The sequence below is a fragment of the Sediminicola sp. 1XM1-17 genome (assembly GCF_037203765.1).
Classification (GTDB): Bacteria; Bacteroidota; Bacteroidia; order Flavobacteriales; family Flavobacteriaceae; genus Sediminicola.
Map to the genome: position 1 here is coordinate 230,687 of NZ_JBBCAS010000007.1, position 47,134 is coordinate 277,820.

Below are 47,134 nucleotides of genomic sequence, written 5' to 3' on the forward strand. Positions count from 1 at the left end.
CCCATGAATATCTTTGGAAGTATATTTGGTCAGTATTTTTTTTACAATGGGCGCATAGGTCCTCGTTGGCGATAGCACCAATTTACCCGCATCCAAAGGCGAATCTGGCACCGCATCCGTCAATTTCACATTCCCTGAGTACACCAAGTCCGATGGTACAGCATGATCATAACTTTCCGGGTATCTATCAGCCAAATACTTGGAAAAAACATCATGTCTGGCCGAGGTAAGTCCGTTACTTCCCATTCCGCCGTTGTATTCCTTTTCGTAAGTGGCCTGTCCGAAAGATTCCAAACCAACAATGACATCCCCTGCCTCGATATTTGCATTATCGATCACTTCACTGCGTTTCATACGTGCCGTAACGGTAGAATCCACAATAATGGTACGTACCAAATCCCCTACATCAGCAGTTTCCCCACCTGTTGAGTGAATGGTGATCCCATGTTCCCTCAGGTCGGCAATAAGGTCTTCCGTACCATTGATAATGGCCGAAAGCACCTCCCCGGGGATTAAGTTTTTATTGCGCCCGATGGTAGAGGAGAGCATGATGTTGTCCGTGGCTCCCACACAGATCAGGTCGTCCACATTCATGATCAGGGCATCTTGGGCAATACCCCTCCATACAGAGATATCCCCGGTCTCTTTCCAATACATATAGGCCAGGGAAGATTTGGTACCTGCCCCATCGGCATGCATCACCAAACAATAGTCCTCATCATTGGTGAGATAGTCCGGGACTATTTTACAAAATGCTTTTGGAAACAAGCCTTTGTCTATGTTTTTTATGGCATTGTGCACATCTTCTTTGGAGGCGGAAACCCCTCTTTGCTTATATCTCTCACTATTGGAAGCGCTCATGGTCTGTTGTTTGGCACAAAAATAGGGCAATCCATAAAAAAAGCCCACAAAAAAGTGGGCTTTTACATAAAGAAGGTTTTGGATGGACTATTTAATGAACAACAGCTCCCTGTATTTGGTCAATGGCCAAAGCTGGTCATCTACCAAACGTTCCAATTTATCACAGTGGTTTCTGATCTCCTCAAAATAAGGACGCACATTGTCACAATAGGCAAAGGCCTTTTTATTGACATCTGTCAGGGCATTGGCGCTCTTTCTGGCCTCTGTCATGGCATCGGTCTTTTTCTTGAGGGCACTGATATGTTCTGCAATATTCTCAATCATAGAAAGCTGGCCCTCGGTAAGCGTTTTATGCGCCGCCCCATAGATGTCCTTCAGCCCCATGACATTTTTGATCAGCTTGTTCTGATAGGTAATGGCCGCAGGTATCAAATAGTTGTATACAATTTCATTGTACATCCTGCCCTCAATCTGCAAATGAAGAATATAGGCTTCCAATTCCACTTCCTGCCTAGCCCTTACCTCCACCTCGCTCATGACGTTCATGGACTTCAGCAGTGCCAAACTTTCCTTGGATGTCAAGATTTGTAAAGCTTGGGGTGTGGATTTATTATTGCTCAATTTTCTGCGCTTGGCCTCCTTTTCCCAATCCTCACTATAACCGTCCCCTTCAAACCTGATCTTCTTGGAGGTTTTGATATACTCCCTTAGGACATTGAAAACAGCTTCATCCTTTTTTAGGTTCTTCTTGTCTATCAGGGCATCCACCTCCTTTTTAAAGGCTATCAACTGCTTGGCCACAATGGTATTGAGAATGGTCATTGGCTTCGCACAGTTGGCCTTGGATCCAACCCCACGCATTTCAAATTTATTCCCCGTAAAGGCAAAAGGAGAGGTGCGGTTCCTATCGGTATTGTCCAATAAGATCTCCGGAATTTTCCCTACCACATTCAATTTCAGCTCTGTCTTTTCCTCCGGGGATAATTTCCCTTGGGAAACCCCTTCCAACTCATCGAGCACATCGCTCAATTGCTTCCCTATAAAAATGGAGAATATCGCCGGCGGTGCCTCATTGGCCCCCAACCTATGGTCATTACTCGCAGAGGCTATGGAAGAACGCAAAAGCTCTTCATAGGTATCCACTGCCTTGATAGTATTGATAAAAAAGGTCAAAAACTGTAGGTTTTTCATGGGCGTGGACCCAGGGCTCAACAGGTTTACCCCTGTATCCGTGGCCAAGGACCAGTTGTTGTGTTTTCCAGAGCCATTAATACCTGCAAATGGTTTTTCGTGAAAGAGCACTTTAAAGCTATGCTTGTCGGCTATCTTTTCCATGACGTCCATTAACAATAGGTTGTGGTCTACCGCCAAATTGGCCTCCTCAAACACGGGTGCCAATTCAAATTGATTGGGTGCCACCTCGTTATGACGGGTCTTTACCGGGATTCCCAACTTGGTACACTCTTTCTCCAAATCGCTCATAAAACTGAGCACCCTGCTAGGGATCACCCCAAAATAATGATCATCCAACTGTTGCCCTTTGGCGGCAGAATTGCCCACCAAGGTTCTCCCTGTCAATAATATATCTGGACGGGAATAGGCCAAAGCCTTGTCTACCAAAAAGTATTCCTGTTCCCAGCCTAAAGTGGCATTTACCTTGGATACATTTTTATCAAAGTATTTGGCTACTGCTGTGGCAGCCTCATCTACAGCACTCAAGGCCCTTAATAACGGTGCCTTGTTGTCCAGGGCCTCTCCAGTGTAGGATACAAATATGGTTGGGATACATAAGGTAGATCCATAGATAAATGCGGGGGAAGTGGGATCCCATGCGGTATAGCCTCTTGCCTCAAAGGTATTACGGATACCACCATGGGGAAAGCTTGAGGCATCGGGTTCTTGCTGAACCAATTGTCCGCCACCAAATTTCTCCAAAGCCTTGCCATCTGGCAAAAGATCAAAAAAGGCATCGTGCTTTTCCGCTGTTGCCCCAGTGAGCGGTTGGAACCAATGCGTATAATGCGTAGCTCCCATTTGAATGGCCCAAGCTTTCATTCCTTCGGCAACCTGATCGGCTATTTTACGGTCCATTTTAGTCCCTGAAAAGATGGCTCCCTTTACTCGATCGAAAGCATCTTTAGTAAGGTATTGGAGCATTTTGTCTTCGTTGAAAACATTTACCGCGAAAAGTTCTGAGCGTCTGCCCCTCTCTTCCACAGCAATGCGATTCCTATTGTTACTCTCCTTAATGGAGGAAAATCTTAGCTTGGACATATGTGTACAATTACGTTTTGCGCAAAATTAAGAATTTAATAATTTAATGGACAAAAAATAAATTTAAATCAAAATACCCCCATTAATACAAGGGTAAACAAAAAAAGAACCAACTTTAACACAATTGCCCCCTTAAAATTTAGACAGGTAAGTGAAAATATATATTTTTGCCTGTCTTAAAGATTAAAATTAACTACCAAGATTATGAGCAAGTCAAAATTAGAGTACATTTGGTTGGACGGTTACGAACCAACTGCAAACCTGAGAAGTAAAACTAAAGTTGAAGATAATTTTAGTGGGAAGTTGGAAGATTGTGCTATTTGGTCTTTCGATGGAAGTTCTACAAAACAAGCTGAAGGCGGATCATCTGATTGCCTCTTAAAGCCTGTTGCCATATATCCAGATCCAGCAAGGAAAAATGGATACATAGTAATGACTGAAGTTTTAAATCCTGATGGAACACCTCACATATCCAACTCAAGAGCCACAATTGATGATGAGGATGGCGATTTCTGGTTTGGTTTTGAGCAGGAATATTTTATCATGGACAAAACCACCCAATTACCATTAGGTTTCCCTGTAGGTGGTTACCCAGGTCCACAAGGGATGTACTACTGCTCTGTTGGTGGAAAAAACACTCACGGAAGAGCATTTGTAGAGGAGCACGCCGATTTATGTATTGCAGCCGGATTGAACTTTGAAGGTATCAACCAAGAGGTTGCCAGTGGACAATGGGAATTCCAATTGTTCGCCAAAGGTGCCAAGAAAGCCGGAGACGAAATTTGGGTTGCCAGATATTTGTTGGACCGTTTGACTGAAAAATATGGTTACTATATTGAATACCACCCAAAACCGATCAAAGGAGATTGGAACGGTTCCGGTATGCATGCGAACTTCTCCAACACGACTTTGAGAACTTGTGGTTCCAAAGAAGTATACGAGAAGATCTGTGAAGCTTTTAGACCTGTTACCGCTGAACATATTGCCGTTTACGGTGAGTTCAACGATCAGCGTTTGACCGGGAAACACGAAACTGCATCTATCCATGACTTTAGCTATGGTGTATCCGATAGGGGAGCTTCCATTAGAATTCCTATCATTACCGTTCAAAAAGGATGGAAAGGATGGTTGGAAGATAGAAGACCAGCTTCTAACGGTGATCCATACAAGATTGCAGGTAGAATTGTAAAAACGGTTAAATCTGCAAAGGTTTAATCCTGAAGATAAATTAATTGTTGAATACTTTGAAAAGCCTTTGGAAATCCAAAGGCTTTTCTTTTTTTATGATATGGTGTGGTAAATGAATGCCAGGTAAAATCCCAAAAGTACCAGACCATCTCGCCAGCCCAGGCGCAAGCCTTTGGGAAAGAACACCAAGGGCAGGATCAAAAATGATATGCCCAACATCCAAAAGATATCACTACTCAAAAGACCTTGATCTATTACGTCGATTGGGGTTACCATGGCAGTTATACCCAAAACAGCCAAAAGGTTGAATATATTTGAACCAATGAGATTTCCAAGGGAGATTGCCTTTTCCTTCTTCATGACCGCAATCACCGAAGCCGCCAATTCAGGGATACTGGTTCCAACAGATACCACGGTTACGGCAATTACCCTATCACTTACCCCATAGAACGATGCTAGACCGACTGCCCCATTGATAAGCAGCTCCGACCCACCCCAGAGTCCAACACCCCCAAGACCCAAGAACAGAACCGTTCTATCCAGTGGCAGTAGCACATCATCTTCCGGCATTTCGTCCACAACGGCCGTTTTTTGAAATCTTAACAGATAGACCAAAAACAAAAATAGGACCACAACCATAACGATCCCCTCCCCTTGTCCCAACCTTCCATCAAAATATATAAAGCCAAAAAATAATAGTGAGGCTACCATCATCACCGGCCAATTGGTGGTATAAAAATTTTTGCGAACATCTATGGGACCCAAAATTACGGTAATGGCCAATACAAGGCCCAAGTTGGCAATATTGGACCCAACCACATTGCCCAATGCCAGATCAGGAAAACCATCTAGGGCTGCGTTGATGCTCACGATCAATTCAGGGGCCGAAGTAGCAAAAGACACTACCGTCATCCCCACTACAATTTTAGGAATGCTCAGTCGCAAAGAAATGGCAACTGCCGCTTTTAACAGCCAATTACCCCCCATGATCAGCATTGTGAGCCCCAAGATGACGAATAGGATATTCTGCATTCTTAAGGTTTTACCTGTAAATATAAATGAATCCCAACCAACTTTAAGCTTGGACCAAAAAACACCACATCTACTATTTTTTTAGTTAAATAACTACTAAAATAGTTTGTTAACTATAATTTTAGTTTTATGTTTGGTCTAAAATTGGTGAATTATGCAAAAGCTAACGAATAAGGAAGAGGAGATTATGAAAATACTGTGGCAGTTAAAAAAAGCATTTGTCAAAGAAATTATGGCCGAAATAAAAGATGACCAACCACACTACAACACCCTGTCCACCATAGTTCGTAATTTGGAGGACAAGAAGTATGTTGCCCACGAGGCTTTTGGGAACACCCACAGATATTACCCATTGATTTCCAAGGAGGACTATCGGAAGAAATATATAAATTCCACTTTGGCTGATTATTACGATAATTCCTATAAAAGCATGGTCTCGTTTTTCGCCAAAGAGGATAAAATTTCTGTGGACGAATTAAAAGAAATTATCAACCTGATTGAAAAGAACAAATAGTATGGAACCCTTTATAATCTATCTCTTAAAATCTTCAGGCTTGGTGTTGTTGTTCCTATTGTGTTATGCCGTACTTCTACAAAAGGAAACAGCGTTTAAGGCCAATCGGATATTTTTGAATCTGGGACTACTCATTTCGCTGGCACTTCCATTGGTAACTTTTACCAAAACCATATGGATCGAAACAACTAGTATGCTACTACCAACAATGACAACAATACCTTCACCCAACCATGCAATCCAAGATGTTTTTGATTGGCAAGGTCTTTTACTTCCGCTTTATGCCATTGGTAGTTCTATACTTTTATTACGATTTATTGTTCAACTATTATCGCTTAAAAAACTGATCAAAGAAAGCACAATAGCTGGTAGCGGGCCATACAAAATTGCAGAAACCCAAAGAATCATTGCCCCTTTCTCCTTTTTCAATTATATCGTATACCACAAACCTGTTTACACAAAAGAAGAACTTAACAATATTCTAACCCATGAAAAAGTACATGTAGCGGGCAAACACTCGTTGGATATTATTTTTATGCATTTAGTATCGATTTTCTTGTGGTTCAATCCCTTCATCTGGCTCTATAAAACCTATATGGAGCAAAATCTTGAATTCATTGCGGATCATGAAACCGCCAAAATCAATCAAAACCTCAAAAGCTATCAATATTTATTACTTAAATCAAGCGTGGGAAGTCATCAATTCTCCATTGTAAATCCATTTTTTAATTCATTAATCAAAAAACGAATCGTCATGTTAAACAAATCAAAATCAAACAAAAAGCAGGCGTGGAAATACGCCTTAATTATTCCTATGCTCATTGGGTTCATCTTCCTTTTCAACATAGAGACCGTTGCCCAATACAGAACAGAAAATAGTGAAGAGTTAGAGCAGCAGGAAGTGGTATTCACCATTACTAAAGAACAATCCAATAAAGATTTGGATGAACTTAAGAAGGAAATTAAATCCAACCATGGAGGCACCTTAAAAATCAATGGTCTCAAAAGAAATGATGCGGGAGAAATTTCTGCTATCACCGTCGAATTTCAGGATAAGGAAAAAGGGATGGTAAGGGCCAGATACAATGAAGACAATGGCATAGAACCAATACTGTTTGGAACGAATACTACGGGCGGCATGTTTATTGTGTCTGGGGATCATGATATACCATTTGGTCCAAGTGGAATGCATGCTGCTTCCAAGAATATAAAAATCAGAAAGGAGATTGGTCGTGCCAAAAGGGACATGGAGCACAGTGCCGCCTATAATGACAAAGAAAAGCATGTAGTTGTTTTACAAGAAAATGGGGAGGAAACCATTTTGGTCAATGGCAAAAAAGTGACCCGGGAAGAGTTTGAAGCGATGGAAAAAGAGGATCATGATAAGGAAATTATTATTAAAAAAATACAGCAAGGCGATGGAGAGGACAATATTTGGATTGAATCCCCTGGCAACAAAACACAAAAGATAATTATCAAAGAAGTTGACGGCAAAAAGACCATTGAAGTCAACGGGAAAAAAATATCTCCAGAAGATTTTGACAAAATGAAGATGAAGATGGAAGCTGAGGAGATGAAATTACATATGGGGCATCATAAAAACAAAGAGAAAATGAAATCTGTTTTCATAATGAAGAATGGCGATGAGGAAATTGAGGAAGATTATGAAGAAGAATTAATCCACTCTACCCTAATGAATTTGGCGGATAGCGAAGATTTCAAAATAATGATTGATGGCAAGGAGTCTACGAAGGCCGAAATGCAAAAACTATCACCAGATGAAATTGCCACCTTTGATGTCTTAAAAGAAGAAAAAGATAACGGCAAGCAGGATGCTAAAAATAACACTGTTATTATAAAAATCCGGACCAAGAAGAAACAATAATAGTTGCTTGATTCTTTTAAATTCGCTCTCATCCAGAGCGTTTTTTTTATGTAAAAAAAGACGGAACGATTATTTTTTATAATTTAGAGGATCAAAATGCCCTAGGTATTTAAAATACGAGCACAAATCCCCCTTCAGCTCTTACAGATTTTTACATCTGAATCAAAATTTATTACAATTTGGAACTTTTATTAAGGCCGATGATTTAACATTAAAATAATATTGATTTATTTAGTTACAAATCTATATGCAAATACATTAAATCAATGGCTCAGGCTTGGAAATATGGGTTGGATTATGGTATATTGAGATAATAATCGATTATACGAATCCTAATTATTAACCTTAAAACAACAAATTATGATCACTCTTGCTAAAATTTTATTATTTGTATTAATGTCACTGATCATGATATTAGCGTAAGGAACACACAATAGGCCTATATAAAACAAAGGGCGCCGCAAGGCACCCTTTTCATTGTAAATAACCTTTATATTTGGAAAAAATTTCAATGAGAAAACACTTCTTCAAATTTTTGGCCAAGGTGAACCGATTTTTCCTTCCCTCCTACTCCAAAAAACAATTGGATCTTGCCAAAGCTTCAAAATTTCAGATGGCCATCATTGGATGGCGTTATTATGTAACGCTGCACGCCCTGGATTGAACTATCAATATATCTTCTTCTCAATACTATCTATGCGCATGGTCTGCATGGTATCCAACTCTTTTTTTTCCAATTGGGAAATTAACAGCTCTGCCGACTTTTCTCCAAGAAATTTGCCCCGCTGTGAAATGGCAGATACCCCTTTGATGTTTTCAAAAGTCGATTTCTGATTGGAATACCCATAAATTAGCAATTGGTCTGTTCCCAAATGCTTACGGATTTCCATATCATTTATGATTGTTTCCAAAAGGTACTGATTCGAAATAATCAATTTGCTTATCTTTTTGGATTTGATATTAGCCACTACTTCCTTGACAAAAGATTCTTCACCATTGGACTTCATCAATTCCACATCTTTGTATTGATGTTCATTTTCCAAGGCATCCAGAATACCTTTTTTCCGTCTATCCAAGTATATGGCATCGGAAAATGAATCCACGACCAGTACCTTGTCCGTATTGGATATCCCAATATTCTTGATGGAATTATATGCCTCTTCATAGAAGTCTATACTTACCTTATGCACCCTTAATTCTTCCGGCACCTTATTGGCAAGCACTACTTCCATTCCAGAATTAACAGCCTTTACTATATGATCATATTGCCCAACACCAATGGTTTCATCGGTCAAGGAAATGATGATACCGTCAATTCCCTTATCACTGAGAAAATCTACATTTTCAGATTCTCTTTCCGAGCTGTAGTTGGAAGTACACAATATAGCATTGTAGCCGTGAATATGGGCAACCTTTTCTATCCCAATGAACAACTTTGCAGAGAACCGGTCCAAAACACTTGGTATGATCACCCCAATGGTTTTGGTCCTACCTTTTTTGAGGCTTAAACCTAAGGAATTGGGCCTGTACTTGTATTTCAAAGCTACTTCCTTAACTCTTTTCTTGGTAAGCTCACTAATCTCAGGACTGTTGTTCAGTGCTTTGGAGACCGTGGAAGGTGACAAATTTAAGATCTTGGATAGATCCTTAAGTGTTAAGTTTTTCACGTACTGATTATTTAATATTATCCACAATGATTATGGTACAAAGTGGCCTCTTTGCCGATTGACCTTTAATTGGATTTGTACAAAAATAGACAGTTGGTACCGTATTCCATGCAAAATCCCAAAAAAGTCCTCTACCAAGTTCTTGAAAATCCTCTAAAAAATCTTATTTTCATTACTTTTTGCATTTGTTCTTTGCTGTAATTACAAAAAGAAATATATTTGCAGCCCGTTAGCGCGGAAATCGCTAAAAAAGGCCTCGTGGCGCAACTGAATAGCGCATCTGATTACGGCTCAGAAGGTTACAGGTTTGAATCCTGTCGAGGTCACGAATAAATCAACAAATGTTGAAAACGAAGCAAGCTAAAAAACATAGCTTGCTTTTGTTTTTTAGTGCAGTGAGTTTTCTTTTGTTGATTTTCAAAGCGGAGCTTTGTCAGGAAAACCGAAGGTAATCCTGTTACAAAACAGCTATCATACGACCCTTTGTCCCTCTATCAACTGGATGTACATAGCATGATTTTCAAAGCGGAGCTTTGTCAGGAAGGGCGGAGCCAATCCTGATTCTGATCCCCGTTGAATTTTCTTTTTTATTTGTGGGTGGACTTGGAGTGCCTAACAGTTGATTTTCAAAGCGGAGCTTTGCAGGAAGGGCGGAGCCAATCCTGATTCTGATCCCCGATGGATTTTCTTTTTTTTTGTGGGTGGACTTGGAGTGCCTAACAGTTGATTTTCAAAGCGGAGCTTTGTCAGGAAAACCGAAGGTAATCCTGTTACAAAACAGCTCTCGTACTACCCTTTGGCCCTCAATCAACTGGATGTACATAGCATGATTTTCAAAGGGGAGCTTTGTCAGGAAAACCGAAGGTAATCCTATGAAAGTCCTATCCTTTGCAAAAGGTAAACCCAGAAAAGAAGATCGGATTCCTATCTTGAAATAGCATAGCGCAAGATGAGCATGAGTACGCCTAAATAAAAGGTCAACACACCAACAACCCCCAAAAACTTACCGAACAAACCTTTAAAACGTTGTTTTTTAGGTTTTTCCATAACATTAGTGGTGGAATGCAACTTTATTTTTTCCAAAATCCTATAGGCTATCACGGCAATTATGGCCCCTATAATCATCAGAAAAATACCCTTGGAAATCATACCTATGCCCTTTTTAAACGAGGATCATCTCAACTCGTACGAGGCACAAATGTACCTAAGTTAACATCAATGGCATGGGGTATTATCTATATTTTAACAAGGAAAATTACCAGGGTACTGCTCCTAAAAAAAACCGATCAAAAATAATTTTGATCGGGTTATCCTATTTTTAGCCATGATGCTACGACTTCTTACAGATTGGATTGGTTAAAGCTCAAAAGCGGAGTGGGAATATGACCCTCCAACTTTTTAACCATACTGGTATGGAAAAGTTTGTTTAAAAAACCTTTTTCCTCACGCTGTAAAAGCACTAACAAATCTGCCCCAAGCTGCTCCACCTGATTTTTTAATTCGGCCTCAATGTGATCTGAAAAAACTAACTTAAAATCAATCTTTGCATACGACACTTTTTGCTGCAACATATCCTTGAACCATTCCATTTGCTCCTTTCCGGCATATTCCTTTTCTGTTGAAATATGGACCACATGAATTTTGGCATCTAGGACATTTGCCAATGGAACCAGTTTTTTGATTGCCGCAATATCGGCCTCCATAAAATCCGTGGCATACAGTATTTTCTTAATAGGGTTACTCCCGGAATTTGGCACGATCATCAAGGGACAAGATAGTTTTTCAACCAAACTCTTCCCTATATCGCCAACAAATAATCCACGCTCCGTATGCTTGTCCTTTCTACCTATGATGACCATATCGGCAGTAAGGTTCTTGGAATTTTCTACAATACCCTCCGTGATGGAATCACTTGAAACCACCTCAAATTTAATGTTTTTACCTTCCAGTCCCCCTTTGAGATGCTTGCCACAATAGGTGGCCAGAATTTCTTTTTGCTCCTCTAGTACATGGTATTCAATTTGCTCAGGAGGTCTAGAAACCATAACCCGAATTGGATCCATTTCATGGGTATTGAATACCACCAGCTGTGCTCCCAATTTGGAACTCAACTCATAGGCATAACGGAGAACGGGTGCAGAATTTTCAGTTCGATCTGTAGCATAAAATATAACCTTCATTGTAATCTATTTTAGGAATCTAAATCTATTGGCTTTCTTAGAGTCTACCAATGACAATGGTCATACAACCATATAAAATGTGTATTTACAGGCCCCTAAACAATATGCCTCTTGTGTAACCATTATTACATAGTCGTTCTAAATTTCCACTTATATTTGCACAAATTATTTTAGCTATGGATTTTATTTTACAACCTTGGCCTTGGTATGTTTCAGGGCCACTTATAGCCTTGGTCATGTTGCTGTTGATTTATTTCGGTAGGACTTTTGGCATGTCCTCCAATCTAAGAACGTTATGTACCATTGGTGGCGCGGGCAAATATTCGGACTTCTTTAGGTTTGATTGGAAGGCCCAACGTTGGAACCTCACGGTGGTCCTGGGAGCCATTATTGGCGGTTTTGTTGCTACCCAATTCCTCTCTGACGGTTCCGTGATCGCATTGAGCGAAGAGACCATTTCAGATCTAAGGAATTTCGGATGGACCAACATTGGGGAAACACTTTTACCGGCCGAAATTTACAGTTGGGAGAATGCACTGAGCTTAAAAGGATTATCTATCCTGATCATCGGTGGCTTTCTTGTTGGTTTTGGTACCCGTTATGCTGGAGGATGTACTTCCGGACATGCCATTACAGGTCTAAGCAATCTACAACTGCCTTCCCTTATCGCAGTTATCGGATTCTTTATCGGTGGACTGATCATGACCCATTTTATTTTACCATTAATATTTTAAGCATGAAGTTTTTAAAATTTTTGTTCGTCGGCATATTTTTCGGTATCGTTTTGGTCAAATCCGAGGCAGTTTCTTGGTATCGTATTTTTGAAATGTTCAAGTTCCAATCCTTTCACATGTACGGCATTATAGGTTCCGCGGTATTTTTGGGAGTTTTAGGGGTTTGGCTGATCAAAAAGTTTAAGGTACATAGTACCGAAGGCAAAGAGATCTTTTTACCTCCAAAAGACAAGAGTTTCGCTCGTTACATGTTGGGAGGTACCATTTTTGGATTGGGATGGGCTTTGGCAGGAGCATGTCCAGGACCCATGTACATTCTTTTGGGAACCGGAGTTTTCACCATGTTGATCCTTATTGCTGCGGCCTTATTGGGGACTTTTGTCTATGGGATCCTTCGAAATAAACTTCCACATTAAACTGGTAATGGAATCCAAGATCAGCGGATGGAAATTTTGAGGTTGACCTCATACCTTTAATCCACATTCCAGTCGCATCCGTGACATACTGTTTTAAGGTGCATTACAATAACAATGATCCCTTGGCACTAGAATCATTTGTTCAAAGTGCCAAGGGATCAATTTATGTTGGTAACGATGAGCTATTTTATTAAAGCTTATCCAAGGCCACCCGTATTTGCGCAATAACATCCTTTCTTTCAAAAATTTGTCTACTGGTGGGTTCGTCCAACAGGGGTTCCCCAAAGTTGTCCGAGGTACCATCCTTATAAAGTATTTCTAGACCAGGTTTACCACCAAGCTCATAGACTACAGGAATCTGACAATAGGTGAATGCAAAGGAATTTTTAGGCAACTGAAGCTTTTTTTCATTTTTTTCCACATCAAAATAGTCCATGGTAGCTTCTTCTTTAAAGAACTCTTCTTTCTTCAAAAGTTTTGGGTTAAAGGACAATTTGCCAGACTCAACACGTATTCCCAATTCTCCAAATCTGCTCAGAATATCTTCTTTCACCTGCCCGGTCATTCCAGGTTGTTGGGCTCCTTTGCTCGCAGGGGTATGGGAATATGGATCGGTTGGAAAGGCTCCGTAGTGTTCGGGGGATTTATGAACTCCAATGCCCTCACTAATTTCGTAGTAATGCTTTTTCAATCCGTTGACCACCTCGCTGCCAGCATTATCTTCAATGGCATTTAAACAGCATTCCTGTACAGCCAACAACAATTTGGAGACCATATGCCAATAAATGGAACCTAAGCCCTCATAACCGAAAAAGGTTCCAGATCTTCCAGTAAAGGATTTATGATCGAAAATCTCTTCGAATATGTCCAACAATAGTTTTCTGTCCTTGGCTACTAATTCCTGGTATTGTTCCGGTAATTTTTCCAAGGCATCCTTTAAACTATTCGCGTTGTTAAAAGAACCATTAAAATGATACGCCCCATTAATATCCCGCTCTATTACTTTGGTATTACCGTCCTTCATTAATTGAAGTGCCAACTCGGATTTCTTGATCCTTTCCGCCGGAATGTTGTTCTTGGCCACAAACCTGGAAAGTTCCTTATTGGGATAGAGGATATAACTGGACTGATCCTTCCTGTACAATCTACTTTCCTTCAGGGCATCCAGCACCTGCAATGCCTGCTCGGAGGATATGCAATCGGAAGCCAAAACAGCTACCTGCCCTTCCAACATTTCCGTTAAATAGGAGACAGAAATTTCATTATCGTTCTCAACACTCATTAAATTATAAGAGTGGTAGAGGTTATCAGCTCGCTTATTCGCTTGTATGGAATGGTCCAGATAAGCGATCATCACATCAAAAAATGAGGTGAGCTCCGATTTGGTCAATGATTTCTTTGTACCCGTGAAACCTTCTTGGTAGATCCTTGATCTAAAGGCACCACCTGCCATTCCCAGGCCATCTACGATTGTTTTTCTATCTGCATTGGAAATCTTCCCTTTCAATACGTGCTTGGACCCTTCTAGGGTAGTGAAGATTTCATGGAATAGTTCAATTACCTCCTCTGAAATGGCAACATCATTGATGTTTGTATCTTCGGTAAGCCCTTTAAAGAACTTCAAAAATCTCCTCAAATAGAACAGCGTCACCATGGACACTCCATTCCCTACCAAGGCATTGTTGGCATCATTCCATTCCGGTCTTTGGGTATTTAACCAAATACCCCCTTCCGGAATAAAATTGGAGCATTTGGCCAATGCTGTGGCCAAGAGCTTTTCAATAAAATTGACCCTGTATATGGCCTTGCTTTGATCTAGTAAAAGAAGTCCATCTGCCCCGAGCTCTTTCTTCCTTCCATGTAGAATATGATCCAATTTATCATCGAATACAATGGTATCTTTTGGATTATTCAAAATATCCGAATAACCTTTGATTTTATAAGGAACATTGGCATACACAAAAACATCTTCGTTAAAGTAGCTTGCCAAGGTATTGGGATAATAGTCCTCTATAAACTCCAAGAATTTCAATAGATAGACAATCTGGTGATCGCCCCAATAGCCAATAAAGGAGAACGGGTCTTCGGGTTCTATGACTTCCCAATCAAAACCTCCTTTGGTAACACGGTAGGGGTTGTACCCATCAAAGGTGGAAGCGTTCAAGAATTTGAAGATCATGCTTTCCATAAATTCCGGATAGGAATGTGCCAAGGCCTCCCAATTCTGGAAGATATCTCTCCAGTTACCCTCATAATCCAACACCTTGGAACCGTCTTCCTCACTTCTGGTATTTATGGAGAACTTGTTCCATGGCCTACTTGGATCCCCATGCCTCCTACTGAATTTCAGTGGCATATACTCCATACAAAGTCGTTTAAAATCCGGATCCTTATGTTCTTGGACCAAGGATTTTAGGTGCGACAACGAAAAAACCTCCGGAAGTTGTTTCAGCATATCACTATGTATTTTGAATACTTCCTGATTGGCCTTTTTCAAATAGGTTTTAAAATCCTGTGCTTCTATCTGATAATTATGGTCAAAAATGCCACCTCTCATGATATTGAACATCACGTTGGCAAAATGTCGGGTTGTTCTCAATTCATCTGCCGAAGCTTGAAAACCGTCCGCGCTGGCCGTCAATTCCTTGAGGTTTTTAGTACCCAGGTCAATATCTGCCTGGATCTTCTGCTGAAGGTCCTTTTCAGTTCGCAGGAGGTTGGAGATATGCGCTACATCGCTTGGGCCCTGATTGACATTGGCTACAATTATCCAGTTTTTGGACTTTTTTGCACCCAATGTTAAATCGGAATGCACAAAATAGGCCGATTTTTCAGCCTTTACATCCACTTCTTGGGACAAGGGCAGTCCTTTTCTAAAAGAATCCAACTGGCGGGAGGAAATCAGGTAGGAACAATGCTCTAAACCCAAGGACCAGGCTATGGTTGCTTTTAGGGCCTCACTCGGCTCCGATTTATCCACTATTATGGCACTAAGGGCAAAGATTCCCAGCCCAATCTCTGCCTCAAGTTCGTTTTTCTTATACGCATCCACCAAATTGCTCCTGTTATTCTGTAGGGCAGCGGATATACCATAAGGCAATATATTCTGAATTCCGTCCAAAAGGGTCACTTGCACCTCATCATTGGTATCGTTGATCAGCGCACTTTTTCTTACAAAACCATAATCATTACTCGAGTTCCAATGATATCTAAAGGTAAGCCCCAAGTCTAAGTTTGATTCTTCAAAGATTATTTTGTTACCAATTTTGTTTTTATATAAATTCCTTCGGGTATTATAGACTCCTTTTTGGTTCTCTGAAAAAGGTTCCCACAAAACCGTTTTATCACTTAGGTGGGCCTGAACCATTGTTTTGCTTCCAGTCACATCTGCAGACTCTGTAATTTTATCATCTGTATAATATGGAAAAAGTGCCATATCACTGTCCTTTCTCCCTGCGGTTATCCCTCCATTGCTTGCCAGGAACATCCAATGATTCGAGTCACTCACAATGCTCATAAAGAATGGTCTCATGGCATCGTTATTGGATATCCTATAGTATGTTTCGTTTTCAATTTCTACGTATTCTCCGCCAACCTTGTGGTCCGTAAAATGCGCTGGGTTCTTTCCTATATAAATTTGTTTTCCCATCATGGAACCTATTTTAATTGATTAAAATTCATAACCTCAATCAAATACAGCTGTATTCAATTGAGGCTTTTATACATCTAACTCTATTTGTATTTTTAGTTGACCTTGAACGGTATATTTGCCGTGCCTTCGTGATTAAAACCATCATCTGCATAAACAAACAATCTGTAATTTCCAGCTGCCGGTGTTTTAAATTTCAATGTACCATCTTTTTCCTCAATGATATCAATATTAACCGCAACTGGCCTTGCCTCGTGGTCACCCCCTTCTTTCACTTCTTCACTCTCGGGCAGCACTTCCCATCTGTAGGTAATAGGATCGTTTTCAATATCTTTTATTTTCACTTCGGCAAGATATTCCTTACCAGCATCCAAGATAACATTTTCATAGGCAGTTTTTCCTTTCAAAACAAAAGAAGCTATCTGTGGCGTCCTATTTTCCGGCCATTTTCCATTCCAAATATAATGCATCACCCCTACGGATTCTGTTTCCTTGCCATTTTCGAGAAACACCCCATACCAAGTGGGTGTCCGCTCTTGCTTGTTACCCCATAGAAAAACATAAGATCCAATGCATTGTAAGGTATCGGCAGCAATCCCTCCTTTGTAACGCTTTAGATAATTGGCTGCTTTAATGGTGCTGTTTTCTTCAATGGGTGCGCCCCACGTTGTTTTGGGAACTTCCCAATGTCCTGTGGCACCCCACTCCGTAACCATATACGGACCGTTCCACCCATATTCCCTGATCAATTTGGGCACATCGGGCAGGTCTCCATACATCTGTACGGATAAAATATCCAAATCCTGGCACCTTTCATTAATATAGGTAATTTCTTGCTGCGAAATCCCAGCCAAGGTTGTTGTGGTAGGATGGTTTGGATCCAATTCATGGATCATTTTGGAAATATCGTTTACGGCATCCCACACCTTAGGATTGGAATAATTAAGGTTTAGTTCATTTCCTATGACCCATATCAACAGGGCCGGATGATCCTTAATTTCCAAGACCTCCTTTTTTATTCGTTCTTTTTGCTCTTCAACCGCCTTTTCATCATTGTAGTCAAATCCATGTCGCTCTCTTTCCACTTCAATTCCCATGGCCACCATTAATCCATGCTCGTGGGCCTCATCCAGAACTTCCTTTGCAGATCTTTTTCCATTGTCGGTACGCCAGGTCCTAAAAGAATTTGCGTTGTGCTCGGCCAAAGCCGCCACATTACCAAATTCCAAGCCGGCACCTTTAATATAAAAAGGCTCCCCATTGACCATTAACTGAAATTTATTGCCAGATTTGGTGACCTCAACTTTGGCTGGACCTTCACTTGACTGTCCTTCCGTCTCCCCTTTTTTGGGGTCGTTCTTGCACGAAATAAACAAGCAGATACTGAGAATGTATAGTAATTGCTTCATTTTTTGATTCTATTTATTGATTAATAGTTCTTCTACCTCTTCCAAGGTTTTTCCTTTGGTCTCAATCACATAATGGTACACAAAGAATATGGCACAAAATGACAATAAGGCGTAGATGGCAAAAGTCACTGTTGGTCCAAGGTTGGACAACTCCCATGGAAAGACCTGGGTCACGGAGAAACTGATCAATGAATTGAAAAAGCCCACTACGGAAATGGCTATCCCTTTTATCTTACTAGGGAATATCTCCGAGATAAGGGTCCACATTACAGGTCCTAAGGAAATGGCAAAAGAAGCCACATAAAGAAGTATGGCGATCAGTACCAAGGTTGCATTGATAGAGATAAAATTGGTGATCTCATTGCGCTTAAATTCCAAGAACAGATCTTCATCCAATTTGGAACTGACCTCTGTAAACAATGCCGCCTGACCGTCAAACGATTGACCGTTCAAATCGGACAAAGCTACTGCGATCTCCTTATTGTTGACTTTGCCCAAGGTAGTGTCATTAAAGTTATAAGTCGCATTATTAAAGGCGAAAGTTGCCATTATAAGGGCCACGGTCATAAAGGTTGTTCCGATAAGCAAAAGAGGTTTTCTTCCCAATTTATCTATCAACCAAATGGCCACAAACGTAAAAACTAGATTGGTGAGTCCAACCACAATAGCCTGTAAAAAAGATGAATCCGTACTCCCTCCGGCCTGTTCAAAAATGGTTGGTGCATAATAGAACACCGCATTGATCCCGGTAATTTGCTGAAAAAATGCGATTCCCAGTGCAATGATCATAATGGTAGCATACTTATGCTTGAAAATATCTGACAGCTTTCCTTTTTCCTCTTTTTTGTCCAATCCTCTTTGAATTTCTGCTAGGGTAGCCACCGCATACTCTTCCCCTCCAATACGCATCAATATCTTTCTGGCCAAGGTCACCTCGTTCAGTTTAAGGATCAACCATCGTGGACTTTTAGGTACTGTAAAAAGGGCGAAAAAGTAAATTATGGCGGGTATTGCCTCTACACCTAACATCCATCGCCAGCTATCCTCGCCCAAATTCACTAAAAAGTAATTGGAAAAATAGGCCACGGAGATACCTATAACAATATTCAATTGGTTGAAGGAAACCAAGCTACCTCTTAGTTTTGGTGGTGCAATCTCCGCAATATAGATCGGAGCAATTAAAATTGCTCCTCCAATTCCCACACCACCAATTATTCTGGCAATGATGAACTCGGTATATCCTGTTGCAAAGGCTGACCATATAGCTGAAATAGAGAATAAGGCTGCAATTACGATCAACAAATTTTTACGTCCATATCGATCACTTAGTGGTCCTGCCGCCAAGTTCCCGGCCATGGCTCCGAATACGACACAGCCCACGGCAAAGCCAAGCTGCCACTCGGTCATTTCAAAATAAAGGGTAATTCCTTTTACCGCTCCTGAGATAACGGCACTATCAAATCCCAATAAAAAACCACCAAGAGCAACGATCAGGCTGATCAGGATAGTATAGGACTTGTTCATTTTTTCGGTAACTTCATTTTTCATTTTTGGTTGGTGTTAGTTTGGTTTCTTTGGATATCGAAAATACAATTTCCTTTTGAATCACAAAATCTTAAATAAACGATAAGGCCCAAGATGGTAGGCCTTACCGTTGGTAAAAACAAAACAACTCAAATTTTTATTGATAGACCTTGATATAATCCACTTCCATCGTATCCTGGGTAAAGTTGGGATCAATAGTCCCACCTAGTGTACCCCCCATGGCGACGTTCATTATAAAGAAGAAGTCGCTGTTAAATGGTGTAGTGGACGAATTAATAAATTCAGTATGTACGGGTTTGTCATCTACATAAAACTTAATGACATCGGCTGACCAGTCAATGGTATAGTTATGAAATTCCGATGTAGACGTGTTCAATGGCCTTGATCCGGTGGGACCATTACCCGCAGAATTACCAGGATAATGAAGGGTACTTAGAACCGTATTTTTATCCCATCCCGTTTGTTCCATTATATCCATTTCCCCGCACGTAGGCCAACCTACTGTATCAAAATTAGCTCCCAATGTCCAAATCGCAGGCCAGGTACCTGCTGTAGATGGTAGTTTGGCCCTGATCTCAAATCTTCCATAGGTGAATTCCTGCAAATTCTCAGATTTCAACCTTGCGGAAGTATAACCAGATCCTTCTTTTCTGGCAGTAATCTTAAGAACTCCATCTTCCACAATCACGTTAGATGCATTATTGGTATAAGTTTGGGCCTCCCCATTGCCCCAACCTCCTGCACCTAAATCATAGGTCCAATTAGCTGGATTTGGCACACCGGCCGTATTAAAATCATCCTCCCAAACCAGAGTGTTGAAATCCGAACCTGTCGGCTCTTCTTCCTGACCAACTGGGGTAGTAGAAAATTTCAAATACCAAGCCAGAACTGGATTTAGTGCATCCAACACCCTCACATATAATGTAGAATCCGTAATGGATAAAATCTCATAGGATGAGGATCCCACATAATACATCATAAATGCATTATTGGACAAATTGATCACAGTACCCCTAGATTCCCCTTCTGGCAAATTACTTGTAGCCGGAGATAAGTTAACCGTGCTGGTGCCAGATGTATTGAAATCCAAACAAACATCGTCACCAGATCCAGAGCCTCCTCCGACAGCGGAGTGCGCTCCGTTGAAAAAGGTTGTTCCCTTATTGTCTTGCTGATAAGTCAAGGTTCCATTGGCATTCAAGGTAAAAGTCAATTCATCATCACAAAAACAACTTGCATTGGGATCATTACATTTTTCAAATGGTGCCGCATTGTAAAAGCCAGCAAACCAGTACTGGTCCGGGAAATCATTGAATGTTCCTCCTACTCCCAAATGCCCGGGTTCTGAAGCAGCCAAATACCATTTTTTAGTTGATCCTCCGCTCAATAATTGAATGGCCTCATCATCATTAAAATCACTTCTGACTTCAATTTCAATCGTTTTTGAGGTACTTATACCGCCAGTCCCCAAAGCAACCACCGATACTTGATAAGTATTCAATCCTGTCTTGGTAAATCTTTTTGTGACTTTTCCACTTGGGGCTACTTCCGATGTTCCATCACTAAATATATATTTAAACGAAATTGCGTTATCCGATGTGGCGGTAAATACCACGGTACCGGAACCATCGTCACTGATATCCGTGGAAACAGTCAGATTCGTCGGAACTACCAACGCCTCCAAATTGGGTTCATTTTCTTGGCAGCCAAAAAGCATGGCTGCCGATAGAAAACATATTAATACACTTTTTATTTTTCTCATATTATTCATAGGTATATGATTTTATTTTCGGAAATAAACATTATCGACAAATACCGTAGTTGAGCCGAATGGTTCACCCACCAATATTAGTTGTGCAATATTAGCCCTTGTTGTAAGTCCAGTAAAATCGGACAAGGGAATATCTAGCGTAACCCATTGTCCTTGCGCTGGGCTATTGATCGTTATTTCGTGCTCTTTATCATCACCTCCTTCAAAGGCACCATCCGGTCCAAAATCTACCAGCTTAATTTTAAATTGTGTAAAATCCGATGACCAAACATCAATACTAAAATGGGTCATAGTAGTTGCGTCTATTTGAGTACTAACCGTTTCAATCCCAACAAATCCCAACGCACTATATTTTTTTGTAGCATTCCCTGCGATGTTAACATCTTCCAATGTAGCATTTGACCAATCCGTTCTCCAAGTGTCTACTGGTACATTTGTATAAACATTACTGAACATAGAAATTACATCTGCCTGAGCCCTCGTCGGAGCTGGTGCTGCAGATGTTGGGGCACTTGAAGAAGTACCTCCTCCACCACTTCCACCTGTGGAAGCGTTTCGTGTGATGTTATCAAAATAGGTAACACTTGTTGCTGTTCTATTTTCAAAATCTGGGAAAACAACCAATGCATCGATGCCATTTGCCTCTGGGGCTCCTATCTTACTTGTAAAATCGAAAGTCAATTCCTCCCACTCCCCGATTTTGGTGTTGTTGACTTTAATTTCATCTACAGTTCCTTGGCCTTTTGCCAATTTAACCCCTACAGGGCCTATTTTGTCCTTAAAAACCATCATTTTAATTACACTATTCGAGGTACTTAAGGTGTACGGTGTCTCTATGGAGGTGATCGTTCCTGCATAAGGAGCATTTGTTGGTGTAGCTGTAAGCTTGGCAACCGTACCTGAAGTATTGATTCCAGAAGCACTAGGATTCGCAACTATTTCCAAAGGAGCGGTGTCAGCCTCAAAAACAATCCATTCAGCATCAGCTCCTGTTCCTGGAGTTTCAAAATCTACAGGGAAGCTAACCTTCCCGCTAGATGATCCACCACCGGAACCATTGGCTTGGACGATATCGTCAAAATAAAAATCTTCCCCTTGTCCACCATTGTTAAAGTCAGGAAATATAATTACCCTATCGTAAGAATTGGCCGTACTGAATGCACCAAAAGTAGTTAGGTCAAATGTCAACTCTTCCCAGGCCATAGCTACGGTACTACTGGCAATAACTTCTACAACAGTACTAGGATTTCCGTTCCCGTCCGGTGGTGAGGTTGAATCTTCCATTTTAAATAAAATCTGGGTTCCTATACGTGGAGACCATACCTTCATTTTAATGGTGGTACCCGAGGCAAAATCAACTGGACCTGCTAAATCCAAACTTGCACCTGCCCATACTTGAGCTCCAGATAGTTTTTGGATCTCCAATACTTTATTACTAGTATTTATTCCAGACTTGTCTGGATTATTGATTACTGCAGCCGGTATAGGTCCGAAATCTGAAGAACCAAATCCATTCCAAGTGTAATCCAAAGTAGCTGATTCCATATTAATGGGAAGCTCTGGTTTGGCTGCTGCAGCAGCAGCCTCTTGCTTAATATCATCCCAATAAAAGGTTCCGGCCGTAGTTCCAGGACCATCCACAAACATCACCAAAGTAGCATACTTCCCAGTAGGAACAAATGGCTGTCCTCCTGGATCGTTATTGTCTATATAACTGGTTTTAGCATCATTGGCAAAATCGAAGCTCAAGTCTTCCCATCCACTACCTCCGTGGGTTACAACCACTTCATTTTGACGTTCTCCGCTTACTCCTCCTTCAAATTTTAATAAAATAGGCACAGAAACCTCAGACCACAACTTCATGGTGATCGTCTTATTGGCTCCACTAAAGTCCACCGGAGTTCCCAAATTAAAGGCTCCCCCTTCAAATTGCGCTCCTGAATTGGTAATTGCACCCACTTTAGAGGCAACTGTATTGGCTCCAGAAAGAGCTGGATTGTCCACAACCTCAAAACTGGCGCCGTTAAACGTTCCAAAAGCATAATTTACAGTAGCATTATCGAAAGTAATTGGCAACGCTACCGCATTGGAAGCTCCAGTAATTGTAACTGTTTTTGTCAATTCTACTGTAGCTGACCCTGCACCCCTTGCTACTACGCGAATGTCATATTCACCAACCTCGGCATAAACGTGTGTCGCAGATTCGGTATCCATTATTGTTGTTGGCTCTTCATTTTCAACATCACCAAAATAAACATCATAAACCGTAGCATTGTTGGCAGAAGGTGTTACAGTCACTTCAAATGGATCTGTATCCGAAACAACCGCAGTAAAGTCCAATTCTGAAGGAGCAGAAAAGGAAATGGTCACCACTCGTACCAATTCACTTGTAAGGCCGGTAACCCCAATGGCAACAACCCTTAAATTAAATTCGCCCTCCGCATATACGTGCGTTAATGTTTCTCCGGGGGCAACTTTAGAAGGAGTTTCATTCTCCATGTCTCCAAAAAACACTTCAAAAGCTGATGCGCCTTCGGCCGTAGGAGTAACGGTTACCGTTCCCGTATCATCTTGGGAAATGTTAAAAATGGCCTTTACGTTCGTAGGAGCCGATATGTCATCCAATGCATAAGATACCTCCTCTTCCGTACAGGATTGGAATACATTGATGACTAAAAATAATACCAGTAGATTCTTTATATGTTTCATTTGTCCTTAATTTAATTTTATTAATATCCTGGGTTTTGAGCCCAACGGTTTCCTGCCAATTCTATTTCTATGGAAGGAATTGGGAATAATTCATTTTTACCGGCCGTAAAGCCAGGTATAACTTGTGCAGCCCTTCCGGTTCTTACCAGATCAAAGAACCTATGTCCCTCACCGACCAATTCTACCCTTCGCTCCCTGTAGATAGCATCTGTCAAAGCAGCACCAGTAGCTACGACTGGCCCCAGCTCTGCTCTATTTCGCACTCTATTCAGATAAGTTTGAGCCTTGATATCATCAGCACCAGATTTTCTGTTGTTGGCTTCGGCAGCCATCAATAATACATCGGCAAAACGGATAGATCTGTAATTATTGGGATTGGTCAAATTGGCATCCCCTGTATTCAGATCACCTTTTCGGGCTATATATTTCCTATTATAGAAACCGGTATGCTCAAAACCTTCCACATAAGTAGCACCAGTCTGGTCAGCCCACGCGACTATGTCCAAGATGGCGACATCCCTTCTGATATCCCCAGCTTCAAAAGCATCATAAGCTTCTTGTGTAGGAACATTGAAACTAAAACCAGAATCAAAATCCGGACCGGTATAGTTACGGATCCCGTTGAAACCAACGGCTACGTTTCCTTCACTACATTGCAGGCATCCAAATCCCGCACCTTCCACATCGGTATACTGTACCTCAAAAACGGATTCTATATTGTTCTCCCCGGCCTGTTCAAAAATGGAGTTATAATCGGTCACCAAATCATAAGGTCCGGTATTGATCACTTCCTCCAAAACCGTAGCGGCCTCTGAAAATTTATCTTGGTATAAATACACTTTACCCAATAATGCTTGGGCAGCTCCTTTGGTTACCCGTCCTGTTTCGGACTGCACTGCCGGTAAATTGGCTGCCGCAAAAATAAGGTCCAACTCAATTTGGGCATACACTTCAGCTTTAGGGGTACGCTCCACAATGTCCTGGTCCCCAAACAACAAACGTTTGTCCACTGACAATGGAACATCTCCGAACCACTTCACCAATTCAAAATAATAATAGGCCCTAAGGAATGTAGCCTCTGCAAGAACTTGTTCCTTACCTGCAAAATCTGTCTTATCCTTAAATTCCAAAATGTAATTGGCACGATTGACACCGGCAAACATCCAACTCCAGATATCTCGTAGTTGGGCATTTAGAGGAGTATGTGACATATTGTCCACCTCCTGTATTCCCGGAACGTCGGTAGCGCTTTCTCCTCCTGCCAAGGTATTGTCTGATGCAATCTCACCCAACATCACGTTCAAGTAAGTAGATTGCAATAGATCATACGCCCCGATCAAGGCACTTTGGTAATCTTCCTCCGAATTGAAAAAACTTTCTGAATCCTCATCAAAAGAGTCCACATCTACAAAGGAATCGCTACAAGAGATAGCTACAGCCCCTATCAGGAATGCGATAATTGAAGATTTCAATATTTTATATTTCATAATCATAGCCATTAAAATTTAAGATTTGCACCTAAAAGGTATGTTCTTGGAACTGGATAAAAACCACCGTCTATACCGGCTCCAATAGGAGCTCCGGATGATGCACTAGGATCATATCCCTTATATTCTGTAAAAGTAAATACGTTATTGGCGGATACATAAAAACGAAGTTTATCAAGCCCCAATTTTTCCACAGTTCTTATGGGCAACGTGTATCCTAATTGCATATTTTGGATTCTAACAAATGAACCGTCCTCCACATAGAAATCTGAGAAAAGAGTATTATTAGTTGCATCTGTGGTTAGTCGTGGATAGGAATTTGTAGATCCTTCGCCTGTCCACCTATTCAATGCATAAACAGACTTATTAACCAAGCTCTCAGTACGTTCGTAATTACGTACGATATCGTTTCCTAAGGTTGCAAAGGCATAACTGCTAAAATCCCAATTCTTATAGTTAAAGGACAAGTTAAGACCCATGGTAGCATCAGGAATTGGATTTCCAATATCCGTACGGTCCTCTGTATTGACAATTCCATCCCCATTTACATCCACAAATTTGATATCCCCGGGAGCTGCATTGGGCTGTGCGCCATAGGCATCAATCTCTGCTTGGTTCTGGAATATACCATCCGTTTGTAAACCAATGAAGTATCCAATTGGTTTTCCTGCTTCCATACGGGATGGCAGATCACCTTGACCAACACCGAAGCCTCCTCCCGGTATAAATCCTACTGAATTATTTACAGAGAGTACTTCATTTTGCAAAAAAGTCACGTTATAATTGATACCCCAAGAAAAATCTTTGGAGCCATCACTATTATGGCCTATGGCGAATTCAAATCCCTTATTCTCCACAGAACCGGCATTAACAACAGGTGAGGAAGATCCCGGTGCAGTAGCCCCCAAAATTCCCGAAAACTGAGGCTGAAGTAAGAGATCTTCAGTTCTTTTTCTAAAATAATCAGCGGTAATATCAATATTGTCATTGAATAATTTTAGATCTACCCCTATGTCCAATGTCTTCTGCTCTTCCCATTGTATGGATGGATTTGGCAATATACCAATGGCATTACCGAAAACCAATTGACCACCCAACACATAAGCTGCTTCACCGTTCAAGATGCCACGGAATGCATTGCCTGGAATTCGATCGTTACCAATTATACCATAACTTCCCCTAAGTTTCATAAAGGATAGAACATTGTTGTCCCTTAAAAATTCCTCCTCTGAAACAATCCATCCTACGGAGCCCGATGGGAAATAACCAAATTTGTTGCGCGGTCCAAATTTTGTAGATCCGTCCCTTCTTATGATTCCAGAAAGTAAATATTTACCCTTATAGTTATATTGAAGTCTAGTGAAGTACGAAAGCAAACGCTCTTTAAACCTCCCGCTTGCCCCACTCAATTTTAATTCGTTTCTTAAATCTACGGCATCTGCTATATCTGCATTGGCGAAATCCACGGGGTTATCAAAAAACCCTCGTGTGCTTCCCGAAAATAGTCCACTAGTTTCGAAAACGGACATCCCCAAGGTTGCCTTTATATTGTGATCCTCATCTATATTCTTATCGTAATTTAAGAAAGTATCAAAAGTGTAGTCTTTAAAAATATCCTTGTTCTCTGCTAGTGTAATTCTCTGATTGTTGCCAATTTTACCTGCACCATAATTTACTATTGGCTCAAAATTTCTCCCTTGTACTTCTGCATAGTTGAACTGTAAACTAGTTTCTACCACAAAATCATTCCAGAAACTATAATTCAAACCTAATTTCCCACTTAATTTATCTACTTTAACAGAGTTAAAAGTATTCTCAATCATTGCCAACGGATTTCTTACTTCAGCTCCTAAACCAACTCCTTCAGCAAGTGTAAATTCTCCATTTGGATCTCTAACCTCAAAAGTAGGGGCATTGTTCAATGCGTTAAACAAAATTGATCCGAGACCACCTACGGGAAGTGATTTTTTATTGGTCCCCGTATAGATCATGTTGGCTGTTAGCTTAAGACTCTCCAACAAATCCCTGTTATAGTTGATCCTTGATGTATATCTTTTGAAGTTATCTTTATTGCCCCCTACAATACCATCTTGATTCAATAAAGAGAATCCCACAGAATAGGTTGACTTTTCGGTACCACCACTCATGGTTAAACTTTGATTGATGATGGGTGCCTTTTGAAAGACCTCATCCTGCCAATTGGTTCCCATGCCCAAACCTGCAACACTTGGAAAAGGAACCGCTTGTCCACCAGAAGCAAAAGCCTCATTGGCCAACAATGCATATTCGGTAGCATTTAACAAAGAGATTTTTCTGGAAGTTTCTTGGTAACCTCCAAAAAAATCGTAATTGAATTTCAATTCGGTATTTTTTCTTCCTGTTTTGGTAGTAATTAAAATAACTCCGTTGGCAGCACGAACCCCATAGATACCAGCAGTCGCATCTTTGAGTACGTTTATAGACTCTATATCACTTGGGTTGATAACACTAAGATCTTCGATTACGTTTCCATCCACCAAAATCAATGGGCGATTGTCCCCGTTCGTGGATATACCCCTGATTCGAATATTGGAAGCGCTACCTGGAGAACCAGATTGTGCAGATATTTGAACACCGGCCACTTGACCCTGTAGAGCTTGCTCTATTTGTGTAGGATTCAAATCCTCAATGGTTTCCGAACCAACCACCGTAACGGCACCCGTAATCTCCTTTTTTGTAGACGTACCATAACCCACCACAACTACTTCATCCAAGGCACTTACATCTTCTTGGAGCAAGACCGTTAAATCACTGGAATTCTTAATGGCAACTTCTTTGGTCACGAAACCAATATAGGAGAAGGAGAGCACATCCCCTACTTTTACATTGGTTATGGTAAAGTTGCCATCAAAATCAGTGGTGGTCCCCCTATTCTGATTCTTAACAAGTACATTGACACCAGGAAGTATGTCATTAATACTCGCATCTTTTACCGTACCATTGATTGTAAACTCCTGGCCAAAAACATTGGCAACAGAAATAATCATGGTAAGAATTAATAAAGTGTATTTCATTTGTAGTTAATTTTTGAAATGACAATTTATCATATCAAAATCTACCATTCTAATAATTTACCACTACAAAAAATATACATAATGAAATTGATAGGCCCAAAATTTGACAATAAGCCTCACAAACCCCTGATTTATTGACAATTCAAAAAATGTAATTCTTGAGAATTTCCTTAACAGAACATTAAGAAAAACAATATTGTATGGGTAATGTTGTGGTAAAATAAATGATTGTTGTGGGAGCTTAAAGGTTTAGAATATAATCTGTTAGGCTATTTTCATGGGGAAGGTCCATCTTCTTTCTCAAACGATACCTTTTTACCTCAACACTACGGACAGAAATATTGAGCAAAGGTGCTATTTCCTTGGATGACAGGTTCAATCTGAGATAGGCACATAATCGCAAGTCATTGGAAGTAAGATCTGGATGAACCGACTTAATTTTCTTCAAGAAATCCTTGTCGGCATTATTGAACGCATCCTCAAAGAATTTCCAGTCGTCCTCATTGTTGATGTTGCGGTCGATTGTTTTTATGACCGACTTCACTTTCGAGCTGTTTTCAACCTCTTTCAATTGCTTCTTGATGGCATTCAGAAACTCGTTCTTTTTAATAATGCTCATGGTGGAAACTGCAAGTTCCCGATTTTTACTTTCGATCTCTTGTATTAATTTTTCATTTTTGATCTGAACGATCTTTCGTTGTGCTTTTAATTTCTTTCGCTTGTTCTTTTTCTCATTTTCCTTCAACAAAGCTTCCCGCTGCTTTTTATAATATGATTTATATCTTTTGTGTATGGCCACGGAAATGGCAATGGCCAGAATCAGATATAGTATCCATGCCAACGTAGAGGCAAACCAGGGAGTCAATATGACAAAAGAATAGGTGGCCACGTTTTCCGACAGCTGGTTTCCTATTAATGCCCTAACCTTAAAGGTATACTTGCCATGAGGAAGGTTTTTGAACGAAACCTCTGCATCTTTGGACCATGGACTCCATTGATCATAAATGCCTTCCAATACATATTGGTACTTGACCTCCGTATACTTGTCAAAATCCGGTGCACTGAAGGATATATCGATGTTGTTCTCCTTGTAATGGATCTCGCTATCATCTTTCAAGGCCAATTGCTCCTTGGTATTTGTCAATGATTCCTTGGAAATCCTATTGATGGCGACCTCGTATGTTTTATGGATGACCTTGTCCAAGTTTAAGATCATATAACCATCGGAAGCCCCTATTAAATAACTATCGCCATTTAAGTGCTTCATGAACTCAAATCCCGAAACTCCAAGGCTTCTTCGCAAAGCAGCTGTAATGGGTATACGGACGGCCTGAGGCTTGGAATTGAATTTGCCAGGTGTTATGTAAATAAGATTATTGTTGGCAAACCCCCATAGTTTCCCCGTCTCCTGATCCGAAATAAGGGTCCCCAAGACCCCGTCTTCCCTAGGATAGAAATGAGATGACAATAAGGTATCTTTTTGAAAATTTCCCTCCAAGATATTGTACGAATAGACCCCCGCAGCATTATTGGACGTATACCAAATTGTATCATCATAGGTTACCAAGCTTGATCCAAAACCGAAGGATGGCTCACTTTTTTGACCTACAATTTTTTCAAATTTTGTATCGATATCCAAGGTATAGATCCCTTTAATTTCATGATTGACCAACAATTGATAATCATTTACAAACTCAAAAAACCGTGAAGAAATATCAAACCCTGATATCTTGTTCCTAAAAGTCCACTGTCCTTTTTTCTTCTCCAAAACACTGAGCCCAGAATAATTGCCCTGTAATAACAGGTTAGGGTCAGTACCTATCCTTTTAATATCCCAGGTGCCAGGATAGTCGGATATTTTTGTGGCCTTGGCCCCTTTAACCAAAAAAGTACCATTATTATGACCGCAAAACAAGTTTTCTCCAATGACCTTTAAGCACCACACCTGTCCAAATGTTGATTCTATCGGTTTGAAGGGTTCTTGAGTATTCTCATCTTTGAAAAATAAGCCTTGGTTGGTACCGATGTACAGTTTTCCCTCATATACTTCTGCAGCATAAACATCCCCCAGTCTACCTTTTAAATCATTGAATTCCCTGAACGGGGAATTTAAATTGATCATACTTATGCCATTATCCAGCCCCAGCCAAACATTTTTATCGTAATCCTCGTAAATACTGAGTACCGTGTTGTTCAACAGCCCCTTTTCCTTATTTATGTTCTGCAAAAATCTTCCCTCACGGTCCAATTGGTACAATCCATTGGCTATGCTTCCTATTATAAAATTACCGTTGCTCAATTGGTGTGCACTGTAGATATTGAGAGATTCTAAATTTTCTTGGGCTGCAATATTCCATTTGGAGAGTACATTTTCCCTCATAAGGAAAAATTCTCCCAGTTCAGTAAGGAATACGATGTCTTTACCCAATGGAAAGGCACCAACCAATACATTCTTTTGAAATTTTGGAGCGGAGGAAACCAAGACTCCGGAACCATTTTCAATCTTGAAAATCCCTTTGTTTATTTTTTGAAAATAAACAGTGTTTCCTACTTTGAATATTTTGGAACGGGTAGTTTTCGCATCTATAATTTCAAAGGACCTATCCCTGGTGTTGTAAATATAAATACGGTCCAATGATTGGAACAACATCCAATCCCCAAAATCCAGAATGTTCCAAAATTGCTCGTCCTCAACTAGTGGTTGTTCTAATTGGTCACTCAGTGAAGTATATACAAGGTCTCCATAAATATCTTTGGCCCAGTATCCGAAATCCATATAGGTACCCGTGTAAATCAAGGAATCGATAACCTTTACCGACCTGATAATAGTTCCTTTTGGAGATTCGTACAACTTCCATTTCTCCCCATTGTATTCCAATAACCCAGCGTTGTTGGCTACATAGATATATTTATTGGAGGCTTGGGAAACCATCCAGTTTTGGTTACCCCCTTGGTAATCCCCTGGAGAAAAGTTCTGTATGGGTGGTAATTCTTGAGAAAATAAAAATGAAGGAAATAAACAAAGAAGAAAGAGATAGATATAGTGAACTCTCAAATTTATTGGTTTAAAAGATGGTACGCTTCAGAGCATATGATTCCATTACAGTAAAACTTTAATTCACAACCATAGAACCAAAGTAACACTAAACAATCTCTGCATTTAACCCAGCCAACAACAATTTGCTACATCGAGGTTTCAAATCACTATACTCTCCAGTCTTAACGGTACATTTTCCATTGTAATGGACAATTAATGAGCATTGTTCCGCTTGTTCGGAGGTATGGTCGCAAACTTGAACCAAAGTTTCAATGACGTAATCAAAAGTATTAACGTCGTCATTGAATAGAATTATCTCGTTTTGTTTGACCGTATCTTCCTCGAGAAGCAATTGTTCCGAGAGTTTTTCTTTTGTACTCATGGAAAACTATTTTTAACGAATATAATAATTTTTAGTTTTAGATGTATCGAATTGATCGAGAATAAGACATAAAAAAAAGTGCCATGAAGGCACTTTTCAGCTATTGTAAGTAAGTTGTAATGGTTTTTTTTTAGTACAGATAATTCAAGCCAATAATATCGTTGGCATTGAATTCTCCATCTTCACTGGCACTGAAACAAGCCAACATCAACGATGTAGGATCATAACCTTCAGGCGTTCCCGGGATTGGATTTGCGCCTACTCCGGCAGTACCTTCGTTGGTATTCTGTCCACAACTCTGTCTGGTTTGCCAATCGGTATGTCTAAAACCAACAGAATGCCCAATCTCATGTGTAATTACATGCTCGTTCACATCGGTAGAATAGTTGTCCAGACCGTAGATCTGAATATACTTGTGTGGATTCCCGTTGCTTGGAAATCCTGCAGAACCACCAGAACCTGATCCACTGGGATTGTAATAAACAACCATATCCTTATTCTGATAATTGGTACCAAAAGATAAGGAAAGGGTAATGGTCAAATTCAGGTTGTTATAGTTATCCACGGCATACTGCAAAGCCGTGCGCTCTTTGCTGGAAAGTGCCTGGCTACCACCTGTATATCCAATAATTGTAAGTGTTCTTGGAGTGACAAGATTATCGGTATGATAATTCTTATCATCACTTTTTTTAAGATTCTTTAAGCTTTCCAACTGGGCTTTTGAAAAAGTAATGTCACCCTCCACCTGGATGCGCTTTTCCGTGCTCCCATCTGGCAATAAGAAATCGATTACTTGTGTATCACCAACATTATAATGATTGTTTTTTAGCAAGCTAATGATGTCATCCGTTACCTCCAACGACAATTCCTGTGGAATAGCTTCCAATGAATTTTCATTGACGTCCTGATTGAAATCATTTTCTTTTTGACAGGATACAAAGACCGCCAAAAAAAGGGAAAGAACGGTGATAGTTTTTAAATTTTTCATAATAAGTTTCTGTAATTAAATTAAATAAAAGTTTGAGTTGTTAAGAATTTACTTACAATAATTACAGAAATATATTACAAAATTTTGATTTTATGATATTTATTTAACAATATTAGTTGAGAGTTTGAAATTTAACAGCAACCCATTTATTATTTTCTATGTTACTTACAAACTCCAATCCAACCTCCTTACATTTATCGCTTATAATCTCCATATCTTCTTGGTAAAAACCACTTAGAAACAACAATCCCTTCGAGTTCAAACACTTGGCATAGGTTGGAATATCCTCCAAAAGAATATTCCTATTGATATTGGCAATGATAACATCAAACTTTTTACCTTCCAATAAGCTGGCGTCCCCTTCAAAGACTTTTATTTCGGGATGCTGGTTACGTTCCACATTCTCCATGGCATTGATATAGCACCAGTTGTCAATATCAATGGCTTCTACGGGAGCGGCCCCTTTCATCGCCGCAAGGATGGCCAATACCCCTGTTCCACTTCCCATATCGAGTACAGATTTTCCGGTGAAGTCGTGGTTCAGGATATGTTGCATCATCATATAGGTTGTTTCATGGTGTCCCGTTCCAAAACTCATTTTGGGTTCTATCACGATATCATAGGTCACCTTTGGCTTCTCATGAAAGGGAGCTCTTACCACACAGGCGTCTCCAACCTGAATAGGAGCAAAGTTCTGTTCCCAGGTGGCATTCCAATTTTCCTGCTCTATTTCCGCAATATTATAATCAATCTCAAAATTGGGATTGGAGAGGATTTGAACGGAGGACAACATGTCATCGGACCAGTCATCCTTTTGAATATAGGCCAAGGCACCATCCTCGGTTTCCACGAAGCTTTCGAAGCCTATTTCACCCAGTTGGGCAATTAATATATCCGTTGCCGGTTGTAACGGGCTCACGGTAAATGTATATTCGATATATGAATTGATTTGCATATGTACGCCATGATTAAAGAAAGGGAATTCCGTCAATGAAATCCCCTTTTTATTAAAAATATATTTAGCTCTTGAATGCGATTAGATCGCTTTTATAATAGCAATAAAATCATCTGCAACCAAGGCAGCACCACCTATAAGTCCGCCATCCACATCTGGCTTGGAAAATATTTCGACGGCATTACCCGGCTTTACGCTACCACCATAAAGTATAGATACACTATTGGCTATTTTGGCATTGTAGGCCTCTGTAAGGGTTTTACGAATAAAGGCATGCATTTCTTGAGCTTGTTCTGGCGAGGCAGTCTCACCTGTTCCAATAGCCCAGACTGGCTCATACGCCAAAATTATTTTGGACCACGCACTTTCGGGCAAGCCAAATAGGGCGTTCTTTAACTGACTGGCTACAACCTTGAAATGATCTCCAGACTTTCTATCCTGTAGTTCTTCCCCAAAACAAAACATGATGCGCATACCCTTGTTAAGGCCAGCTACCACTTTTTTTGCCAAAATCTCGTCAGATTCCCCAAAATAAGCCCTTCTTTCAGAGTGTCCTATAATGACCGTACTTACTCCTATATCCAAGAGCATATCTGCGGATATCTCTCCGGTAAATGCACCGTTCTCCGCAAAATGCATATTCTGGCCGATGACCTCAATGGCCGATGATTCCATATGATCTACGGCCGAAGCTAAATTCACAAAAGTTGGAGCTACCATCACCTCGGCAGATGTATCCGGCAGTTTCGCCGACAGTTCCGTGAGCAATGCCTCAGTTTCTTTATGGTTCTTGTTCATTTTCCAATTTCCTGCAACTATTTTACTTCTCATCTTGTTGTATTTTAACTTTTCTTAATTGAATTTTAATTCGTTTATATCCTTATAATGTACCTTCTGCTCAATGGTACCATTCTTTAGTACCAGCACAGCTGGGTTAGATCGCACTATGGTCTTAAGTGCCGTTTCATCTGTAAAATAAAAATCGAAGTCCAATTGGTACTGATCTACGATCATTTTGGTCAATCGATCGTTGGAGGCAGACATTCCTATGACCTTGTAACCTTTACTGTTGGCCAGATCCGTCACTTTCTTTATATCCGAAAAGACATTTAAATTGCTTTTCGCCAGATCATATGCAATGACCATAACCAACTTATCTTCTTTTAAAAGTGATGTTGCCATATCCTCCCCATCCCTTTCAATGGTAAAATCGTGAATAGGTGGTTCATATCCTTTCTGTATTTCCGTTGTCTCCACATCAATGAACTCCCCGTCTACGGTAGGATAACCACCTTGGGTCACTATGACCTTCTCTTCTCCGTTAACCTTGAATTTCCAAGCATAGTCATAAATAGCCTTTGGAGCATCATCCGGAACGGACATGGCCTCCTCTATATTGACTCCAATCTTATAGGGCCTAAAATCAATGGCCGGCAAATGGTTCAATACATGGTTGGCAAAAAATCCGCAGGCCACTACCGCAACCAATGAAACCAGGGCCCCTACTCTTTCCCCAAAGATGGCATTAATGTGTTTGATCCCAAAAAAGAGGATTAAAATCAGCACCAACAAGATCACATCTTTAGTAAACGATTCCCAAGGGGTCAATTTTATGGCATCACCAAAACAACCACAATCCGTAACCTTATTAAAGTACGCAGAATAGAAGGTTAAGAACGTAAAAAACACGATCATGAGCAAGAGGCTCCAAACGGTAAACCTCACTTTAAAACCAACCAAGAGCATTACCCCCAGCACCACCTCCAGTATAACCACAATGATGGAAATAGCCAAGGCATATGGCATCAAAATAGGCAAATCCAGGACGCCTGGACTAAAATATTCTTCTAATTTAAATGAAAACCCTACTGGGTCGTTCAGTTTTATAAGACCACTAATAATAAATAATATGCCTACAAAAATTCTACTAAACCCTACTAAATACTTCATATAATGATAATACCGTTATTTTATTTGTTTTGGGATTCCAATAATATCATGGCAAAAATGGAATAATTGACCATATCCTGATAATTGGCATCAATACCCTCGCTCACCAATGTTTTTCCTTTGTTGTCCTCTATTTGTTTGACCCTCAATAGTTTTTGAAGGATCAAATCCGTCAGGGAACTGACCCTCATTTCCCTCCAGGCCTCACCATAGTCATGGTTCTTGTTCTCCATAAGGGTTTTGGTATTGTTTATATGCTTATTATATAAGGTAAGTGCCTCTTCGGCCGAAAGATCGGGTTGTTCTACCACCCCCTTTTCAATTTGAATGAGGGCCATAATGGAATAATTGATGATACCTATAAATTCCGATTTTTCATCCTCTTCCACCTTGCGGACCTCGTTTTCCTGTAATCCACGGATTCTTTGTGCCTTGATGTAGATTTGATCGGTCAATGATGGAAGTCGCAAAATACGCCAGGCACAGCCATAATCCTTCATCTTCTTCAAAAACAGATCTCGACAAATTTTTACGACTGCGTCGTATTGTTCTGAGGTTTGCTGCATGTAGTAATTCTAATTTGTGTAAATTTCGCTTAAAATTTTTAATTGTTCAAAGTTCACGGATCAAACTTACTTTTATAGCTATCCTCTTTTCTAATCCAATCCTATGACCATTAACTGCAAAGGAAACTTAATCGACCTAAATATCCCAAAAGTAATGGGTATTTTAAATATCACTCCGGATTCTTTTTTTGATGGGGGCAGATATAGGGATGAGAAAGCAATTTTGGACAAGACAGATCAGATGTTGATTGGTGGGGCCACATTTATTGATGTGGGCGCTTATAGTTCCAGACCTGGGGCGCCTCATGTACCTGAAGGGGAAGAATTGCTGAGAATTACGCCCATAGTGGAGTTGCTTCTAAAAAATTTCCCCGATATCACCTTGTCCATCGATACGTTTAGGGCCAAAGTTGCCCGTGAATGTTTGGATAGGGGTGCAGCCATGATCAATGATATTTCTGCAGGAAAAATGGATGCCGATATGATGGCTACCGTAGGCCATTATCGGGTGCCCTATATTATGATGCACATGAAGGGAACCCCACAGACCATGCAGTACGAAACGGCGTACAAAGATCTGACAAACGACATCCTATATTACTTTTCAGAAAGAATTGCGGCTGCAAGGGCATCACAGATCAATGACATCATTGTTGACCCAGGTTTTGGATTTGCCAAAACGGTGGAGCAGAATTATGAACTCCTGAGCAAAATGGACCTTTTACAATGCCTGGAATTGCCCATTTTGGCAGGTCTTAGCAGGAAATCCATGATCTATAAAATTTTAGGCACCGATGCACAAGGGGCGCTTAATGGGACAACGGCCTTAAATATGGTGGCCTTGAACAGAGGTGCCAACATCCTCAGGGTACATGACGTAAAGGAGGCCATGGAATGTATCAAATTGAAGCAGGCGATCCTGTAAGATCAAGAGATTTTTGGTTCACCTATTTTTCCTATTTTTACAAAAAACAGCTGCATTGGATTTTTTAAATTTTCTAGATTTCAAGATTACCGATTTTTTGGACATCATACTTGTAGCTATTCTTCTTTTCTACATCTATAAACTGGTCCGTGGAACGGTTGCCATCAATATTTTTATTGGGATCGTCATTGTTTGGGCCCTATGGAAATTGACGGAGTTGGTAGAAATGCAAATGATCAGCAGTATGGTCGGGGGCTTTATGAATATTGGTCTTATCGCACTGATCATTGTTTTTCAACAAGAGATCCGAAAGTTTCTACTCATGGTAGGATCCACCAACGTGGCTTCCAAGCGTAGTTTTCTGCGTCAGTTTAAATTTCTAAAACAAGAGGCCCTTACTACAGAAATAGATGTGGAAGCCATTGTGGGCGCCTGTGATAAAATGAGTACCTCAAAAACCGGGGCACTTATCGTAATTGAACGCAACAACTCATTGGATTTTATTAAATCTTCCGGTGATAAAATGAATATTGAGGTTACCCAGCCCATAATAGAAAGTATCTTTTACAAAAACAGTCCGTTACATGATGGTGCTGCGGTCATCCAAAACAATTTTATTGTTGCCACTAGGGTTATCCTGCCCGTCTCCAATGAACGCTCCATTCCCTTAAGATTTGGCCTTAGGCATAGGGCTGCTGTGGGCATAACAGAAAAGACAGATGCCCTGGCTCTCGTAGTTAGTGAGGAAACAGGAGCCATATCCTACATAAAAAATGGGGAATTTACCCTGTTCAAGGACTTAAATGAACTGACCAGCATGGTCAAGAATGATCTGATCTACTAAGTTAGGCCAGTTCTTCGGCCATAAATTGCGCTTCGTAAAGGTTTTTGTAATACCCACCCTTTTTCAACAATTCCTGATGTGTCCCTATTTCAATAATTTCTCCGGCATCCATGACCAGTATTTTATCGGCCTTCTTGATGGTTGCCAAGCGGTGGGCGATAATGATGGAGGTTCTTCCCTCGGTAATTTTCTCCGTGGCCTTTTGAATCAATTGCTCGGAATAGGTGTCTACCGAAGAGGTGGCCTCATCCAAAACTAGGATACTCGGATTGCTCACGTAGGCCCTTAGAAAGGCGATCAGCTGTCGTTGCCCACTGGACAACATGGTGCCCCTTTCCTTTACATTATATTGGTATCCTCCAGGTAAACTGGAAATAAAATCGTGTACTCCTATCTGTTTTGCTGCCATTTCGATGCTTTCCAAAGAAATTGATTTATCCTTTAAAGAGATATTGTTGGCAATGGTATCCGCAAAAAGAAATACATCCTGTAGCACTACGGCTATTTTGGTCCTCAGGGAAGCCAATCTAAACTTTTTGATATCCGTACCGTCTATGGCAATGGTACCGGAATTGATTTCATAAAACCGATTCAATAAGTTGATTATGGTGGACTTGCCCGCACCTGTGGCTCCAACAATGGCGATGGTCTCCCCGGCCTTCACCTCAAAAGAAATTCCATGGAGCACCTCCTCGTCTTCCAAATATCCAAAGCGAACATCCTGAAAAGATATATTGCCCTTAATTTCCTTCATTTCCAGGTCCCCATTGTCTTCTATAGAACTATTGGTATCCAATATTTTAAAGACACGGTTGGCAGCAACCATCCCCATTTGCAGCGTATTGAACTTATCGGCAATCTGACGCAAAGGCCTGAACAGCATCTGGGACAATAATATAAAAGAAAAGATCGTTCCGTATTCTTCCTCACTGATTCCGGTCACGTTCTGCACCCCGCCATACCATACAATTAGTCCAATGGTTATGGAGGATACTATTTCTGCAATCGGAAAGAAAATGGAGTTGTACCAAACTGTTTTCAACCATGCATTCTGGTGCTTCTCATTTATTGCACGGAATTTTTCACGCTCCAATTTTTCCCTGTTGAACAACTGAACGATCTTCATCCCCGTGAGCCGTTCCTGCACAAATGAGTTTAAATTGGAAACCTGGGCCCTCACTTCTATAAATGCCACTTTCATGGCCTTTTGAAACAATCTTGTAGCGTATAACAATACTGGCAATATGGCAAAAACAATAAGGGACAGTCTCCAGTTCCATACCAACATCACGCCGGCTACCACAAACATTTTCAATAGATCCGATACGATCACAAAAAAGCCCTGGCTAAAAATTTCTCCAATACGCTGCATATCGCCCACCGCCCTGGTGACCAACACCCCAATGGAAGACCCGTCGAAATATTTCATCCTAAAACCGATCATATGCTTAAATAGGGCAATACGTATATCCCTGATTACAGACTCTCCCAACCAGTTGGCGTAGTAGTTAAAAGATAATTGGCTCAACACCTCTCCCAATAAAACAGCGGACATGATGACGATCAGATTCAGTAACTTTTCGGAATCTTTGTTCTTAATAGCTACATCCACAATATCACCAACCAAAATTGGGGTTAGCACGGCAAATACGGATAAAAGGATAGCTGCAAAGGCCACCCCGTAAAAGGTAACACTATAAGGTTTGGTATGCCTCATCAACCTTTTGAACAACCTTATATCAAAGGCTTTACCTGTATCTTTATCCATATTATGAATTCAATTTTATATGAGGTGGGTAGCTTACCTGTGTGAGATATAGTCCCTTTGCGGGAACGGATACCCCAGCCTTGCTCCTGTCCTTACTATTAATTATTTCTTCCACATTCTCCAAAGTGGATTTTCCAAGACCAACTTCCAATAATGTCCCTACAATGGCGCGAACCATATTCCGTAAAAAACGGTCTGCCGTGATGGTAAAGATCAAAACATCTCCCTGTATAGTCCATTCCGCCCTATTTAGCTTACATAAAAAGGTTTTAACATCTGTATTTGATTTGGAAAAACATTCAAAATCGTTGAACCTCATCAAAAGGGATGCCGCTTCGTTCATTTTGTCCACATCCAATGGGTGTTTGACATAATGGGCCGAATCTATATAAAAAGGATTCTTTTCTTGCACGATCCAATATTCGTATGTCCTTTGAACAGCATCGAAACGGGCATGTGCATCTTTTGGCACCGCATATATTCCATTTATGGCAATATCCTCAGGCAAAAATGCATTCAAACGGTAACAGAGATCATCTGTATCCTCAATCGCATCAACCTCAAAATGGGCATACATCTGTTTGGCATGCACCCCTGCATCCGTTCTCCCCGCCCCCATCAATTCCACTGTTTGCCTCAACAAGGTGGACAAAGTTTCTTCCATCACCTGTTGTACCGTCAATGCATTGGGCTGTTTCTGCCATCCATGGTAGGTCTTCCCGAAGTACGAAAAGGCAACAAAATATCTCAAACGAATACTGTATTTTTGTGATCGCAAAGATACCTTAATCCTCCCAAACTGAAATCCAACACAACCATAATTTAGCATATTTTAAGTTTTATGACCCGAATTTTACTCCTTTCCGACACCCATGGCCACATGGACGATACCATATTGAAATATGCCAAAGAGGCAGACCAGATATGGCATGCCGGTGATATCGGACAGCTAGAAGTAACGGATGTACTAAAGTCCATCAAACCTTTAAAAGCAGTTTATGGCAACATTGATGACCACAAGGCTAAAATGGAGTTCCCATTGGACAATAGATTTATGTGCGAGGATGTGGATGTATGGATTACCCATATAGGCGGCTACCCCAACAAATACAATCAAAGGATACGGGAGGAGATCAAAGCCAACCCACCAAAGCTATTCATTACTGGCCATTCCCATATATTAAAGGTGATGTGGGACAAAAAATTGGGATTGCTCCACATGAATCCCGGAGCCTGCGGCAAACACGGTTTTCATACCGTACGGACCATGTTGCGGTTTACCATAGATGGGAAGGACATTAAAGATCTCGAAATAGTGGAATTGGGCAAAAGAGGAGCTTGATCAGAAAATCATATCCATAAAAAACCCGGGAACAACCCCGGGTTTCACGCACTAATAAAACTAAAATGTTAGGCTTACCGTAAACGATCAACAGATTTTATAAGATCCTCATCCTTTTTTATGGCCCTATTGGCCAACACTAAAAAAACGATAGAAAAGATAGGAATCAGCATCCCAATACCCTTCTCAGAAATGTTACTTTCTCCGGATAAGTTTAGCGATCGATAAACAAACAACCCTAGTAAAAAAAGATTTAATATCATGTTCAATCTGTTTGCCACAAATTGATTTTTTCTGTTTTTAAATAACAATATGGCCACCAAGGCCAATACTGCGGTAATATAGAAAATCAAAGATACTATAATTTCGTTGGCCGCATAAATTTCGTTTCCATTGGCATCGGACCACAGGTTGATCCAAAAAGGAAGCACTCCGGCCAAAAGGATAACAAGTATTAAATAAACGGTCTGTATTCTTTGAATCATTGTTTTTGTTCCTGTTCACTGGCAAAAATAAGCGTCTTTTTAAGAATTATCCATGAAATATTGAAAATAATTTGTAATATTGCTTTGTTATTAGTTATCACACTTACCATCAAGGGGATATCATTATCCTGTAATACCCAAATAACAATACACTTCAAAATTTTCAATTCAAGTATAATTTATTCAACACTTAATGTTTGAAATTTCAGATTTAAAATCAAAAAAGCTTCCTGAGCTTCAGGATATTGCTAAGGGTTTAAATGTTTCCAAGTACAAAACCCTAAAAAAACTAGATCTAGTCTACCAAATTCTAGATGTTCAGGCCTCCAACCCAAAGGCTACAGAAACAGTAATAGCCGCTACTTCCGGCAGTGAAGAGCAAGTAGATTCCAAACCAAAGAGATCAAGGATTGTAAAGGAAAAGGGCACACCTGTGAAAGGGGAACGCACCCAGAACAAGCCAAAGAGTCCTACTGCAGAATCCAGTACGCCCAGCAAGTCCGAGGATAGCAGTGGAAAGCCAAGCAGTGCCGACACCGCCCCTACTGAAAGAAGGCCAAGGCCACGTCCGCAGCACAGCAACCCCAAGGAAGCGCATCAAAAAAAGGAACATCCCAAGAGTGCAGCTCCCCATAAAAATCTAAATAAAAAGCCCGTTCACCAAAAGCAGGACAAGGGCAATAGCAATTTTGATAAAGATTTAAAGAACAGGTACAAGGAGCCAGAATTTGAATTCGATAGTATCATTGAAAGCGAGGGTGTTCTTGATATCATGCAGGACGGCTATGGATTCTTGAGATCCTCTGACTACAATTACTTATCATCTCCGGATGACATCTACGTTTCCCAATCCCAAATTAAATTATTTGGTCTAAAAACGGGAGATACGGTACTGGGCAATGTACGCCCGCCTAAAGAAGGTGAAAAATATTTCCCTTTGATCAAGGTTAACAAGATCAATGGCCTGGATCCACAAATTGTAAGGGACAGAGTCTCTTTTGAGCACCTTACACCTTTGTTCCCACAGGAAAAATTCAATCTCGCCGAGAGACAAAGTACTATATCTACCCGAATCATAGATCTATTCTCACCTATCGGAAAAGGACAGCGAGGTATGATCGTGGCACAACCCAAAACCGGTAAAACGATGTTGTTGAAAGACATCGCCAATGGTATTGCGGCAAACCACCCCGAGGTGTACCAAATCATACTTTTGATTGATGAACGCCCCGAGGAGGTTACGGATATGCAGCGAAATGTACGTGGGGAAGTAATTGCTTCTACCTTTGACAAAGAAGCTACAGAACACGTAAGAGTTGCCAATATTGTATTGGAAAAAGCGAAACGTTTGGTAGAATGCGGCCATGATGTGGTTATCCTATTGGACTCAATCACCCGTTTGGCAAGAGCTTACAACACCGTACAGCCAGCCTCTGGAAAGGTATTGAGTGGTGGTGTGGATGCCAATGCATTGCACAAGCCCAAGAGATTTTTCGGTGCAGCCCGTAATATTGAAAATGGTGGATCTTTGTCCATTATTGCAACAGCACTTACCGAAACAGGTTCCAAAATGGACGAAGTGATCTTTGAGGAATTCAAGGGAACCGGTAACATGGAGCTTCAATTGGATCGCAAGATTTCCAACAGAAGAATATTCCCTGCTATAGATCTTACGTCTTCTAGTACACGTAGAGATGATCTGTTATTGGATGAGAACACCATCCAACGCATGTGGATCTTGCGTAAGTACCTGGCGGACATGAATCCTGTAGAGGCCATGGAATTTATAGAGCAACGCATCAAACAGACAAAGAACAACGAGGAATTTTTATTGACGATGAATCAATAGAACATCCCTATCATACTTATAAAACTCCAATCACCACCATAGGTTATTGGAGTTTTTTTTTGCTTCATAGTAACCGGCATTCCTACTATTTTATTGACAGTAATTTACCAAATACCCCCATGCATTTCAAACGTACGTCCGTATTACCATTTGTATTTGCGCTAAAAATTTGCTATTTTATGTCAATACTGACACATTTTCAGACTTAAATTAGCGATTGGGAGCCATTTTTGAAGAATTTTGAATATTTTTCGCAACATCCTAGATCTGTCACCGTACGTATGACGTACGCTTGTGGCTTGGTATAACTATTATCTATAGTATTCACTACTACCAAAGCCATACTCTATCAGCAGAATGGCAGCCTCGCATGATAATTGCGACTTATAAGCTGAAATATTATTAATAACTAAAAAATCTACATGAAAGTATTAGTCATAGGCGCAGGAAACATGGGCCTAACGTACGCGGAAGCAATGTCCAAATCCAAATTGTTAAAGAAAAGAAATTTAATGATCTTGGACAGTTCCCCTGAAAAAATCCTGTCCCTTAAAAAAATTTCACATTTCGACGTATTTGAAAAATTAGAAGATTGCCTACCAAAGGCAGATTTGATCTTCATAGCAGTAAAACCTTACCACAGTGAGGAGCTTTTTGCAAAAATTAAAACAATGGCCAATCCAGGCCAGATTGTTATTTCTATTATGGCCGGAGTTACCATCAGTACCATGCAGGAATCCATGGGGATACCCAAAGTAGTGAGGGCCATGCCTAATTTACCTGCGCAAATTGGTAAAGGAGTCACGTCCTACACCGCCTCCGCTGAAGTTTCCAGAATAGAACTTTTGACCATTGAAAACCTATTGGACACGACAGGAAAATCTATTTATGTAAGTTCAGAGAACTTTATAGATGCTTCCACCGGAATTTCGGGTAGCGGACCGGCATATGTATTTTACTTTATGCAGAGTATGATGGAGGCCGCATTAAAAATGGGTTTCTCCGCCAATGACAGCAAAGTATTGGTCAGTAAAACTTTTGAAGGAGCCGTAGACTTGTTCAACCAATCGGATCTGTCCCCAAATTCATGGATGGACAGGGTGGCCTCAAAAGGGGGTACTACCCGGGCTGCACTCGATTCAATGGAGGACAACAATGTAAAAGAATTAATCAAAGAAGCCGCGTATTCAGCATTTAACAGGGCTGTAGAACTAGGCGAAGAAAAATAAATCATGTACAAGCAAAGAATAGTTATAAAAGTTGGCACGAATGTGATGACCAACAAAGACAACAGAATTGTTAAACCTGTATTGGACCATTTGGTGCAACAGATCGCTGAACTATATGATCAGGACATTATGTCCATTTTAGTTTCCTCGGGTTCTGTGATAGCCGGAATGGAGGTTATGGGTGAAAGCAATTTAAAGGACAAGGCAACACGCAGACAGGTTTATTCAGCTATTGGACAGCCACGGATGATGCGCCATTACTACAATATCTTCCAAGATTACGGAATGAAATGTGCCCAAGTTTTGGCGACCAAGAGAGATTTCAATCCTGGAGACCACCGGGAAAACATGATCAATTGTTATGAAGGACTCCTGTCGGAAGGTGTTGTCCCCATAGCCAATGAAGATGATGCCGTGACCTTGTCCGACTCCATGTTCTCGGATAATGACGAGCTGGCCAGTTTGGTAGCAGAACTTACGAAAGCCGACAAGTTGATTATTTTGACGGATACAGACGGTCTATTCACCGGGCATCCAGATGATGCAGATACCGAAGTAATCAAAAATGTCAAAGTGGATCAAAATGTTGAAAAATACATTAAAAACATCGACAAGGGAGAAGCCGAAGGACGAGGTGGAATGGGCTCTAAATTAAATATTGCCAAACAGACCGCCAATAAGAACATCCCTACCTATATCGCCAATGGAAAAAGAAAGAATGTTATTTTAGATATCGTTGGCGGGAAAAATGTAGGTACAAAAATTACAGTTTAATTTAAATCGTATTAATGAAATTATTACAGACAGATATAAAAAATAAAGTATTGCAGTCCATGATGACCATCTTGGACCGTAAAAGGGAAGCTATCATAGCTGCCAATAAAAAAGATCTTGATCTTTTTGACAAAAGTGATAGGGCCATGTATGACCGTCTTATAGTCAATGAAAAGAAAGTGGACGGCATGATACAATCCATTAAGGAAGTCATGGAACAAGAAGATCCAGTAGGAAAAATAAAATCTGAAAGAATTCTGGAGAACGATTTGAAGATCCAGAACAAAACAGCTCCCTTTGGAACCATCATGATCATCTACGAATCCAGACCGGATGTTACGATTGAGGCTGCTGTTTTGGCTTTCAAGGCCAATAACAAGATCTTATTAAAAGGAGGAAAGGAAGCCTTTCACAGCAACCAAATATTGGAATCTTGCTGGCACGAAGCCTTAAAAGAAAATGACTTGGATACAGATTGGATCAAGTTAATGCACATGAACAGGGCAGAAACCCAAGAGTTTCTAAAAAATCCTACCGAAAAGTTGGACTTGATAGTCCCACGGGGCGGTGAGCGACTAATTGCTTTTGTGAAGGAGCACGCCAAATGTGCCGTACTCATCAGCGGTAGGGGTAACAACTTCCTTTATGTGAGCAAGGACGCCGATTGGGACCAAAGTATTAAAGTGATCCTCAATGCCAAAACAGATAAAATCTCAGCTTGCAACGCCTTGGATAAGATTTTGGTTGATACGCATATAGAAGGCTATCAGGAGAAGGTAAAAGATCTAAAAAAGGTCTTGAACGAAAACGGAGTATCCATTTTAGTGGACGACAAAATTCGTGAAATATTGCCCAATGAAGAAGTCATTGAGGATGAAGCGATCTGGCACGAAGAATTTTTGGCCATGAAATGCTGTTTGGGTGCCGTAGACACCTTGGATGAGGCCATCCAAAAGATAAATAAGTATTCAGGAGGACATTCGGCAACCATTATGACCTCACAGTCCAATGCGGCCATGGAATTCATGGATCAGGTTGACAGTGCGGCAGTTTACCACAACGCTTCCACACGATTCACTGACGGTGGACAGATGGGCGTTGGGGCAGAATTGGCCATTAGTACCGATAAATTGCACCATAGAGGTCCCTTAGGCCTGGAGCAGTTGGTTACCAATAAATATTATGTATTTGGTAATGGACAAATAAGAGTTTAAACAGAAACATTAACCATCAAAAAAAGCCTCGTAAAAACGAGGCTTTTTTTTATATGATAAAGCTACAGTAGATTATAAAGTAGCTACTCTTTTCATTAGGTTGCTCTTAAGGTTTGCAGCCTTGTTAGCATGGATGATATTGCGCTTAGCCAATTTATCGATCATTCCAACAACCGTTGGCAACAATGTTTCAGCAGCTTTCTTATCCTCCTCTGTACGCAATTTTTTGATAGCGTTACGAGTAGTTTTGTGCTGGTATCTGTTACGCAAACGCACTGCTTCGTTTCTTCTTATTCTCTTTAATGCTGACTTGTGATTTGCCATTTTATCCTATTGTTATGTTTTTTAAAGGGACCATAGGTCCTAAATCAAATGTGTAGTCCGTAGGGGAATCGAACCCCTGTTACCAGGATGAAAACCTGGCGTCCTAACCCCTAGACGAACGGACCATT

General features: G+C 40.6%; 37 protein-coding genes and 2 tRNA genes (1 of these 39 only partly in view). 14 read left to right on the forward strand and 25 right to left on the reverse strand.

Going from position 1 to position 47,134, the window contains the following annotated elements; translation table 11 throughout:
• Positions 1-861, reverse strand: the 5' portion of a protein-coding gene (locus WAA86_RS12260) for an AIR synthase related protein (protein WP_337301343.1). 318 nt of this gene lie to the left of the window's left edge; the window shows 861 of its 1,179 coding nt (coding positions 1-861); it begins with the start codon at positions 859-861; the stop codon falls past the left edge of the window.
• An 87-nt stretch (positions 862-948) separates the two neighbouring features.
• A complete protein-coding gene (locus tag WAA86_RS12265) occupies positions 949-3,135 on the reverse strand; it encodes a glutamine synthetase III family protein (protein WP_337301299.1) in 2,187 nt (728 codons plus the stop codon).
• Between the two features lie 204 nt (positions 3,136-3,339).
• Between WAA86_RS12265 and WAA86_RS12270 the strand changes: the two genes are divergently transcribed.
• Positions 3,340-4,350 (forward strand): glutamine synthetase beta-grasp domain-containing protein, encoded by a 1,011-nt coding sequence (locus tag WAA86_RS12270; protein ID WP_337301300.1) that lies wholly within the window; start codon positions 3,340-3,342, stop codon positions 4,348-4,350.
• 66 nt (positions 4,351-4,416) lie between these two features.
• Here the strand turns inward: WAA86_RS12270 and WAA86_RS12275 are convergent, their stop codons facing one another.
• The gene (locus tag WAA86_RS12275; RefSeq protein ID WP_337301301.1) at positions 4,417-5,355 is read right to left on the reverse strand and encodes a calcium/sodium antiporter; all 939 of its coding nucleotides are present in this window, start codon (positions 5,353-5,355) and stop codon (positions 4,417-4,419) included.
• A 154-nt stretch (positions 5,356-5,509) separates the two neighbouring features.
• On the opposite strand from WAA86_RS12275, the gene WAA86_RS12280 reads away from it, so the two are divergent.
• The 3 genes from WAA86_RS12280 to WAA86_RS12290 all read left to right on the forward strand — a co-directional run bounded on the left by WAA86_RS12280 (position 5,510) and on the right by WAA86_RS12290 (position 8,418).
• On the forward strand, positions 5,510-5,869 hold the full coding sequence (locus WAA86_RS12280; protein WP_337301302.1) for a BlaI/MecI/CopY family transcriptional regulator: 360 nt from the start codon (positions 5,510-5,512) through the stop codon (positions 5,867-5,869).
• A 1-nt stretch (position 5,870) separates the two neighbouring features.
• The gene (locus tag WAA86_RS12285) at positions 5,871-7,754 is read left to right on the forward strand and encodes a M56 family metallopeptidase (RefSeq protein WP_337301303.1); all 1,884 of its coding nucleotides are present in this window, start codon (positions 5,871-5,873) and stop codon (positions 7,752-7,754) included.
• A gap of 511 nt (positions 7,755-8,265) precedes the next feature.
• The gene (locus WAA86_RS12290; protein WP_337301304.1) at positions 8,266-8,418 is read left to right on the forward strand and encodes an SsrA-binding protein; all 153 of its coding nucleotides are present in this window, start codon (positions 8,266-8,268) and stop codon (positions 8,416-8,418) included.
• A 4-nt stretch (positions 8,419-8,422) separates the two neighbouring features.
• Here WAA86_RS12290 and WAA86_RS12295 read toward each other — a convergent pair whose 3' ends face one another.
• Positions 8,423-9,421: a LacI family DNA-binding transcriptional regulator gene (locus tag WAA86_RS12295; protein ID WP_337301305.1), complete on the reverse strand. Its 999-nt coding sequence runs from the start codon at positions 9,419-9,421 to the stop codon at positions 8,423-8,425.
• A 252-nt stretch (positions 9,422-9,673) separates the two neighbouring features.
• Between WAA86_RS12295 and WAA86_RS12300 the strand changes: the two genes are divergently transcribed.
• Positions 9,674-9,747 (forward strand) — tRNA-Arg (locus WAA86_RS12300).
• Between the two features lie 598 nt (positions 9,748-10,345).
• On the opposite strand, the gene WAA86_RS12305 is transcribed toward WAA86_RS12300, so the two are convergent.
• Entirely contained in the window at positions 10,346-10,570 is a 225-nt protein-coding gene (locus tag WAA86_RS12305; protein WP_337301306.1) for a hypothetical protein, read from the reverse strand.
• Between the two features lie 191 nt (positions 10,571-10,761).
• Positions 10,762-11,601 carry a universal stress protein gene (locus WAA86_RS12310; protein ID WP_337301307.1) on the reverse strand — a complete coding sequence of 280 codons (840 nt, stop codon included), beginning with the start codon at positions 11,599-11,601 and terminating at the stop codon, positions 10,762-10,764.
• A 176-nt stretch (positions 11,602-11,777) separates the two neighbouring features.
• Between WAA86_RS12310 and WAA86_RS12315 the strand changes: the two genes are divergently transcribed.
• Together WAA86_RS12315 and WAA86_RS12320 are read left to right on the forward strand one after the other, a co-directional pair.
• The gene (locus tag WAA86_RS12315) at positions 11,778-12,335 is read left to right on the forward strand and encodes a YeeE/YedE family protein (RefSeq protein WP_337301308.1); all 558 of its coding nucleotides are present in this window, start codon (positions 11,778-11,780) and stop codon (positions 12,333-12,335) included.
• A gap of 2 nt (positions 12,336-12,337) precedes the next feature.
• Positions 12,338-12,751 (forward strand): DUF6691 family protein, encoded by a 414-nt coding sequence (locus WAA86_RS12320; RefSeq protein WP_337301309.1) that lies wholly within the window; start codon positions 12,338-12,340, stop codon positions 12,749-12,751.
• Between the two features lie 190 nt (positions 12,752-12,941).
• Here the strand turns inward: WAA86_RS12320 and WAA86_RS12325 are convergent, their stop codons facing one another.
• The 14 genes from WAA86_RS12325 to WAA86_RS12390 all read right to left on the reverse strand — a co-directional run bounded on the left by WAA86_RS12325 (position 12,942) and on the right by WAA86_RS12390 (position 36,252).
• A complete protein-coding gene (locus tag WAA86_RS12325) occupies positions 12,942-16,403 on the reverse strand; it encodes a hypothetical protein (protein WP_337301310.1) in 3,462 nt (1,153 codons plus the stop codon).
• A 92-nt stretch (positions 16,404-16,495) separates the two neighbouring features.
• Entirely contained in the window at positions 16,496-17,809 is a 1,314-nt protein-coding gene (locus WAA86_RS12330; RefSeq protein WP_337301311.1) for a glycoside hydrolase family 2 TIM barrel-domain containing protein, read from the reverse strand.
• Positions 17,810-17,818: 9 nt separating this feature from the next.
• Positions 17,819-19,357, reverse strand: a complete 1,539-nt coding sequence (locus tag WAA86_RS12335; protein ID WP_337301312.1) for a sugar porter family MFS transporter — start codon at positions 19,355-19,357, stop codon at positions 17,819-17,821.
• A 133-nt stretch (positions 19,358-19,490) separates the two neighbouring features.
• Complete coding sequence (locus tag WAA86_RS12340; protein ID WP_337301313.1) at positions 19,491-21,125, reverse strand: family 16 glycosylhydrolase; 1,635 nt, start codon at positions 21,123-21,125, stop codon at positions 19,491-19,493.
• A 12-nt stretch (positions 21,126-21,137) separates the two neighbouring features.
• Positions 21,138-23,834, reverse strand: coding sequence for a hypothetical protein (locus tag WAA86_RS12345; protein WP_337301314.1), 2,697 nt, complete (start codon positions 23,832-23,834; stop codon positions 21,138-21,140).
• A gap of 20 nt (positions 23,835-23,854) precedes the next feature.
• On the reverse strand, positions 23,855-25,321 hold the full coding sequence (locus tag WAA86_RS12350; protein ID WP_337301315.1) for a RagB/SusD family nutrient uptake outer membrane protein: 1,467 nt from the start codon (positions 25,319-25,321) through the stop codon (positions 23,855-23,857).
• Between the two features lie 11 nt (positions 25,322-25,332).
• Complete coding sequence (locus WAA86_RS12355; protein ID WP_337301316.1) at positions 25,333-28,374, reverse strand: SusC/RagA family TonB-linked outer membrane protein; 3,042 nt, start codon at positions 28,372-28,374, stop codon at positions 25,333-25,335.
• Between the two features lie 241 nt (positions 28,375-28,615).
• Positions 28,616-31,429: a triple tyrosine motif-containing protein gene (locus WAA86_RS12360; protein WP_337301317.1), complete on the reverse strand. Its 2,814-nt coding sequence runs from the start codon at positions 31,427-31,429 to the stop codon at positions 28,616-28,618.
• Positions 31,430-31,517: 88 nt separating this feature from the next.
• The gene (locus tag WAA86_RS12365; RefSeq protein ID WP_337301318.1) at positions 31,518-31,793 is read right to left on the reverse strand and encodes an ATP-dependent Clp protease adaptor ClpS; all 276 of its coding nucleotides are present in this window, start codon (positions 31,791-31,793) and stop codon (positions 31,518-31,520) included.
• 130 nt (positions 31,794-31,923) lie between these two features.
• Positions 31,924-32,781 carry a M57 family metalloprotease gene (locus WAA86_RS12370; RefSeq protein WP_337301319.1) on the reverse strand — a complete coding sequence of 286 codons (858 nt, stop codon included), beginning with the start codon at positions 32,779-32,781 and terminating at the stop codon, positions 31,924-31,926.
• A gap of 112 nt (positions 32,782-32,893) precedes the next feature.
• Positions 32,894-33,736, reverse strand: coding sequence for a 50S ribosomal protein L11 methyltransferase (gene prmA / locus WAA86_RS12375; protein ID WP_337301320.1), 843 nt, complete (start codon positions 33,734-33,736; stop codon positions 32,894-32,896).
• An 81-nt stretch (positions 33,737-33,817) separates the two neighbouring features.
• Positions 33,818-34,567 carry a triose-phosphate isomerase gene (gene tpiA / locus WAA86_RS12380; RefSeq protein ID WP_337301321.1) on the reverse strand — a complete coding sequence of 250 codons (750 nt, stop codon included), beginning with the start codon at positions 34,565-34,567 and terminating at the stop codon, positions 33,818-33,820.
• 21 nt (positions 34,568-34,588) lie between these two features.
• A complete protein-coding gene (locus WAA86_RS12385) occupies positions 34,589-35,686 on the reverse strand; it encodes a BT_3928 family protein (RefSeq protein ID WP_337301322.1) in 1,098 nt (365 codons plus the stop codon).
• Positions 35,687-35,706: 20 nt separating this feature from the next.
• On the reverse strand, positions 35,707-36,252 hold the full coding sequence (locus WAA86_RS12390; protein ID WP_337301323.1) for a DUF1599 domain-containing protein: 546 nt from the start codon (positions 36,250-36,252) through the stop codon (positions 35,707-35,709).
• Positions 36,253-36,355: 103 nt separating this feature from the next.
• On the opposite strand from WAA86_RS12390, the gene folP reads away from it, so the two are divergent.
• Together folP and WAA86_RS12400 are read left to right on the forward strand one after the other, a co-directional pair.
• Positions 36,356-37,177, forward strand: coding sequence for a dihydropteroate synthase (gene folP, locus WAA86_RS12395; protein WP_337301324.1), 822 nt, complete (start codon positions 36,356-36,358; stop codon positions 37,175-37,177).
• A gap of 55 nt (positions 37,178-37,232) precedes the next feature.
• Positions 37,233-38,021, forward strand: coding sequence for a diadenylate cyclase (locus tag WAA86_RS12400; protein ID WP_337301325.1), 789 nt, complete (start codon positions 37,233-37,235; stop codon positions 38,019-38,021).
• A gap of 1 nt (position 38,022) precedes the next feature.
• Here WAA86_RS12400 and WAA86_RS12405 read toward each other — a convergent pair whose 3' ends face one another.
• Complete coding sequence (locus tag WAA86_RS12405; RefSeq protein WP_337301326.1) at positions 38,023-39,789, reverse strand: ABC transporter ATP-binding protein; 1,767 nt, start codon at positions 39,787-39,789, stop codon at positions 38,023-38,025.
• A 1-nt stretch (position 39,790) separates the two neighbouring features.
• Complete coding sequence (gene truA / locus WAA86_RS12410; protein WP_337301327.1) at positions 39,791-40,540, reverse strand: tRNA pseudouridine(38-40) synthase TruA; 750 nt, start codon at positions 40,538-40,540, stop codon at positions 39,791-39,793.
• A gap of 90 nt (positions 40,541-40,630) precedes the next feature.
• On the opposite strand from truA, the gene WAA86_RS12415 reads away from it, so the two are divergent.
• Positions 40,631-41,131, forward strand: coding sequence for a metallophosphoesterase family protein (locus WAA86_RS12415; RefSeq protein WP_337301328.1), 501 nt, complete (start codon positions 40,631-40,633; stop codon positions 41,129-41,131).
• 74 nt (positions 41,132-41,205) lie between these two features.
• On the opposite strand, the gene WAA86_RS12420 is transcribed toward WAA86_RS12415, so the two are convergent.
• Positions 41,206-41,616 carry a DUF4293 domain-containing protein gene (locus WAA86_RS12420; protein ID WP_337301329.1) on the reverse strand — a complete coding sequence of 137 codons (411 nt, stop codon included), beginning with the start codon at positions 41,614-41,616 and terminating at the stop codon, positions 41,206-41,208.
• A gap of 193 nt (positions 41,617-41,809) precedes the next feature.
• On the opposite strand from WAA86_RS12420, the gene rho reads away from it, so the two are divergent.
• The 4 genes from rho (at position 41,810) to WAA86_RS12440 (ending at position 46,682) form a co-directional block, all read left to right on the forward strand.
• A complete protein-coding gene (rho, locus tag WAA86_RS12425) occupies positions 41,810-43,465 on the forward strand; it encodes a transcription termination factor Rho (protein ID WP_337301330.1) in 1,656 nt (551 codons plus the stop codon).
• 422 nt (positions 43,466-43,887) lie between these two features.
• The gene (gene proC / locus WAA86_RS12430) at positions 43,888-44,694 is read left to right on the forward strand and encodes a pyrroline-5-carboxylate reductase (RefSeq protein ID WP_337301331.1); all 807 of its coding nucleotides are present in this window, start codon (positions 43,888-43,890) and stop codon (positions 44,692-44,694) included.
• Positions 44,695-44,697: 3 nt separating this feature from the next.
• Positions 44,698-45,468, forward strand: coding sequence for a glutamate 5-kinase (gene proB / locus WAA86_RS12435; protein ID WP_337301332.1), 771 nt, complete (start codon positions 44,698-44,700; stop codon positions 45,466-45,468).
• Positions 45,469-45,482: 14 nt separating this feature from the next.
• On the forward strand, positions 45,483-46,682 hold the full coding sequence (locus WAA86_RS12440) for a glutamate-5-semialdehyde dehydrogenase (RefSeq protein WP_337301333.1): 1,200 nt from the start codon (positions 45,483-45,485) through the stop codon (positions 46,680-46,682).
• A gap of 72 nt (positions 46,683-46,754) precedes the next feature.
• Here WAA86_RS12440 and rpsT read toward each other — a convergent pair whose 3' ends face one another.
• Together rpsT and WAA86_RS12450 are read right to left on the reverse strand one after the other, a co-directional pair.
• Positions 46,755-47,006 carry a 30S ribosomal protein S20 gene (rpsT, locus tag WAA86_RS12445; protein WP_337301334.1) on the reverse strand — a complete coding sequence of 84 codons (252 nt, stop codon included), beginning with the start codon at positions 47,004-47,006 and terminating at the stop codon, positions 46,755-46,757.
• Positions 47,007-47,059: 53 nt separating this feature from the next.
• A tRNA-Glu gene (locus WAA86_RS12450) sits at positions 47,060-47,131 on the reverse strand.
• Positions 47,132-47,134: the final 3 nt, after the last annotated feature.

Coding starts and splice junctions, on each gene's coding strand:
- WAA86_RS12350 (WP_337301315.1), bottom strand. CDS start 25,321: ATGAAATATAAAATATTGAAATCTTCAATTATCGCATTCCTGATAGGG.
- WAA86_RS12335 (WP_337301312.1), bottom strand. CDS start 19,357: ATGAAAAATGAAGTTACCGAAAAAATGAACAAGTCCTATACTATCCTG.
- WAA86_RS12355 (WP_337301316.1), bottom strand. CDS start 28,374: ATGAAATACACTTTATTAATTCTTACCATGATTATTTCTGTTGCCAAT.
- WAA86_RS12285 (WP_337301303.1), top strand. CDS start 5,871: ATGGAACCCTTTATAATCTATCTCTTAAAATCTTCAGGCTTGGTGTTG.
- WAA86_RS12320 (WP_337301309.1), top strand. CDS start 12,338: ATGAAGTTTTTAAAATTTTTGTTCGTCGGCATATTTTTCGGTATCGTT.
- WAA86_RS12290 (WP_337301304.1), top strand. CDS start 8,266: ATGAGAAAACACTTCTTCAAATTTTTGGCCAAGGTGAACCGATTTTTC.
- WAA86_RS12325 (WP_337301310.1), bottom strand. CDS start 16,403: ATGATGGGAAAACAAATTTATATAGGAAAGAACCCAGCGCATTTTACG.
- WAA86_RS12415 (WP_337301328.1), top strand. CDS start 40,631: ATGACCCGAATTTTACTCCTTTCCGACACCCATGGCCACATGGACGAT.
- WAA86_RS12265 (WP_337301299.1), bottom strand. CDS start 3,135: ATGTCCAAGCTAAGATTTTCCTCCATTAAGGAGAGTAACAATAGGAAT.
- WAA86_RS12390 (WP_337301323.1), bottom strand. CDS start 36,252: ATGCAGCAAACCTCAGAACAATACGACGCAGTCGTAAAAATTTGTCGA.
- tpiA (WP_337301321.1), bottom strand. CDS start 34,567: ATGAGAAGTAAAATAGTTGCAGGAAATTGGAAAATGAACAAGAACCAT.
- WAA86_RS12280 (WP_337301302.1), top strand. CDS start 5,510: ATGCAAAAGCTAACGAATAAGGAAGAGGAGATTATGAAAATACTGTGG.
- WAA86_RS12365 (WP_337301318.1), bottom strand. CDS start 31,793: ATGAGTACAAAAGAAAAACTCTCGGAACAATTGCTTCTCGAGGAAGAT.
- WAA86_RS12440 (WP_337301333.1), top strand. CDS start 45,483: ATGAAATTATTACAGACAGATATAAAAAATAAAGTATTGCAGTCCATG.
- WAA86_RS12330 (WP_337301311.1), bottom strand. CDS start 17,809: ATGAAGCAATTACTATACATTCTCAGTATCTGCTTGTTTATTTCGTGC.
- rpsT (WP_337301334.1), bottom strand. CDS start 47,006: ATGGCAAATCACAAGTCAGCATTAAAGAGAATAAGAAGAAACGAAGCA.
- WAA86_RS12420 (WP_337301329.1), bottom strand. CDS start 41,616: ATGATTCAAAGAATACAGACCGTTTATTTAATACTTGTTATCCTTTTG.
- WAA86_RS12310 (WP_337301307.1), bottom strand. CDS start 11,601: ATGAAGGTTATATTTTATGCTACAGATCGAACTGAAAATTCTGCACCC.
- proB (WP_337301332.1), top strand. CDS start 44,698: ATGTACAAGCAAAGAATAGTTATAAAAGTTGGCACGAATGTGATGACC.
- WAA86_RS12340 (WP_337301313.1), bottom strand. CDS start 21,125: ATGAATAATATGAGAAAAATAAAAAGTGTATTAATATGTTTTCTATCG.
- rho (WP_337301330.1), top strand. CDS start 41,810: ATGTTTGAAATTTCAGATTTAAAATCAAAAAAGCTTCCTGAGCTTCAG.
- WAA86_RS12270 (WP_337301300.1), top strand. CDS start 3,340: ATGAGCAAGTCAAAATTAGAGTACATTTGGTTGGACGGTTACGAACCA.
- WAA86_RS12315 (WP_337301308.1), top strand. CDS start 11,778: ATGGATTTTATTTTACAACCTTGGCCTTGGTATGTTTCAGGGCCACTT.
- prmA (WP_337301320.1), bottom strand. CDS start 33,736: ATGCAAATCAATTCATATATCGAATATACATTTACCGTGAGCCCGTTA.
- proC (WP_337301331.1), top strand. CDS start 43,888: ATGAAAGTATTAGTCATAGGCGCAGGAAACATGGGCCTAACGTACGCG.
- WAA86_RS12345 (WP_337301314.1), bottom strand. CDS start 23,834: ATGAAACATATAAAGAATCTACTGGTATTATTTTTAGTCATCAATGTA.
- folP (WP_337301324.1), top strand. CDS start 36,356: ATGACCATTAACTGCAAAGGAAACTTAATCGACCTAAATATCCCAAAA.
- WAA86_RS12405 (WP_337301326.1), bottom strand. CDS start 39,789: ATGGATAAAGATACAGGTAAAGCCTTTGATATAAGGTTGTTCAAAAGG.
- WAA86_RS12385 (WP_337301322.1), bottom strand. CDS start 35,686: ATGAAGTATTTAGTAGGGTTTAGTAGAATTTTTGTAGGCATATTATTT.
- WAA86_RS12305 (WP_337301306.1), bottom strand. CDS start 10,570: ATGATTTCCAAGGGTATTTTTCTGATGATTATAGGGGCCATAATTGCC.
- WAA86_RS12370 (WP_337301319.1), bottom strand. CDS start 32,781: ATGAAAAATTTAAAAACTATCACCGTTCTTTCCCTTTTTTTGGCGGTC.
- WAA86_RS12275 (WP_337301301.1), bottom strand. CDS start 5,355: ATGCAGAATATCCTATTCGTCATCTTGGGGCTCACAATGCTGATCATG.